This is a genomic window from Bradyrhizobium sp. RP6 (assembly GCF_003837805.1).
Classification (GTDB): Bacteria; Pseudomonadota; Alphaproteobacteria; order Rhizobiales; family Xanthobacteraceae; genus Bradyrhizobium.
This window is the reverse complement of record NZ_RQIT01000001.1, coordinates 552258-608112: the sequence shown is the minus strand read 5'-3', so window position 1 is coordinate 608112 and position 55855 is coordinate 552258. Positions and strand designations below refer to the sequence as shown.

The 55855-nt window shown below is 64.5% G+C and carries 55 protein-coding genes and 2 tRNA genes (2 of these 57 only partly in view); 22 read left to right on the top strand and 35 right to left on the bottom strand.

All coding sequences use genetic code 11. The features are described from left to right. From EHH60_RS03310 to EHH60_RS03300, 3 genes are all read right to left on the bottom strand, one after another. Window positions 1-268: the 5' portion of an ATP-dependent Clp protease proteolytic subunit gene (locus EHH60_RS03310; protein WP_124158039.1), read on the bottom strand. Its footprint begins 368 nt before the window's first position; only the first 268 of its 636 coding nucleotides appear in the window; the start codon lies at window positions 266-268; the stop codon falls past the left edge of the window. Between the two features lie 278 nt (window positions 269-546). Further along, window positions 547-1908, bottom strand: coding sequence for a trigger factor (tig, locus tag EHH60_RS03305; RefSeq protein WP_124158038.1), 1362 nt, complete (start codon window positions 1906-1908; stop codon window positions 547-549). 173 nt (window positions 1909-2081) lie between these two features. Continuing rightward, window positions 2082-2166: transfer RNA gene (locus EHH60_RS03300), tRNA-Leu, on the bottom strand. 154 nt (window positions 2167-2320) lie between these two features. Here EHH60_RS03300 and EHH60_RS03295 point away from each other — a divergent pair. Beyond that, a complete protein-coding gene (locus EHH60_RS03295) occupies window positions 2321-3625 on the top strand; it encodes a multicopper oxidase family protein (protein ID WP_124158037.1) in 1305 nt (434 codons plus the stop codon). Between the two features lie 10 nt (window positions 3626-3635). Here the strand turns inward: EHH60_RS03295 and EHH60_RS03290 are convergent, their stop codons facing one another. Genes EHH60_RS03290 through EHH60_RS03280 form a run of 3 tightly spaced genes read right to left on the bottom strand, consistent with a single transcriptional unit; the run spans window position 3636 to window position 5780 of the window. Next, window positions 3636-3923, bottom strand: a complete 288-nt coding sequence (locus tag EHH60_RS03290) for an addiction module antidote protein (protein WP_124158036.1) — start codon at window positions 3921-3923, stop codon at window positions 3636-3638. A 1-nt stretch (window position 3924) separates the two neighbouring features. Next, window positions 3925-4221, bottom strand: coding sequence for a type II toxin-antitoxin system RelE/ParE family toxin (locus tag EHH60_RS03285; protein WP_124158035.1), 297 nt, complete (start codon window positions 4219-4221; stop codon window positions 3925-3927). 59 nt (window positions 4222-4280) lie between these two features. Beyond that, the gene (locus tag EHH60_RS03280) at window positions 4281-5780 is read right to left on the bottom strand and encodes an NAD(P)H-hydrate dehydratase (protein ID WP_199751268.1); all 1500 of its coding nucleotides are present in this window, start codon (window positions 5778-5780) and stop codon (window positions 4281-4283) included. A gap of 378 nt (window positions 5781-6158) precedes the next feature. On the opposite strand from EHH60_RS03280, the gene EHH60_RS03275 reads away from it, so the two are divergent. After that, window positions 6159-6497, top strand: a complete 339-nt coding sequence (locus EHH60_RS03275; RefSeq protein ID WP_007603495.1) for a P-II family nitrogen regulator — start codon at window positions 6159-6161, stop codon at window positions 6495-6497. Window positions 6498-6650: 153 nt separating this feature from the next. Next, entirely contained in the window at window positions 6651-8060 is a 1410-nt protein-coding gene (gene glnA, locus EHH60_RS03270; RefSeq protein WP_028182123.1) for a type I glutamate--ammonia ligase, read from the top strand. Window positions 8061-8136: 76 nt separating this feature from the next. Here glnA and EHH60_RS03265 read toward each other — a convergent pair whose 3' ends face one another. The 3 genes from EHH60_RS03265 to EHH60_RS03250 all read right to left on the bottom strand — a co-directional run bounded on the left by EHH60_RS03265 (window position 8137) and on the right by EHH60_RS03250 (window position 11750). Next, complete coding sequence (locus EHH60_RS03265; RefSeq protein WP_124158033.1) at window positions 8137-8898, bottom strand: slipin family protein; 762 nt, start codon at window positions 8896-8898, stop codon at window positions 8137-8139. Continuing rightward, complete coding sequence (locus EHH60_RS03260) at window positions 8895-10277, bottom strand: NfeD family protein (RefSeq protein WP_124158032.1); 1383 nt, start codon at window positions 10275-10277, stop codon at window positions 8895-8897. Before EHH60_RS03260 ends, EHH60_RS03265 begins: the two co-directional genes overlap by 4 nt. A 699-nt stretch (window positions 10278-10976) precedes the next feature. Continuing rightward, window positions 10977-11750 (bottom strand): gamma-glutamyl-gamma-aminobutyrate hydrolase family protein, encoded by a 774-nt coding sequence (locus EHH60_RS03250; protein ID WP_124158031.1) that lies wholly within the window; start codon window positions 11748-11750, stop codon window positions 10977-10979. 278 nt (window positions 11751-12028) lie between these two features. Between EHH60_RS03250 and EHH60_RS03245 the strand changes: the two genes are divergently transcribed. Continuing rightward, complete coding sequence (locus EHH60_RS03245; RefSeq protein ID WP_124158030.1) at window positions 12029-13180, top strand: AI-2E family transporter; 1152 nt, start codon at window positions 12029-12031, stop codon at window positions 13178-13180. 14 nt (window positions 13181-13194) lie between these two features. On the opposite strand, the gene EHH60_RS03240 is transcribed toward EHH60_RS03245, so the two are convergent. The 6 genes from EHH60_RS03240 to EHH60_RS03215 all read right to left on the bottom strand — a co-directional run bounded on the left by EHH60_RS03240 (window position 13195) and on the right by EHH60_RS03215 (window position 16884). Continuing rightward, window positions 13195-13491, bottom strand: coding sequence for an antibiotic biosynthesis monooxygenase family protein (locus EHH60_RS03240; protein WP_035673823.1), 297 nt, complete (start codon window positions 13489-13491; stop codon window positions 13195-13197). A gap of 118 nt (window positions 13492-13609) precedes the next feature. Further along, a complete protein-coding gene (locus tag EHH60_RS03235; RefSeq protein WP_028178830.1) occupies window positions 13610-13846 on the bottom strand; it encodes a hypothetical protein in 237 nt (78 codons plus the stop codon). Between the two features lie 57 nt (window positions 13847-13903). Then, entirely contained in the window at window positions 13904-15124 is a 1221-nt protein-coding gene (locus EHH60_RS03230; protein WP_124158029.1) for a GGDEF domain-containing protein, read from the bottom strand. A gap of 229 nt (window positions 15125-15353) precedes the next feature. After that, window positions 15354-15833: a 30S ribosomal protein S9 gene (gene rpsI / locus EHH60_RS03225; protein WP_028178828.1), complete on the bottom strand. Its 480-nt coding sequence runs from the start codon at window positions 15831-15833 to the stop codon at window positions 15354-15356. Between the two features lies 1 nt (window position 15834). Next, on the bottom strand, window positions 15835-16299 hold the full coding sequence (gene rplM, locus EHH60_RS03220) for a 50S ribosomal protein L13 (RefSeq protein WP_011087726.1): 465 nt from the start codon (window positions 16297-16299) through the stop codon (window positions 15835-15837). 156 nt (window positions 16300-16455) lie between these two features. Then, window positions 16456-16884: a PaaI family thioesterase gene (locus EHH60_RS03215; RefSeq protein WP_124158028.1), complete on the bottom strand. Its 429-nt coding sequence runs from the start codon at window positions 16882-16884 to the stop codon at window positions 16456-16458. Between the two features lie 85 nt (window positions 16885-16969). Between EHH60_RS03215 and EHH60_RS03210 the strand changes: the two genes are divergently transcribed. The 4 genes from EHH60_RS03210 (at window position 16970) to EHH60_RS03195 (ending at window position 20386) form a co-directional block, all read left to right on the top strand. After that, window positions 16970-17794: an enoyl-CoA hydratase gene (locus EHH60_RS03210; RefSeq protein WP_199751267.1), complete on the top strand. Its 825-nt coding sequence runs from the start codon at window positions 16970-16972 to the stop codon at window positions 17792-17794. A 19-nt stretch (window positions 17795-17813) separates the two neighbouring features. Continuing rightward, window positions 17814-18398: a CoA-binding protein gene (locus tag EHH60_RS03205; protein WP_124158340.1), complete on the top strand. Its 585-nt coding sequence runs from the start codon at window positions 17814-17816 to the stop codon at window positions 18396-18398. 139 nt (window positions 18399-18537) lie between these two features. Beyond that, window positions 18538-19818, top strand: a complete 1281-nt coding sequence (locus EHH60_RS03200; protein ID WP_124158026.1) for an O-acetylhomoserine aminocarboxypropyltransferase — start codon at window positions 18538-18540, stop codon at window positions 19816-19818. 223 nt (window positions 19819-20041) lie between these two features. After that, a complete protein-coding gene (locus EHH60_RS03195) occupies window positions 20042-20386 on the top strand; it encodes a hypothetical protein (protein ID WP_124158025.1) in 345 nt (114 codons plus the stop codon). Between the two features lie 21 nt (window positions 20387-20407). Here EHH60_RS03195 and EHH60_RS03190 read toward each other — a convergent pair whose 3' ends face one another. Further along, window positions 20408-21490 carry a COX15/CtaA family protein gene (locus EHH60_RS03190; protein WP_124158024.1) on the bottom strand — a complete coding sequence of 361 codons (1083 nt, stop codon included), beginning with the start codon at window positions 21488-21490 and terminating at the stop codon, window positions 20408-20410. A gap of 94 nt (window positions 21491-21584) precedes the next feature. Here EHH60_RS03190 and EHH60_RS03185 point away from each other — a divergent pair, with 94 nt between their 5' ends. Further along, complete coding sequence (locus EHH60_RS03185) at window positions 21585-21806, top strand: DUF2842 domain-containing protein (protein WP_124158023.1); 222 nt, start codon at window positions 21585-21587, stop codon at window positions 21804-21806. On the opposite strand, the gene EHH60_RS03180 is transcribed toward EHH60_RS03185, so the two are convergent. Beyond that, window positions 21803-22849 carry a polysaccharide deacetylase family protein gene (locus EHH60_RS03180; protein ID WP_124158022.1) on the bottom strand — a complete coding sequence of 349 codons (1047 nt, stop codon included), beginning with the start codon at window positions 22847-22849 and terminating at the stop codon, window positions 21803-21805. The genes EHH60_RS03185 and EHH60_RS03180 overlap by 4 nt on opposite strands. A gap of 128 nt (window positions 22850-22977) precedes the next feature. Between EHH60_RS03180 and EHH60_RS03175 the strand changes: the two genes are divergently transcribed. Continuing rightward, a complete protein-coding gene (locus EHH60_RS03175) occupies window positions 22978-24159 on the top strand; it encodes a GNAT family N-acetyltransferase (protein WP_124158021.1) in 1182 nt (393 codons plus the stop codon). Between the two features lie 48 nt (window positions 24160-24207). Here the strand turns inward: EHH60_RS03175 and EHH60_RS03170 are convergent, their stop codons facing one another. After that, window positions 24208-26493, bottom strand: a complete 2286-nt coding sequence (locus EHH60_RS03170) for a GumC family protein (protein ID WP_124158020.1) — start codon at window positions 26491-26493, stop codon at window positions 24208-24210. 201 nt (window positions 26494-26694) lie between these two features. On the opposite strand from EHH60_RS03170, the gene EHH60_RS03165 reads away from it, so the two are divergent. The 3 genes from EHH60_RS03165 (at window position 26695) to EHH60_RS03155 (ending at window position 30907) form a co-directional block, all read left to right on the top strand. After that, window positions 26695-27828 carry a glycosyltransferase family 4 protein gene (locus tag EHH60_RS03165; RefSeq protein ID WP_124158019.1) on the top strand — a complete coding sequence of 378 codons (1134 nt, stop codon included), beginning with the start codon at window positions 26695-26697 and terminating at the stop codon, window positions 27826-27828. A gap of 118 nt (window positions 27829-27946) precedes the next feature. Then, complete coding sequence (locus EHH60_RS03160; RefSeq protein ID WP_124158018.1) at window positions 27947-29497, top strand: undecaprenyl-phosphate glucose phosphotransferase; 1551 nt, start codon at window positions 27947-27949, stop codon at window positions 29495-29497. A 162-nt stretch (window positions 29498-29659) separates the two neighbouring features. After that, window positions 29660-30907 (top strand): O-antigen ligase family protein, encoded by a 1248-nt coding sequence (locus EHH60_RS03155; protein WP_124158339.1) that lies wholly within the window; start codon window positions 29660-29662, stop codon window positions 30905-30907. Here EHH60_RS03155 and EHH60_RS03150 read toward each other — a convergent pair. Continuing rightward, on the bottom strand, window positions 30876-31352 hold the full coding sequence (locus tag EHH60_RS03150; protein WP_199751297.1) for a MarR family transcriptional regulator: 477 nt from the start codon (window positions 31350-31352) through the stop codon (window positions 30876-30878). The two genes, EHH60_RS03155 and EHH60_RS03150, sit on opposite strands and share 32 nt — an antisense overlap. 147 nt (window positions 31353-31499) lie before the next feature. Between EHH60_RS03150 and EHH60_RS03145 the strand changes: the two genes are divergently transcribed. Beyond that, the gene (locus EHH60_RS03145; RefSeq protein WP_124158016.1) at window positions 31500-32696 is read left to right on the top strand and encodes an FAD-dependent monooxygenase; all 1197 of its coding nucleotides are present in this window, start codon (window positions 31500-31502) and stop codon (window positions 32694-32696) included. Window positions 32697-32796: 100 nt separating this feature from the next. Here the strand turns inward: EHH60_RS03145 and EHH60_RS03140 are convergent, their stop codons facing one another. From EHH60_RS03140 to EHH60_RS03130, 3 genes are read right to left on the bottom strand one after another with little or no spacing between them, the layout of a single operon-like run. Further along, window positions 32797-33975, bottom strand: coding sequence for a saccharopine dehydrogenase family protein (locus EHH60_RS03140; RefSeq protein ID WP_124158015.1), 1179 nt, complete (start codon window positions 33973-33975; stop codon window positions 32797-32799). A gap of 9 nt (window positions 33976-33984) precedes the next feature. Beyond that, the gene (locus tag EHH60_RS03135) at window positions 33985-34767 is read right to left on the bottom strand and encodes a DUF169 domain-containing protein (RefSeq protein WP_124158014.1); all 783 of its coding nucleotides are present in this window, start codon (window positions 34765-34767) and stop codon (window positions 33985-33987) included. Between the two features lie 58 nt (window positions 34768-34825). Next, window positions 34826-35593, bottom strand: a complete 768-nt coding sequence (locus EHH60_RS03130; protein WP_199751296.1) for a YdcF family protein — start codon at window positions 35591-35593, stop codon at window positions 34826-34828. 168 nt (window positions 35594-35761) lie between these two features. Here EHH60_RS03130 and EHH60_RS03125 point away from each other — a divergent pair, with 168 nt between their 5' ends. From EHH60_RS03125 to EHH60_RS03115, 3 genes are all read left to right on the top strand, one after another. Further along, window positions 35762-36703, top strand: a complete 942-nt coding sequence (locus tag EHH60_RS03125) for an acetamidase/formamidase family protein (protein ID WP_124158013.1) — start codon at window positions 35762-35764, stop codon at window positions 36701-36703. Between the two features lie 200 nt (window positions 36704-36903). Continuing rightward, window positions 36904-37101 carry a hypothetical protein gene (locus EHH60_RS03120; RefSeq protein WP_024341172.1) on the top strand — a complete coding sequence of 66 codons (198 nt, stop codon included), beginning with the start codon at window positions 36904-36906 and terminating at the stop codon, window positions 37099-37101. Window positions 37102-37175: 74 nt separating this feature from the next. After that, a complete protein-coding gene (locus EHH60_RS03115) occupies window positions 37176-37667 on the top strand; it encodes a GcrA family cell cycle regulator (protein ID WP_199751266.1) in 492 nt (163 codons plus the stop codon). Between the two features lie 277 nt (window positions 37668-37944). Here the strand turns inward: EHH60_RS03115 and EHH60_RS03110 are convergent, their stop codons facing one another. Then, window positions 37945-39468, bottom strand: a complete 1524-nt coding sequence (locus EHH60_RS03110; protein WP_124158011.1) for a porin — start codon at window positions 39466-39468, stop codon at window positions 37945-37947. A 408-nt stretch (window positions 39469-39876) separates the two neighbouring features. Between EHH60_RS03110 and EHH60_RS03105 the strand changes: the two genes are divergently transcribed. Beyond that, the gene (locus tag EHH60_RS03105; RefSeq protein ID WP_199751265.1) at window positions 39877-40383 is read left to right on the top strand and encodes a MarR family winged helix-turn-helix transcriptional regulator; all 507 of its coding nucleotides are present in this window, start codon (window positions 39877-39879) and stop codon (window positions 40381-40383) included. 25 nt (window positions 40384-40408) lie between these two features. On the opposite strand, the gene EHH60_RS03100 is transcribed toward EHH60_RS03105, so the two are convergent. Together EHH60_RS03100 and EHH60_RS03095 are read right to left on the bottom strand one after the other, a co-directional pair. Next, a complete protein-coding gene (locus EHH60_RS03100) occupies window positions 40409-41521 on the bottom strand; it encodes an alpha/beta hydrolase family protein (RefSeq protein ID WP_124158009.1) in 1113 nt (370 codons plus the stop codon). Between the two features lie 261 nt (window positions 41522-41782). Then, window positions 41783-42754 carry an SDR family NAD(P)-dependent oxidoreductase gene (locus EHH60_RS03095; protein ID WP_124158008.1) on the bottom strand — a complete coding sequence of 324 codons (972 nt, stop codon included), beginning with the start codon at window positions 42752-42754 and terminating at the stop codon, window positions 41783-41785. 604 nt (window positions 42755-43358) lie between these two features. Here EHH60_RS03095 and EHH60_RS03090 point away from each other — a divergent pair. Further along, a complete protein-coding gene (locus tag EHH60_RS03090; RefSeq protein WP_028178804.1) occupies window positions 43359-43598 on the top strand; it encodes a hypothetical protein in 240 nt (79 codons plus the stop codon). 126 nt (window positions 43599-43724) lie between these two features. Here the strand turns inward: EHH60_RS03090 and EHH60_RS03085 are convergent, their stop codons facing one another. Continuing rightward, window positions 43725-44699 (bottom strand): alpha/beta fold hydrolase, encoded by a 975-nt coding sequence (locus EHH60_RS03085; protein ID WP_124158007.1) that lies wholly within the window; start codon window positions 44697-44699, stop codon window positions 43725-43727. Between the two features lie 121 nt (window positions 44700-44820). On the opposite strand from EHH60_RS03085, the gene EHH60_RS03080 reads away from it, so the two are divergent. Next, window positions 44821-45444, top strand: a complete 624-nt coding sequence (locus tag EHH60_RS03080; protein ID WP_199751264.1) for a TetR/AcrR family transcriptional regulator — start codon at window positions 44821-44823, stop codon at window positions 45442-45444. Window positions 45445-45787: 343 nt separating this feature from the next. Here the strand turns inward: EHH60_RS03080 and EHH60_RS03075 are convergent. The 7 genes from EHH60_RS03075 to EHH60_RS03045 all read right to left on the bottom strand — a co-directional run bounded on the left by EHH60_RS03075 (window position 45788) and on the right by EHH60_RS03045 (window position 50507). Next, window positions 45788-45865 (bottom strand) — tRNA-Pro (locus tag EHH60_RS03075). 93 nt (window positions 45866-45958) lie between these two features. After that, window positions 45959-46537 carry a MerR family transcriptional regulator gene (locus EHH60_RS03070; RefSeq protein WP_124158005.1) on the bottom strand — a complete coding sequence of 193 codons (579 nt, stop codon included), beginning with the start codon at window positions 46535-46537 and terminating at the stop codon, window positions 45959-45961. Between the two features lie 23 nt (window positions 46538-46560). Beyond that, window positions 46561-46905, bottom strand: coding sequence for an integration host factor subunit alpha (locus EHH60_RS03065; RefSeq protein ID WP_028136003.1), 345 nt, complete (start codon window positions 46903-46905; stop codon window positions 46561-46563). A gap of 133 nt (window positions 46906-47038) precedes the next feature. Continuing rightward, window positions 47039-48019, bottom strand: coding sequence for a beta-ketoacyl-ACP synthase III (locus EHH60_RS03060; RefSeq protein WP_124158004.1), 981 nt, complete (start codon window positions 48017-48019; stop codon window positions 47039-47041). After that, window positions 48016-49077, bottom strand: a complete 1062-nt coding sequence (plsX, locus tag EHH60_RS03055) for a phosphate acyltransferase PlsX (protein ID WP_124158003.1) — start codon at window positions 49075-49077, stop codon at window positions 48016-48018. Before plsX ends, EHH60_RS03060 begins: the two co-directional genes overlap by 4 nt. A gap of 300 nt (window positions 49078-49377) precedes the next feature. Further along, entirely contained in the window at window positions 49378-49947 is a 570-nt protein-coding gene (locus tag EHH60_RS03050; RefSeq protein ID WP_124158002.1) for a YceD family protein, read from the bottom strand. Then, the gene (locus EHH60_RS03045; RefSeq protein ID WP_124158001.1) at window positions 49944-50507 is read right to left on the bottom strand and encodes a ubiquinol-cytochrome C chaperone family protein; all 564 of its coding nucleotides are present in this window, start codon (window positions 50505-50507) and stop codon (window positions 49944-49946) included. Before EHH60_RS03045 ends, EHH60_RS03050 begins: the two co-directional genes overlap by 4 nt. 98 nt (window positions 50508-50605) lie before the next feature. Here EHH60_RS03045 and EHH60_RS03040 point away from each other — a divergent pair, with 98 nt between their 5' ends. Both EHH60_RS03040 and EHH60_RS03035 read left to right on the top strand, forming a co-directional pair. After that, window positions 50606-51091 (top strand): outer membrane protein assembly factor BamE, encoded by a 486-nt coding sequence (locus tag EHH60_RS03040; protein ID WP_199751263.1) that lies wholly within the window; start codon window positions 50606-50608, stop codon window positions 51089-51091. A 217-nt stretch (window positions 51092-51308) separates the two neighbouring features. Then, complete coding sequence (locus EHH60_RS03035; RefSeq protein ID WP_124157999.1) at window positions 51309-52310, top strand: Bug family tripartite tricarboxylate transporter substrate binding protein; 1002 nt, start codon at window positions 51309-51311, stop codon at window positions 52308-52310. A gap of 49 nt (window positions 52311-52359) precedes the next feature. Here EHH60_RS03035 and EHH60_RS03030 read toward each other — a convergent pair whose 3' ends face one another. Together EHH60_RS03030 and EHH60_RS03025 are read right to left on the bottom strand one after the other, a co-directional pair. Further along, complete coding sequence (locus EHH60_RS03030) at window positions 52360-53907, bottom strand: peroxidase family protein (RefSeq protein WP_124157998.1); 1548 nt, start codon at window positions 53905-53907, stop codon at window positions 52360-52362. A 174-nt stretch (window positions 53908-54081) separates the two neighbouring features. Then, window positions 54082-55855 carry the 3' portion of a sodium-translocating pyrophosphatase gene (locus EHH60_RS03025; RefSeq protein ID WP_124157997.1) on the bottom strand. It continues 347 nt past the right edge of the window, so 1774 of the gene's 2121 nt are visible here — the last part of the coding sequence; the start codon falls outside the window, past its right edge; its stop codon occupies window positions 54082-54084.

Here is a 55855-nt window from a genome sequence, read left to right as displayed (position 1 = left end):
GCATGGTGTCGTAGATCGCAAGGCCCGACGTCACCACGCCGCCCGGCGAGTTGATGTACATCGAGATTTCCTTCTTCGGATTTTCCGCCTCGAGGAACAAGAGCTGCGCGACGATCAGCGTCGACATGCCGTCCTCGACCGGGCCGGTCACGAAGATGATGCGCTCCTTCAACAGGCGCGAGAAAATGTCGTAGGCGCGCTCGCCACGGTTGGTCTGCTCGACCACCATGGGCACGAGGTTCATGTAGGTTTCAACCGGATCGCGCATGAGTCACCTAGGGTTTTCGAAGACGGACATCGCCGGGGCTGCCAGTTTGGCTGGAGGCGCCCGAGGGGCGGATGGACGTCCCGTGATGCAGGAACTTGGGTAAGAGGTAGAAGGCGTACCGACAGATATAGCCCAATTCGCGCCTGACAAGTGCGGAGCGCATTAAGGCTTAATCCGCCGGGGAGTTGAAGCTGATTCGCGCAAAGAGGCCCAGCCGGCCATCTGGCTAGCTGGGCCCCTTCGCTGATCATCCTTAATGGAAGACTGCTTCAAATCACTCAGGCGGCGGTCTTTTCCGCCTCGTCGTCCTTGTACAGATCCTCGCGCGAGACCTTCTTCTCGATCACGTTGGCAAGCTCGAGGATGAAGTCGACGACCTTGTCCTCGTAGATCGGTGCACGAAGCTGGGCCAGCGCCTGGGCGTTGTTGCGGTAATAGTCCCAGACCTCCTTCTCGCGACCGGGCATCGAGCGCGCGCGCTCGATCACGGCACGGCCGACTTCGTCGTCGGTCACGGTGATCTTGTTCTTCTCGCCGATCTCGGAGAGCACGAGGCCAAGCCGCACGCGGCGATCGGCGATCTTGCGGTACTCTTCCTTGGCGGCGTCCTCGGTGGTGTCCTCGTCGGCGAAGGTCTTGCCGGCGGAATCCATCTCGGCCTTGACCGAGTTCCACATCAGATTGAACTCCTCGTCGATCAACGAGGGCGGCGCCTCGAAGCGATGCGCCTCGTCGAGGCGGTCGAGCAGTGCGCGCTTGACGCGCTGGCGCGTCGCGGTCGCGAACTCGGCGGAAAGGCGCTCGCGCGCGGCTTCCTTGAGCTTGTCCAGCGATTCCAGGCCGAGCGATTTGGCGAACTCGTCGTCGATCGCAAGGTCCTGCGGCGCCTCGATCAGGGTCGCGGTGGTCTCGAACTCGGCGGGCTGGCCGGCGAGCTTGTCGTTCATGTAGTTCTTGGGGAACGACACTTTCAGTGTGCGGGTCTCGTTCGCGCCGATGCCGATCAGCTGCTCCTCGAAGCCCGGGATAAAGGTGTTCGAGCCGATCACGACCTGGATGCCTTCGCCGGTGCCGCCCTCGAAGACTTCGCCGTTGATGCTGCCCTTGAAGTTGATGGTGACGCGGTCGCCCGACTCGGCCTTCGCGCCCTCGCCCTTGGCGGCATAGGTGCGGTTGGAATCGGCGATGCGCTTGATCGCCTCGTCGACATCGCTGTCGGTGACATCGGCAACGGGCTTCTCGACCTGGAAGGTCTTGAAGTCGGCGAGCGCGATCGCCGGCACCACCTCGATCGCGACCGTATAGGTCAGATCAGACTTGCCGCTCAGCAGCTCCTCGACGTCCTTCTGCTCCGTCGGCATGGTGATCTTCGGCTCGGTCGCGAGGCGGAAGCCGCGTTCGGAGAACAGCTGCGTGTTGGTGTCGCGAATGGTCTGGTCGATGGTTTCGGCCATCACCGAGCGGCCATACACCTTCTTCAGGTGCGCGACCGGCACCTTGCCCGGACGGAAGCCGTTGATGCGGACCTTGTCCTTGAGGTCGACCAGCTTGGCGCCGGCCTTGGCATCGAGATCAGACGCGGGAACGCTGATCTTGAACTCGTGCTTCAAACCTTCCGAGAGGGTTTCTGTGACCTGCATGGCGTCCAATCTTCTTCTCGTTCGGTCCCGGCACATCGCGCGTCGGGACGCTCTCATTAATCGATCCGGCGCGAGGCAAACGCCTCGACACCGGTGGTTCATCGGACCGGCTCCGGACGGACGATCATCCGCGAGGAGCAGGTCTCGTAATCCGTGCAAACGCGAAAAGCGCTTGGTGCGGGCGGAGGGACTCGAACCCCCACAACTTTCGTCACTGGAACCTAAATCCAGCGCGTCTACCAGTTCCGCCACGCCCGCGTGAATTTGCATCAAGACCGGCCGCGATGCCGCGGGCGGCCGGGCTTATAGCATGTGCCTGACTGTTCGCAGCAAAAAAATGGCCGGTTGGAGGCATGCTTCAAGTAGGCACGATGGCTGGACTTATCCAGCACGGCATGGTCCGGATCACGTCATGAAACCGCGGATTCTTGACTCGACGCGACGTGAGGTTTTGACCGGTCTAGGGGCCTCGGCGGCCGGGTTGATGACCGGCGGCGCAGGGCCGCTCGTGACCGCCCAGCTCGCGCTTCAGGCGAGGCCGGCAACCCTGGCTTTGAAGGCGGGGCAACCAGCTACAGCAATCTGGGAGCTGGCCGCCGTAAGCCATCTCGGGACCGTCCGTCTCAAGCGCGGCGACCGCTGCGAGGTGGTGTTTCGCAACGACCTGCCTGTGCCACTTGCGCCGGTCTGGTACGGCCTCAATGCCGCGACCGCCGCCGACCCGCTGCGAGGGCGCGCGCCCGCCGCGCCGGACACGACCGAAACGTCAATCATTTCAATACCAAGCGCCGGTACCCTGCTGGCTGACTTCCGTCTCTTCGAAGGCGGTCTGAAGCAGCCCGCGCGCCCGCTCGCGATCACCGCGGCCGAGACCAGCCCGGTCGGCGTCGATCGCGACGAGGTCCTGTTGATCGAGGAATGGCGCCTGCGACCGGACGGCACCGCGGTCCCGCCGGGCCAGGACCCGAAGGACGCGACACGGCTCTACACGGTCAATGGCAAGACTTCATTCGAACTCTCAGCCGCGGCCAATGAGCGGCTGCGACTGCGCTTCATCAACGGCTCCCAACGTACTGTTCTGGCACTCAAATTTGGAAGCCACGAGGTCCGCGTGATGGCCCTGGACGGACAACCAGCCGAGCCGTTCCCCGCGCGCAACGGGGCCCTGGTGCTGGCCCCCGGCGGACGTGCCGACGTGTTTGTGGATACAGCCACCTCGGCCGCATTCCTGCTGCATGACGGCAAGGAGACGCACCAGGTGGGCAGCCTCAAGGTATCGGGCCAATCGGAGCGGCGCGCGCCGCTGTTGCCGCCACAGCCGCTGCCGTCGAATGATCTCCCCGAGAAGCTCGATCTGAAAGGCGCCGTGCGGTTCGATGTCGCGCTCGGCGCGGCCGATGCCGGCTGGGCACGGCCCGCAAGCTTCTCCACGGCCTCAGCCCCCGCCTTCCGCGCCAAGACCGGCCGCACCGTTGTTCTGGCCCTGAAGAACCCCGCCCCCGTCACCACGGTCTTCCACCTGCACGGCCATCCGTTCCGCCTGCTCGACAAGCTGGACGACGGCTGGAAGCCCTACTGGCTCGATACACTCGCGATCGAGCCCGGCCAGACCCAGCGCGTCGCGTTCGCGGCGATCTCACCCGGACGCTGGCTGATCGAATCCGTCGTGACCGACTGGGCCGCGCCGCGCCTGGTGCGCTGGTATGGGGTGGAGTGAGATGGGCCGACTAGGCGTGGGGCTTGGCAGTAAGTTCGATTCCGAGCGCCTTCATCACCGCTATCGTCGTTTTGAGCGTCGGATTGCCGTTGGCGCTGAATGAGCGATAGAGCTGCTCACGAGAAAGACCTGTCTCCTTGGCGATTTGCGTCATGCCCTTGGCGCGGGCGACGACGCCAAGGGCATGGGCGATATAAGCGGCATCCTCAGTCTTGAACGCCTCTTCCATGAAGACGGCAATGGCCTCGTCGGATTGAAGGTCCTCGGCCGGGTCATAAGTCGTCAGTTTTTCGGCCATGTCATTCGCTCCACATGACGGCAAGGCTCTTTGCCGCCTTGATGTCTTTCGCCTGCGTGCTCTTGTCGCCACCGCAAAGCAAAACGATGATCGTGTTGCCCCGCTTCTGAAAATAGATGCGGTAGCCGGGGCCGTAATGGATCCGCAGTTCGCTCACGCCATCGCCCACCGGCTCGACATCGCCAGCGTGCCCTTGAGCCAGCCGATCTAGGCGCGACGCAATTAACGCTCTGGCACGCTCATCTCGGAGACGCGATCGCCACCTCCGAAACGTCTCGGTCTGCTCGAGCTCAATCACATGTAGTTTTTGGACTACAAATGATCGTAGATCAAGTGGTCAGCGAAACAATGAACAGCTCAGTATTCGATGCCCAGCGTGTCAAAGATCCGCCGGTGCACGGCCGGCAGCGTCTCGGTCAGGTCTTCCGCGATCAGGCCCGGCCCAGCTTCGCTCGCCGCCTCGCCGTGCATCCAGACGCCGATGCTGGCGGCTTCGAAGGCCGGCACGCCCTGCGCCACGAGCCCGGCAATGATGCCGGAGAGCACGTCGCCGGCACCCGCCGTGGCGAGCCAGGGCGGCGCGTTGGCGGCGATCGTGGCGCGGCCGTCGGGGGCGGCAACGGTGGTGTCCGGCCCCTTCAGGAGCACGACGGCGCCGGAGCGCTCGGCGGCAGCGCGGACGCGCTCGAGCTTGGAGCGGCCGGGATGCTTGTTGCTGAGGTCGGAGAACAGGCGCGGAAACTCGCCCTCATGCGGGGTCAGCACCACCGCATTGTCGTGCGATGCCTTGATCGATTCAAACAGGTGCTCGGGGGTTGCGGCAAAGCTCGTCAGCGCGTCCGCGTCCAGCACCAGATGTCGTTGTGCGGCAAGCGCAGCGTGGACCATATCGCAGGTGCGTTCGCCGATGCCCGCGCCGGGGCCGATGATGCAGGTATTATAGCGCTTGTCGCCGAGCAGCTCGCCGAACTCAATAGCGGTGTCGACGGGGCGGACCATCACCGCAGTCAGTGCGCCCGCATTGATCGCGAGCGCATCGCGCGGGCTCGCCAGCGTCACGAGGCCGGCACCGGCGCGCAGCGCGCCGCGCGCAGCGAGCCGCGCGGCGCCTGTCGCGGCCGCATCGCCGGAGATCGCAAGCACATGGCCGCGCGCGTATTTGTGGCCGTCGATGCGGGGCACCGGAAAGGCGGCGCCCCAGAGGTCCGGATCATTCTCGAAGGTCTGCGGCGCGATCTCGTCCAGCACCTGCGCATCGATGCCGATGTCGGCGACCCGCACCCGGCCGCAATGCATCCGTCCGGGCAGAAGCAGATGCGCCGGCTTCTTGCGGAAGAAGGTGACGGTCTCGGTGGCGTTCACCGCCGCGCCCATCACGGCCGCGCTGGTGCCGTTGATGCCGCTCGGCAGATCGACCGCGAGCACCGGGGCACCGTTGGCGTTGATCGCCTCGATCATTTCGCGCGCCTCGCCGTCGACGGGACGGCTGAGACCGGCGCCGAACAGCGCATCGACGATCAGCGCAGGCCTTCCGATTGCCTGGGGATTGAACGGAAGCACCGGATGCTTCCAGCCGCGCGCCGCGGAGGCCGCATCGCCCTGGAGCTGGTCGCGCTCGCACATCGGGATCACCGAGACCTCCCGCCCCTGGGCGGCGAGTTCGGCGGCTGCGACAAAACCGTCGCCGCCGTTGTTGCCGGGGCCGGCGACGATCAGGATCGGCCCCTCCTCCACCAGCGCATGGGCGGCCTCGGCGATCGCCTGGCCAGCGCTCAGCATGAGCTTGAAACCGGGCGTGCCGGCCGCAATGGCGAGCTGGTCGGCGCGCTGCATCTCGGCGTTGGTCAGAACTTCCATGCCACTTCCTAGTACAAACGCCTCTTCAACAGGCATCTTCCTTGCCGATCCGGCGGCCGGGACATTGATCTGCACATATATTGAACCGTTTGCCTATTTCGTAGTCTTCGGTATTTTGTGCAGATCGGGCCACCACCCAGAGATGCTCGTTAAAAGGCTGATAACGCTCCAATAACCAGGGCATTTGCAACTTGGCATAGACCCTGCTTTCGAGGAAGCCGCTTCGGTCGTCGTGCTCACTGGCATCTACAGGGTGTGGCCGGCCGTTGTTGCCGGACTTGTCAGGGATCCCGGCACAGAGAAGACAAGATCGTGCGTTGAGAAATGCGCATCCTGACGAAGACGTTGCTATTTGATCGAAAGGCCGGGAGTCGCGCAGTGAAGAAAATCGAAGCCATCATCAAGCCATTCAAGCTCGACGAGGTGAAGGAAGCGCTTCAGGAGGTAGGTCTTCAGGGCATCACCGTCACCGAAGCCAAGGGCTTCGGCCGGCAGAAGGGTCACGCCGAACTTTACCGCGGCGCAGAATACATCGTCGACTTCCTGCCGAAGGTAAAAATCGAGATCGTGATCGGTGACGATCTGGTCGAGCGCGCCATCGACGCGATCCGCCGCGCCGCGCAGACCGGCCGCATTGGCGACGGCAAAATTTTCGTCTCCAACATCGAAGAGGCGATCCGCATCCGAACCGGCGAATCCGGGCTGGACGCTATCTGAGCCGGGTGCTATCCCGCATTTTGCGACACTCCGACAAGAAATAAGGCTGCTTCGGCGGCCTGATTTCGTTTGTGCGGTCGCGCGCGAACTCGCCAAAAGCGAGAAGAATCCTGCTCACCTGGAAACCGACCCGCAGAGCCATAAGGGGTATGCATGAAGACCGCCAAAGACGTCCTGAAATCGATCAAGGACAATGACGTCAAGTACGTCGACCTGCGCTTCACCGATCCGCGCGGCAAGTGGCAGCACGTCACGTTCGACGTCAGCATGATCGATGAAGACATCTTCGCCGAAGGGACGATGTTCGACGGCTCCTCGATCGCCGGCTGGAAGGCGATCAACGAGTCCGACATGTGCCTGATGCCCGATCCGGTGACCGCGACGATCGACCCGTTCTTCGCCGAGACCACCATGGTCATCACCTGCGACGTGCTCGAGCCGACCACCGGCGAGCCCTACAACCGCGACCCCCGCGGCATCGCCAAGAAGGCCGAGGCCATGGTGAAGTCGATGGGCGTGGGCGACACCGTGTTCGTCGGCCCCGAGGCCGAGTTCTTCGTGTTCGACGACGTGCGCTTCTCGTCCACCCCCTACAACACCGGCTTCCGCCTCGACTCCTCGGAGCTGCCGACCAACTCCGACACCGAATATGAAGGCGGCAATCTCGGCCACCGCGTCCGCACCAAGGGCGGCTATTTTCCGGTTCCGCCGCAGGACTCCGTGCAGGACATGCGCTCGGAGATGCTGGGGGCCATGGCCAAGATGGGCGTCAAGGTCGAGAAGCATCACCACGAGGTCGCTTCCGCCCAGCACGAGCTCGGCATGAAGTTCGACACGCTGACGCTGATGGCCGACCACATCCAGATCTACAAATACTGCATCCATCAGGTCGCGCACATCTACGGCAAGACCGCCACCTTCATGCCGAAGCCGGTCTACGGCGACAACGGCTCGGGCATGCACGTGCACCAGTCGATCTGGAAGGACGGCAAGCCGGTGTTCGCCGGCAACAAATATGCCGACCTGTCGGAGACCTGCCTCCACTACATCGGCGGCATCATCAAGCACGCCAAGGCGATCAACGCCTTCACCAATCCGTCGACCAACTCCTACAAGCGTCTGGTCCCGGGCTATGAGGCTCCCGTGCTGCTCGCCTATTCCGCGCGCAACCGCTCGGCCTCCTGCCGCATCCCCTACACCGCTTCGCCGAAGGCCAAGCGCGTCGAGGTGCGCTTCCCCGATCCGCTCGCCAATCCCTATCTCGGCTTCGCCGCGATGCTGATGGCGGGCCTCGACGGTATCAAGAACAAGATCGACCCGGGTCCGGCGATGGACAAGGATCTCTACGACCTGCCGAAGGAAGAGCTGAAGCAGATCCCGACGGTGTGCGGCAGCTTGCGCGAGGCGCTCGAAAACCTCGACAAGGACCGCGCCTTCCTGAAGGCCGGCGGCGTGTTCGACGACGACTTCATCGACGCCTATATCGAGCTGAAGATGACCGAGGTCGAGCGGTTCGAGATGACCCCGCACCCCATCGAGTTCGACATGTACTATTCGGGCTGATCGGCCCGAACAGACCACGACAGGCAAAAGGCGCTTCCGTCAGGAGGCGCCTTTTCGTTTGCGCTGCTGCTTCCCGCTAAGGGTTGTTAGGTCGCGGCATCAAATGGTCGAGCAGGCCGGTGGGGAGCGGAAACACCACGGTCGACGAGCGTTCACCGGCGATGTCGTGCAGAGCCGCGAAGTAACGCAGCTGCATTGCCTGGGGCTCCTGCGCCAGGATCCGGCCGGCTTCAACGAGCTTTTCGGCGGCCTGCTGCTCGCCCATCGCATTGATCACCTTGGCTCGCCGCAGGCGCTCCGCCTCAGCCTGTTTGGCAATCGCGCGAACCATGGTTTCATTGATATCGACGTCCTTGATCTCTATGCCGGTGACCTTGATGCCCCAGACGTCAGTCTGCTTGTCGAGGATCTCCTGGATATCGGCGTTCAACCTGTCGCGCTCGGCAAGCATCTCGTCGAGCTCATGCTTGCCGAGCACCGAACGCAACGTGGTCTGCGCGAGCTGGCTGGTCGCCGCCATGTAGTCGCCGACCTTGATGATGGCGCGCTCGGGGTCGACGATGCGGAAGTACAGGACGGCATTGACCTTGACGGAGACGTTGTCCCGCGAGATCACGTCCTGCGGCGGCACCACCTGCACCATCACCCGCAGATCGACCTTGACGAGTTGCTGCACGATCGGGATGAGGAGTATCAGGCCCGGGCCCTTCACACCGGTAAAGCGGCCGAGCGTGAAGACAACGCCGCGCTCGTATTCGCGCAGGATTCGAATAGCCTGGGATAGAAACACGATGACAAGCAGCGCAAGCGCCGCATACGTCAGATATTCCAGCATCATGATGTACCTCCCTCGCCTGTCCGGGCGGGTGTGCGGCGTATCAGCAGCGTCAAGTCGACGACATTGGCGACCTCCACCGTCTCTCCGGGCTTGAAGGTTTCGGCGCCGCGCGCCTGCCAGCGCTCACCGTGGGCGAAGACATGGCCTTCGTTTCCGTTCCAGTCGAGAACCTCGGCGGGCAAGCCGCGCATGGCCTGTGCGCCGACCAGCGCAGGAGCTTTGCGGACGCGCCGAAGCGAGCCAAGCACGATCAGAGCAAAGCCGCTGAACACGACCGCGGTAGTGCCGATCACCCACCACGACAGTTGGTACCCAGGCGCCTCGCTCCTGAAGAGCATCATTGCTCCCAGCACGAAAGCGACGATCCCTCCGAAGCCGACCACCACGGTCGGGTTGAAGGCTTCGACGGTGAGAAGCACGAGTCCGATCAGCATCAGGGCGAGGCCGGCATAGCTGATCGGCAGCAAATTGAGCGCATAGAGGCCGATCAGCAGGCAGATCGCGCCGACGACTCCAGGAGCGACGGCTCCGGGAGACATGAACTCGAAGATCAGGCCGTAGATTCCGACCATCAGGAGAATGAACGCCACATTCGGGTTGGTGATGACCGCCAGGAACCGGGATATCCGTCCGGGCTCGATGGCTTCGACGACAGCATCCTTTGTTGCCAGGCGTTGCGTCTTGCCGCCTGCGAGCTCCACCACACGGCCATCAACCTGCTGCAGCAATTCAGCCTGATCGCGCGCGACGAGATCGATGGCATGTGCCTCCAGCGCGCCGTTGGCAGAGAGCGTTGCGGCCTCGCGGACCGCCTTCTCCGCCCACTCCGCATTGCGGTTGCGCAGCTCGGCGAGGCTGCGGATGAGGGCGACGGCATCGTTCGTGGCCTTCGCCGTCATCGCGTCCTTCGGATCATCCTTCTTGTCTTTGCCATCCTTGTCGGGTGTGCCGCTCGGCAGGCCCGGAAGCGGCCCGCCAATCTGGACCGGCGTCGCCGCACCGATGTTGGTGCCTGGTGCCATCGCCGCGATGTGGGTCGCATAGAGAATATAGGTCCCCGCACTCGCCGCGTGGGCGCCGGAAGGAGCGACGTAGCCGATGACAGGGATGGGCGAGGCGAGCACATCCGCGATGATCTCGCGCATGCTGGAATTGAGCCCGCCGGGCGTGTTCATCCTCAGAAGCACGACCTCGGCGCGCCGTTCGCTCGCCGTGGCCAAAGCCTCCCGCACGTAGCTGGCTGACGCCGGGCCAATCGCACCATCGATCGAAACAACGAAGGCTGCACGGCCGCCCTCCTCCGCTGAGCTGGGAAGGAGGCAGCAGGTCAAAGCCACGACGGTGATCGCCGCAACGAGGGCCGCCTTCATGGTCTGCACGGCAAGGGCTCCCTTGCAGGGCATATGGTATTGTTCTCATGAACCTCAATGCTGCGCGTGGAGATCAACGTTGCGATTGTGCAACGCAATGGGAATGCCCATGCAGGATGGCGATGTGATCGGCTGAGCAGAGGTAGTGGCGGAGCATGCCGACGCCTGATCCTCCCTGCGCCAGGCGCTGCTACCGCCTTACCCTCGCGCCGTCCGCTCCGATTGCGCCGAACGTGCTCGCGATGATCTCGCTCGTCGGCTGCATGATGTCACGTAGGCCTATCGCACGCGACGGATGGAGCGGGCGGCGTGAGGCGTGAGCGCGTCTCCGATTCGACCGCACTGGTGCGATGAACCTTGCGCCGCGGAGCCTTCAGCTTTCGTTCTGCATCTGACTCCAGTTCGTTCTCAAAGAACAAATCAGAGCCGCGAAAATCGGGACGGAGCAATCCCTACTGATTGGTTTATCCAGCACAACTCGAAAGGATCGGGGAGGCTGCGAAATTCCATCCGCGGTGCAGGCCTTGATCTGGAGTTATCGGTGGATCTCATTGCGAGCCACCGGGGTCCGCGCAAAGCGCGGCCCGATGACAGGCTCCGCGAAACAATCCAGAACCCCGCCGCGGAAAGACTCCGGATTGCCTCGCTGCGCTCGCAATGACGGCGTAGCGAGATCATACCCCCACAGCGTCCCGCAGCGCTTGCCGCCTACGCCGCCGCCTTCTGCCTTGCCACCAGCGCTTCGCCAAAGGCCTCGAACAGCTTGCGGTTGATCGGGTTATGCTGCGGATCGTATTCGGCATGCCATTGCACGCCGAGCGCAAAGGCCGGGGCTTCAGCGATCCGGATTGCCTCGATGGTGCCGTCCTCGGCGACACCCTCGATCAGAACGCGCTTGCCGGGTTCGAGAATGCCCTGGCCGTGCAGCGAATTGACCCTGATCTTCTCACAGCCGAGGATTTTCGCGAACGCCCCGCCCGGCGTCAGGTCGACGTCATGGCGGTCGGCGAACACCACCGTCGGATCGGGATGGATCTCGCCGTTCTCGAGCCGGGGCATGCGGTGGTTCATGCGGCCCGGGATCTCGCGTATCTCCGGATGCAGCGAGCCGCCGAAGGCAACGTTCATCTCCTGGAGGCCGCGGCAGATGCCGAACAGCGGGATGCCACGGGAGACGCAAGCGACGGAGAGCGCCAGCGCCACCTCATCGCGGTGGATGTCGTAAGGCTCGTGCTTCTCGCAAGGATCGACGTTGAAACGGGTCGGATGCACGTTGGCCCGCGCACCGGTGAGGATGATGCCGTCCACGGTATCGAGCAGCGCCGGGATATCGGTGATGTCAGGGGAGCCCGCGAACATCAGCGGCAAGCCGCCGGAGACTTCGGCCACCGCGCGCAGATTTCGCTCGCCGACCATCTGGACCTGAAATCGATTTTCGACGCGATGGCAATTCCCGATCACGCCGACGACCGGCTTTCTCATCTGTCGTTCCGAGCCTCCCGGTAAGAAGATTCTGCAAACATGCCCCTCCGATGGAACAAATTCAACAGAAGGGATCGCGGGACGGCAATGCTATTTTCGCGCAAATGCCCGGCCTGGAGCGTCGTGGCAGGCCGGGCGGCGGCGTGTCCGATGGCTCGGAGGGACCTGCAGGCCCGCAAAGACGACGAACGCGCCAAACCGGCGCGTGTCCCGCTTGATCCCCGCCAGGATTTCGCGAAAGAGTGCGCTGGCGCCGCCTCCCTCGAAAAGGATCCAACGTGACGATTCCCAGAGATGAACGCTCCCGGACCCGCAGCGACCTGGCGCGGGACCAGGCCTGGGCGATTTCGGTCGGAGGCATCGGCGTCGTGCTGTTCACCGCACTGCTCGCATTCACATGGTATTTTGCGGCCACCCTGCTGCTGATCTTCACCGGCATGCTGCTCGGCCTCGGCCTCAACGCGCTGGTCCATGCGCTCGGCCGCCGGGTTCACCTGCCTCATACGGTCCGACTTGCGATCGTCTGCGTCGCGCTCGCCCTGCTTCTCGCGGGCATCGCCTATCTGGGCGGCGCCACCATTGCCGAACAGGCATCGCTGCTGAGCAAGACCATCAAGTCGCAGATCGTGAATGTCAGATCCTTCCTGGAAACCCACGGCGTCGACACCAGTTTCTTCGATCTCGGCAACGGTGCGTCGGACGCCTCGGCCACGACGTCGCCGGACGCGGCTCCCGCACCAGCGGCGCCCTCGCGCGGTCCCTTGCCCGGTGCCGGCGCGCTCGCCTCCAGCGGCGGGGCGATCGTGAGCCAGACCTTCAAGCTGCTGCTCGGCACCATTCACGGCGTGGGCAACATCTTCATCGTGCTGTTCCTGGGCCTTGCCTTCGCCGCCCAGCCCACCGTCTATCATGACGGCCTGCTGTTCCTGGCACCGGCGAGGCACCGCACGCGTGTCGCCCTCGTCATCGACCGTACAGCCGAGACGCTGGAGCGCTGGCTGATCGCCCAGATCGTCGTCATGATCGCGGTCGGTGTCGTGACCTGGATCGGGCTTGCGATCATCGGCATCCCCGGCGCGTTCATCTTAGGGATCCAGGCGGGCCTGCTCGCCTTCATCCCCACCGTCGGAGCCATCATCGCCGGCGTCATCGTGGTGCTGGCAAGCCTCGCCTCGGGCTGGATTCCCGCTCTGTCGGCCTTTCTCCTCTTCATGGGTGTGCACGCCATGGAGAGCTACGTCCTGACCCCGATCCTGCAGCGGCAGGCACTCGACATCCCGCCGGCCACGCTGTTCGCGTTCCAGATCCTACTCGGCGTCGTGTTCGGCATCTGGGGCCTCGCGCTGGCGCTGCCGCTAGTCGCCATCGCCAAGGTCGTGATCGACCATTTCAAGACGTATGAGGCGCCGCCGCTCGCCGAGGCAGCCTGACGTCGCTCAGGCCGTCAGGTCGTCAGCACGGTCTCGGTGTGCTCCACCTCGGGGGGCGAGGCAAAATACTGGCCGACGAGGCCGCGCCATTCGGTGAAATTCTCCGAACCGCGGAAATCGACGGTGTGGTTCTCCAGCGTCGCCCATTTCACCATCAGCCTGTAGCGCTGCGGCTTCTCGATTGATTTGTGCAACTCGAAGCCGTGAAACCCCTTTGAACGGCCGAAGGCGGCCTTGGCCTTGGCGACGGCCGCCTCGAAATCCTTCTCGCTACCCGGCTTGACGTCGATTTGCGCGATTTCGGTGATCATCGGTTTCCACCCTTTTCTCGTTCGATCGGCGTGTCTACCCCAGACGGCGACAAAGAAAAAGGCGCCGAAACGGCGCCTGGCTCGCTGGAATGTGCAGGTCTCTTGAATGCAGGCCCGGTCAGGCGAGCAGCAACACGGTGCCCGCCACGATGAACACGCAACCGACGAACATTGCGAACGGCCAATAGCTGCGGTGCTGGCCGTAGCGCCCCTGCGCGCGACGCTCGGCGATCAGCGCCGTCTCGTATTCGTCGGCGGTCGAGAACAGACAGCCGAAGCCGCCGCGTGCGGAGGCGGCGGCTGCTTCGAGCGACATCAGGGTGATTTGCGGATTCTGTCGACGGATCGATTCCATGACCGCAATGGTAGGAATCGAACGGTAAACAGAGGATTACCGCAAGGCCCCTGCGGCTCAGGCGGTGGCCGGACGCGCCTGCGGCGCGCCGATCCGTGCCGCGCTCTGGCGACGCCAGTTCTCCAGCGACAGTGGCAGCTCCTCGGCCGCCTCCACGCGGTTACGGCCGCCGCGCTTGGCCTGGTAGAGCGCGGTGTCGGCCGAGGCCAGCAGCACTTCGAGCTCGGTGCCGGCCGGACCGCCGGCAACGCCGATGCTGACGGTGGTGTCGACCGGCCCCTCATCGACCACCACGCCGGAGGTCTCGAACGCTTCGCGCACCCGCTCGGCGACCAGCACGCCCTCCTCCAGCGAACACGGCAACAGCGCGGCGAACTCCTCACCGCCGATGCGGCCCGAGAGATCGGAGATGCGCAAGTTGCTGACGACGACGGTGGAGAACAGCTTCAGCATCTCGTCGCCGGCGGGATGGCCGAAGCGGTCGTTGATCGACTTGAAGTGGTCGATGTCGAAGATCATCACGGTCACGGGCCGCCCGGCCTTGGCCTCGCGCTCGATCACACGCGCGCAGGCTTCCGAGAAGCCGCGGCGGTTGAGCATGCCGGTCAAAGGATCGGTCGACGCAGCGGTCCGGTGCGCGGTGACGGTGCGCTCCGACACCAGCATGAAGATCACAAAGACCGTGCCGACGGCATAGAGCACGAGCTCGACCGCGAACACGGTGACCCAGATGCTCGAGGAGAAGTCTGCATCGTGCGGACGCAGGAAGCTGCCGACCAGCATCGGCAGCATCAACACGCCGCCATGCAGCACCGGGACCACGAAGGCGGGCCAGCGCCGTTGCAGGCTCTTGCGCCGCTCGACCCAGAGCTCGCTCGCGGTCAGCGCCGCATAGATCGAGACGATAGCTGCACCGACGAGCATGCGCAGCATGGACGCGGCGGGATCGAGCAGCGTCGCAGCAGTGACCCAGGCGAGCGCACCAAGCACGAGGCCGGGCCAGTTCGGCTTGCGGCCGTGGAAGACGCGCGCCGCATTCCACACCATGCCGCAAGCGACGAAACCGGCGGCGTTCAGCGCAAGGTGAATATGCGGGCCCAGCCTGTCGCCCGCCGCGGTCCACAGCGCGACCGAGGCTGCACCGAGGAGATAGGCGGCGCCCCACCATTTCAGCGCGGGGCTGTTCTCCTGCTTGCCGAAAAACACCATCATGGCGCCGAGCAGTGCGGCGACCATGGTGGCGACCAAATAGAGCGTGATGCTATCGAGCGACATCATGTCGGCCCCCTCTAGAACATAGCAGTTACGCGATCGGCACATCCGATTTGCGCGCCCTTCCGAATGCGACGCTATGTCCGGCGGGTTCCATTCAGGTTTTCGCGGATCCCAAAGTTTTCGGGAAACACGCCGTCAATTTGCATACAAACGAACAGCAAAAAGGGCGCTGAATTCAGCGCCCTTTTGCATCTCTTTGAAGCCGCTTTCGCGGCGAATGCGACAAAAGCGATTAACGCTTCGAGAACTGGAAGGACCGGCGGGCCTTGGCCTTGCCGTACTTCTTGCGCTCGACCACGCGGGAGTCGCGGGTGAGGAAGCCGCCCTTCTTGAGCACGCCGCGCAGCTCCGGCTCGAAATAGGTGAGCGCCTTGGAGATGCCGTGACGGACCGCGCCGGCCTGGCCGGAGAGGCCGCCGCCGGCGACGGTGCAGATCACGTCGTACTGGCCGGAACGCTGGGCCACCGAGAACGGCTGCTCGATCATCATGCGCAGCACGGGACGGGCGAAATAGACCTCGACCTCGCGCGAGTTGACCGTGACCTTGCCGGCGCCCGGCTTGATCCAGACGCGGGCGACCGCGTCCTTGCGCTTGCCGGTGGCATAGGCGCGGTTGAATTTGTCGACCTTCTTCTCGTGCTTGGGCGCCTCGGGCGCGGCCGCCGTCTTGAGCTGCGAGAGCTGGTCGAGCGACTGGATGGATTCGGCCATGTTATGCGGCCCTCGTGTTCTTGCGGTTCAACTTGGCGATATCGATCTTCTCGGGCTGCTGCGCCTCATGCGGATGATCGGCCCCGCCGTAGACGCGGAGGTTGCCCATCTGCACGCGGCCGAGCGGGCCACGCGGGATCATGCGCTCGACGGCCTTCTCGAGCACGCGCTCGGGATGCTTGCCCTCGAGGATCTGGCGCGCGGTGCGCTCCTTGACGTGACCGACATAGCCGGTGTGCTTGTAGTAGGTCTTCTGCTCGCGCTTGCGACCGGTGAGGACCGCATGCTGCGCGTTGATGATGATGACGTTGTCGCCGCAGTCGACGTGCGGGGTGTAGGTCGGGAGGTGCTTGCCGCGGAGCCGCATGGCGACGATGGTGGCGAGACGGCCGACGACCAGACCCTTGGCGTCGATCAGCACCCACTTCTTCGTCACCTCGGCCGGCTTTGCCGAAAAGGTTTTCATGTCAGAATTTCCGTGAGGGAGACATCGGCGCGAACACCGCACCGGACTGCGCGAGTTTCTAGAGAAGAGACGCGCAACGGTCAATGCCCACGTACATAAATTACATCAGCAAAATCAATGCTTTAGAATTATGGTGCTATATTACCTGCAAAAAGTTCAAACATTTGGAATGGAATAGGTGGATGTGACGTGGGCAATCGGGTCGGGTGAGGTCCCCGACAGCAGGTTCACTTCCCCGACCGCGAGGCGCTTGCCGAGCTTGAGCAGCCGCGCCTCCGCCAGCACGTCCTGCCCGGGCTGGCCCTTGCGCAGGAAATTGATGTTGAGATTGGTGGTGACCGCTAGCCCGATGGGCCCGATCGCCGACAAGAGCACCACGTACATCGCGAAATCGGCGAGCGCCATCAGCGTCGGGCCGGACACGGTTCCGCCCGGCCGCAGCATTCGTTCGCTGTAGCGCTGACGCAGGAGGCAAGTTTGGCCGTCCGCGCTCTCGATGGTGATGTCGTCGCCGCTGAAGGCCTGGGGAAATTCGTCGCGGAGGAACTGCTCGAGCTCCGCCACGCTCATTTTCGCTAACGCCATGCCGTTCCCACCCTCGCTTCGCTTGTGCTGTTACATTAAGTTATCTGTGTCATCCAATTGCAATCATTTAGCGGAAATCGCGTCAATGTCCGTCCAGGCCGCCCGCGCCCCCTCCCCGCAACAACAGATCCTGCTGCGCGAGATCGTCGGCAGCGTCGCCGTGCTCACGCTGAACCGACCAGCCGCGCGCAACAGCCTTTCGGAGGCGATGATCGGACAGCTGCATGCGAGCCTCAATGCGATCGCCGAAGACAAGCACATCCGTGCGGCCGTCATCGCAGCCAACGGCCCCGCATTTTCCGCCGGCCACGACATCAAGGAACTGACTGCGCGCCGCACCGATCCGGATCGCGGCCGGGCTTATTTTGCGCAGATCATGACGGCGTGCAGCGCCATGATGCAGGCGATCGTGCGCCTGCCCAAGCCCGTGGTCGCTGCCGTCCAGGGCATCGCGACGGCGGCCGGTTGCCAGCTCGTGGCGAGCTGCGATCTCGCGATCGCCTCCGAGGCGGCGAGCTTTGCGACTCCCGGCGTCGACATCGGCCTGTTCTGCTCGACGCCCATGGTGGCGCTGTCGCGCAACGTGCCGCGCAAGCAGGCGATGGAGATGCTGCTGACGGGCGAGCCGGTTCCGGCCGCGCGTGCCTGCGAGATCGGGCTCGTCAATCGCGTCGTCCCCGCCGGCACCGAGCGCGATGCCGCGATTGCGTTGGCTCAGAAGGTCGCGTTGAAATCCGCCTACACGATCAAGCTCGGCAAGGAGGCGTTCTACCGCCAGGCCGAGATGAGCCTCGCGGACGCTTATCGCTATGCGGCAGAGGTGATGACCGAGAACATGATGGCGCGCGACGCCGAAGAAGGCATCGGCGCCTTCATCGAGAAGCGCACGCCGACATGGCGGGATGAATGACAACAAGAAAAGGCAAGTGATGAACCACGACGCCTATCCCGACAACTACATCCGCGGCATCCTCAACAGCGTGAAGTCGATCGCGATGGTCGGCGCCTCGCCGGTCAACGTGCGGCCGAGCTATTTCGCGTTCAAATATCTGGCGCAGCGCGGTTACGACATGATCCCGATCAACCCCGGCCATGTCGGCAAGGAGCTGCTCGGAAAGCCGTTCGTCGCCTCGCTCTCCGACATCGGCCGTCCCGTCGACATGATCGACATCTTTCGCAATTCCAGCCACATCATGCCTGTCATCGAAGAGGCGCTCACGCTCGATCCGCTGCCGAAGGTGATCTGGATGCAGCTCGGCGCGCGCGACGATGCGGCCGCGGCGAAGGCGGAAGCGGTGGGCATCAAGGTCGTCATGAACCGCTGCCCCAAGATCGAGTATGGCCGGCTGTCGTCCGAAATCTCCTGGATGGGCGTGAATTCGCGCACGCTCAGCTCCAAGCGGGCGCCGGCACCGACGCAAGGCATGCGGCTATCCCTCAATCGGATGAGCGTCGGCGGCGGGGATACCGCAGCATCGGATCGCGCTGCGAAAAACAAAAGCGAGCAGAGCTGACGCAATTGCGAAGGATTTCTTTCGCGAACGCGACAATGCGTAGCACGATCATTCCGAGGTGAAGCCGCGCCTTGACGCGGAACGCGACGCCCATCAGCATGCCGCGCGATATTCAGGCCACAAGAACAGGACGCCCTCAATGAGCGATCGCCTTCCGGGATTTTCAACCCTCGCCGTGCATGCCGGTGCACAGCCCGACCCCACCACCGGCGCGCGCGCGACTCCTATCTATCAAACGACCTCTTTCGTCTTCAACGATGCCGACCACGCCGCCTCGCTGTTCGGCCTGCAGGCGTTCGGCAACATCTATACCCGCATCGGCAACCCCACCAATGCCGTGCTCGAAGAGCGCGTCGCCGCGCTTGAAGGCGGCACGGCCGCGCTGGCGGTTGCCTCGGGCCATGCCGCGCAGGTCGTGGTGCTGCAACAATTGCTGCAGCCCGGCGACGAGTTCATTGCCGCGCGAAAGCTCTATGGCGGCTCGATCAACCAGTTCACACATGCGTTCAAGAGTTTTGGCTGGAACGTGGTGTGGGCCGATCCCGACGACATCGCAAGCTTCGAGCGCGCGGTGACGCCGCGCACGAAAGCCATCTTCATCGAGTCCATCGCCAATCCCGCCGGCAGCATCACCGACATCGAGGCGATCTCGACGGTGGCACGCAAGGCGGGCGTGCCGCTGATCGTCGACAACACGCTGGCCTCGCCCTACCTGATCCGCCCGATCGACCACGGCGCCGACATCGTCGTGCACTCGCTGACGAAATTCCTGGGCGGCCACGGCAACTCCCTCGGCGGCATCATCGTCGACGCCGGCACCTTCGACTGGTCCACGGGCGGCAAATATCCGATGCTGTCGGAGCCGCGCCCCGAATATCACGGCATCCGCCTGCAGGAGACGTTCGGCAATTTCGCCTTCGCGATCGCCTGCCGCGTGCTCGGCCTGCGCGACCTCGGCCCGGCGCTGTCGCCCTTCAATGCCTTCATGATCCTCACGGGAATCGAGACGCTGCCGCTGCGCATGCAGAAGCACTGCGACAACGCCAAGGCTGTCGCCGAATACCTCGCGGGACATCCGGCGGTGGCCTCGGTCAGCTATGCCGGCCTGCCGAGCGACAAATACAACCAGCTCGCGCGCAAATACGCGCCTAAGGGCGCAGGCGCGGTGTTCACCTTCAGCCTGAAGGGTGGTTACGACGCCGGCGTGAACCTGGTGTCGAAGCTGCAGCTGTTCTCGCATCTGGCGAACGTCGGCGATACCCGCTCGCTCGTGATCCATCCCGCCTCGACCACGCACAGCCAGCTCGACGACGCCGCCAAGATCACGTCCGGTGCCGGCCCCGACGTGGTGCGGCTCTCGGTCGGCATCGAGGACAAGGAAGACCTGATTGCCGATCTGGAGCAGGCGCTGGGGGCGTAGTCTTTTCCTGTCGTTCCGGGGCGCGCAGGGCGCGAACCTCGGGTGCGCAATTGCGCACCGGGGAACCTCGATCTTGCCTGATCCAGCTCGAGATTCCGGGTTCGGTGCTTCGCACCGCCCCGGAATGACGGCGGCCGTTTTTGGCCGCCGTCAGTTAACAGTCATTAACCACATCTGCCCCATACATCGTCCTTGGATCGCCCCTTTTGATTCGGAGCCGACGATGCTGCGCTGGATGGTGCCTGCCCTGGCCGTGATGCTGACGGTTTCCAGCACGCTCGCCGCCGATCTGCCGGCGACGCCGAAGCGGCGCGCGGCTGTGCCGCCGCAGGATCCGCCGCAGGTCTATGTCGAAACCGATCCGGATGCGCTGATCTCGCCGGCCTATGGCGTCGGCAGCTACATAAGCAACCTGCCGGGCACGCCGCTGCTGCCGGGCTCCCACGCGCTGCCGGGGTATTACGGCCGCCCCTGGAGCTACGATTATCAGGGCGCGTATTACGGCGGGAAACAGGTCGACTATTTCTGGCGCCTGCCCTACGCGTGCGGCGTTTACGGTTATTGCTGATCCGATCAGCCGGGCTCGTGATCAGCCGGGCTGGCTGACCGGAACCGCGCGCGGCTGGGCTTCCGCAGATTGTCGCGAAGCCAGCCGTTCGACCTGCATCACCGCAAGCGTCAACACTACGATCGCGACTGCCTGGTGGGCGAGCGCCAGATCGATCGGCACCTGGTTGAGCAGCGTGAGGATGCCGAGCACCGCCTGCAGGCTCACCGCCGCAAACAGCCAAAGGGCGCCGCTCGCTGCCGACCCTGCGCGCGAGCGCACCGCGTCGATCGCATGCAGCGCCGCCAGCGCGAACAGCAGGTAGGCGGTCATGCGGTGCTCGAACTGCACCGTCAGCACATTGTCGAACATGTTGCGCCACCATGGCGTCTCGAACCACAGCCGCTCCGCCGACGGGATGAACGCCCCGTCGATCTGCGGCCAGGTGTTGTAGGCGCGCCCGGCGCGCAGGCCCGCGACCAGCGCGCCGAAATAGATCTGCACGAAGGTCACGGCGAGAAGCACCGCGCTCGTGAGCCGCAGCCGTGCCGGCGCCGAGATCTGCGGCCGCTCCTTGAGCCGCCGCACCGTCCAGACGATCCCGGCGAAGATCAGAAGAGCCAGCACCAGATGTGTCGCCAGCCGATATTGCGAGACCTCGACCCGCTCGGTCAGGCCCGAGGCCACCATCCACCAGCCGACCGCACCCTGCAGACCGCCGAGCGCGAACAGCAGCCACAGCCGCCGCTTGAGCTCGCCCGACAGGCCGCCGCGCCAGAGGAAGAACAGGAACGGCAAGAGATAAGCGACACCGATGAAACGTCCGAGCAGCCGGTGGCTCCACTCCCACCAGAAGATCTCCTTGAACTCGGACAGGCTCATCCCCGCGTTGAGCTCGCGATATTGCGGAATCTTCTTGTAGGCCTCGAATGCTTCGGTCCACTGCGCCTCGGAGAGCGGCGGAACACTGCCCGTGACCGGCTTCCATTCGACGATCGAGAGGCCGGATTCCGTCAGCCTGGTCGCGCCGCCGACCAGCACCATCAGTGCGATCAGTGCGGCCACTGCGATCAGCCACCAGCGCACGGCGCGATGCGGCTCGGACGGGGTGGACATCGTCGTCATTCGGGACAAAAACCAGGCTTGAACCGGACTGCGTGCCCCTTATAGTCCCCCGCTCCCTCAGTGCAAGTTACGCGAAAGCAGCAAGCTCCCGCCCATGACGATCCGCACCCGCAAGTTCCTCGGCGCCATCCTGCTCCTGGTGCTGGCCACCGTCTGGGCCCTGCTCGGCATGGCGGCGGCGCAGATGCCGTGGATCGCCGAGTCCGGCTGGCGGCAGGCGATCTACTACGTCGTGGTCGGCATGGGTTGGGTGCTGCCCGCGATGCCGATCGTCAGCTGGATGCAGCGGCCCGACCGCGTCAAGACCACTCGCTAAGTCCGGCTCATCGCGCTGCCCGTCGGCTTCACCGGCGCAAAGGCGACACCCGACACCAGCACGCGCATCATCCGCAGCGAACACACCCGTCCGTCCCAGGAAATCCGTGGCAGCGCGCGCAGATTGGTGCGTCCCTCCGCGTCCACGATGCCCGGGATCGTCGACACAGCGCTGGCAAATCCGGCCTCCTCCGCCATGACGACGTGGCTGCGCCGAAACGAAGAGCGTTCGCCGAACGGGAAAGCGAAATGCTTGATCTCGCGGCGGAAAGCCGCTTCCGCGACGGCCTTGCCCATCGTCATCTCGCGCAGCGCGGCGGCATCCTTCATGTTGGCGAGAACGGGATAGTTGACGGTGGCGCTGCCGATCGTCACGAGCGGATCGGCGGACAGCTTCGCAAGGTCCTCCCAATCCATCGACGCCTCGCGCGAGAGCGCGGCGAGATCGATCCTGTAGCGCGTGCAGAGATCGGCGATCGCAGCCGACAGCTCCGCGGGCGGCAACGAGCGCAGCCAGCTCTCGAGATACGAAAACAGCGCCTGCTTCCCGGCCTTGTCGGTGACGGTGAAACGCTGCTCCTTGTCGCCCATCATCAGGCTGATCCGGCTCTCGCGCGCGATCACCTGTTCGAGACCGAGCCACCATGCTTCGCCGACACCGTCGGGAAAGGCGGTGGGCACATAGATCGTGAAGGGTACGGCATGGCGCGTCAGCACCGGATAGGCGAAGTCGATGAGATCCTTGGGCGCGCCATCGAAGGTCAGCGCCACGAAACGGCGCTTCTCCGGCAGCGTCACGGCGCGCCGGCAGACCTCGTCCATGCCGAGGAAATCGTACTTCCACCGCTCCAGCGCGCGAATCGCGCGGTCAAGAAATTGCGGCGTGATCTCGTTCGCGCGCATCGGCTGAAATCCGCGCCGCCGCGGCCGCACGTGCTGGAAGCGCAGGATGGCGCCGGCGCCGCGACTGCGCAGCACGGCCTGGCCGGTGAACCAGGCCAGCTCGAGACGCAGCCGTTCCAGCCATCTGTCGTCGGATGCCAAAATCCCATCCTTCGCGCCCGCCGGCGCCCGTTCCCTCTTCCATCGTCATTACCCTTTGTTGACCTTTGTTTGCAAAGGTCGGCAACAGGCCGAAATACGTATTTCCGATTTCTCGACAGGTTCCGCGAATGACCATGGCTGCGGCGATGCAAAGCCGGACGGCAGAAGCGCCAGCGCGGTCGGAAGCGAGCCGTATCGCGCAGGTCGATGTCGTCACCGATCTCGCCGAGGCCGAGGCGGTCTGGCGTGCCTTCGAGGCGAACGGCCATCTCTTCACCCCTTACCAGCGCTTCGACCTGCTCAGCCCGTGGCAACGCCTGGTCGGCGCCCACGAAGGCGCCCGGCCGTTCATCGTGATCGCCCGCGACGCCGAGCGAGCGCCGCTGCTTCTGCTGCCGCTCTCGCAACGCCAAAGCCACGGCGTGCGCACGGCCTGCTTCATGGGCGGCAAGCATACAACCTTCAACATGGGCCTGTGGAATGCGGAGTTCGCCGCGCGGGCCGCCAGCGCCGATCTCGACGCACTGCTTGCGTCGCTGCGTGAGCATGTCGACGTGCTCGTGCTGACGCAGCAGCCGCGGCGCTGGCGCAGCCAGCAGAACCCGTTTGCGCTGCTGCCGCGACAGAGCTCGATCAACGGCTGTCCGCGACTGGTAATGGAGCCGGGCGGGCCGCCGCCATCGCGGATCAGCAATTCGCTCCGGCGCCGCCTCAAGAGCAAGGAAAAGAAGCTTCAGTCGCTCGCCGGCTATCGCTATCACCTGGCCACGTCGGATGCAGACATCACCCGACTGCTGGACTGGTTCTTCCGCGTCAAGCCGGCGCGGATGGCAGAACAGAAGCTCCCGAACGTCTTCGCCGAGCCCGGCGTCGAACAGTTCGTCCGCAGCGCCTGCCTCGCACCGCGCAGCGAAGGCCGCGTCATCGACATCCACGCGCTGGAATGCGACGACGAGGTGATCGCGATCTTCGCCGGCGTCGCCGACGGCGAGCGTTTCTCGATGATGTTCAACACCTACACGATGTCCGACCACGCCCGCTACAGCCCGGGCCTGATCCTGATGCGCTATATCATCGATCGCTGTGCGGAGCTCGGCTACCGCTCGCTCGACCTTGGCATCGGTTCGGACGACTACAAGCGAATGTTCTGCAAGGACGACGAGGACATTTTCGACAGCTTCGTGCCCCTGACCTCCCGCGGCAAGCTCGCGGCGATGGCAATGTCCTCGCTCAGCCACGGCAAGCGGCTGGTGAAGCAGAACCAGGTGCTGTTCGACATGGCCCGCCGGCTGCGGCAGGCGTTCGGGTAGCTCTCTTCCCTTCTCCCCTTGTGGCCACAAGGGACAGGGTAAAATCTACTACGCCGCAACCACGCGCGGCGTCTCCATTGCATCCGAAGCCTGCACCGGCTTGCTCAGCATCGTCACCTCGCTGAAGCCGACCGCCCTCAGCTGATCGCACATCAGCGTGCGGGCATCAGGTGCCATCGACGCATCGGGCACCACGACGGCGCGGGCATGCGCCGTCAGCAGTTCGGCCGGGAGATCGGAGGCGCTGCCGGCGTCGATCAGCACGTGATCGTAGGCGCGCAGCAGCGCGTCGATCGCGAGCGCCACGCGCGGCGATTGCAGCAGGCTGCGGTCGAAGCCGGGACGGCCCGCCATGACCAGATGCAGCCGCGAGAGTTTGTCGCGGGTGATGATCTGGGTGAACGAGGCCTCGCCCTGCATCAATTCGGCAAGGCCCGGAGCCGACGCATCGACGGATACCGCGGCAATGGTCGGCGAGGATGCGGCGAGATCAACGACGACGACGCGGGCATCGCGCGCCAGGTGCCGGGCGAGCGTCAGGGTCGACAGGGTGATGGCTTCGCCGGGCGCGGTGCCGAGCACCGTGACCTTCTTCGCCGCCGCACCCGCGGCACGCAGGCGGTCGGCGAGATGCTCGATCTCGGCGAACTCCGTCGCATCGGCATCGGCCGTCATCTCCGGCTGAAGCGGCGCCGGCTCTTCCATCACGGGCTCGACGACGGGCTCCACCACCACTTCTTGCCGAGCCACCGCCGACCCCCGCCGAACCGCCGCCGGCGTGAACACAGCCGCCGCGCGCGGCGCGGTCTGACGCAATAGCTCACCGGTGACGACGACACCGGACGACAGCAGCAGCGTCGCGATGGTCGCGATCAGCACGATCGGCAGCTTCTTCGGATAGGCCGGCGTGTTCGACACGATGGCGCGCGAGATGATGCGGCCGTCCGTCGGCGCGGTGTCGATGGTCTCGCGGGTGTTGGCTTCGCGGTACTTGGCCAGATAAGTCTCGAGCAGGTCGCGCTGCGCCTTGGCTTCGCGCTCGAGGGCACGGAGCTGGACATCCTGACCGTTGGTCGAGGCCGCCTGCTTCTTGAGCTGCTCGAGGCTCACGGTCAGGCCGTCGACCCGGCCGCTGGCGATCCGGGCGTCGTTCTCGAGCGAGCGCGAGATCTTGGCCGCTTCGTCGCGGATCTGATTGTCGAGGTCGCCAAGCTGCGCCTTCAGCTCCTTGATCCGCGGGTGATTGCCGAGCAGCGTGGATGACTGTTCGGCGAGCTGCGCGCGCAGCGTCACCCTCTGCTCCGACAGCCGGCGCATCAATTCGGAGTTCACGACCTCGGATGCCTCGATCGGCTTGCCGCTCTGGAGCATCTCCTTGATCAGCCGCGCCTTGGATTCCGCATCCGCCTTCATCGAGCGCGCATTGTTGAGCTGGGTGTTCACCTCGCCCATCTGCTGGTTCGACAGCGTGGTGTTGTTAGTCCCGACGAACAGGCTCGACTTGGAGCGGAAGTCCTCGACCCTGGCCTCGGCCTCCGAGACCTTCTTGCGCAAGCTCTCGATCTCGCCGGCCAGCCACTGGCTGGCGTTCTTGGCCTGCTCCTGACGCACGCTCTGCTGGAGCACGAGATAGCCGTCGGCGATCGAATTGGCGACGCGGGCGGCAAGCTCGGGATCGGCGGACTGGAATTCGATCACGATCACGCGTGACTTGTCGACCGCATAGGCCTGAAGGCGCTCGTAGTAAGCATCGAGCACGCGCTCTTCCGGCGTCATCGAGAACGGATCGCGGCCGATGCCGATGAGCGCGGCAAGCGACTTCAGAGGCGAGATTCCTTGCAGCACCGGGTCGAATTCGGGGCGTTCCGCGAGCTTGTTCTTCTTGATGATCTCCCGCGCGAGATCACGCGACAACACCAGCTGCACCTGGCTGGTGACGGCCTCGGCGTCGAGCGCCTGCCGCTCCTCGGTCCGGTCGCTGTTCGGGCGCAGGAACACGTTCTCGCGGCCGTCGATCAGGATGCGGGCTTCGGACTTGTAACGCGGCGTGACGACATTGACGGCAGCGAGGGACGCAACGAGCGCCAGCACCGTCGGCACGATGACCCAGCTGCGCTTGCGCGCCAGTGCCGCTCCAAGCGCGCGCAGGTCGATATCGCCGGATTCGACTTGGGCCTGCTTCGTGACAACCGGCGCAGTGCCTGCTTCAGCCTTTGCTTCGAGCTTGGCCTCGACCTCGGCGTCGATCTTGGGCGCAGGCTTGGGTCGGGACTTCGAGACAGCCCGCTCGATCACCGCCTTGGCCTTGCCGGCACGCCAGAACGCTAAACGCATCGAACACTCCCGCAGGGCAATGCTGCGACTCTACCTCAACCGGGGCGATTACACTCCATTAAGGTTGCCGCGCGGTTAATCGCGACCGCCGGCGGCCGGCCGACGCGCGTCCGTCATCGTTTGTTAACCACGACGCCCCTTAATCCCTCGCGATAATTTCGTGAGAATTGTTCGGCAGTCGCCGTCGAGCTGGTTTTGATCATGCCCCCCTCTCCCGACCGGCCGCTTCGCATCCTGCACGCCGTGCGTGCTCCGGTCGGCGGCATCTTCCGCCACATCCTCGACGTCGCCAACGGCCAGGTCGACCGCGGCCATCATGTCGGCATTCTCGCCGACAGCCTCACCGGCGGGGAGCGCGCCGACAAGGCTCTTGCCGAGCTCGCGCCTCGGCTGAAGCTCGGCGTGCACCGGCTCGCGATTCGCCGCGAGCCGTCGCCCGACGATGTCCTGGTATGGCTTCGCATGCGCCGCCTGATCGCCACGCTCAAGCCCGACGTGCTGCACGGCCACGGCGCCAAGGCCGGCGCCTTCATCCGCATGCGGAGGCACTCGGACGAGACCATCCGCATCTACACCCCGCATGGCGGTTCGCTGCATTATCCCCTCAACACCCTCAAGGGCGAGTTCTACGCGCGGCTCGAGCGCGCGCTGATGGATTCGACCGACCTGTTCCTGTTCGAGAGCGCATTTGCCCGCGACACCTATCAACGCATCGTCGGCACGCCAAAGGGCGTCGTGCGTTGCGTCTTCAATGGCGTCACTCCCGAGGAGTTCGAGCCTGTCGTGACGGCCGACGATGCCACCGACCTCGCCTACGTCGGCGAGTTCAGGCACATCAAGGGCGCGGATCTGCTGGTCGATGCCGTGGCGCAGCTGCATGCGGTCGGCAAGAAGGTCACGCTGACGCTCGGCGGCGACGGCGAGGAGACCGCGGCGCTGAAAGCGCAGGTCGAGAGGCTCGGCCTGTCCGACGCGATCCGCTTCATCGGCCACGTCAAGGCGCGCTACGGCTTCTCCAAGGGGCGGCTGCTGATCGTTCCCTCGCGCGGCGATTCCATGCCCTACGTCGTGATCGAGGCGGGTGCCGCCGGCATTCCGATGATCGCGTCCCGCATCGGCGGCATTCCCGAGATATTCGGCTCCGACAGCCCCGCTCTGTTCGCTCCGAGCAATCCCGAGGCCATGGCCGAGGCAATCGCGGCTGCCCTCGATGATCCGCAAACGACGGCGCAGCGCGCGCGCTCCTTGCGCGAGCGTATTTCCGCACACTTTTCTCAACGGGCCATGGTCGACGGCGTACTCGCCGGCTATCGCGACGCATTTGCCAATCATTAACCATCCTTAAGCTCGCTTTAGAAAATCTTCCGATTTGTTCGATAATCGGAGCGCCAGGGGATGCTTGCCCGGGGCGCGCAAGACCGTGCCGCGGGATTTGGAATGGACGTGGACGCCCGTGGAACCGCTCAACGCACGCTCGATGCTCGATGCCGCGACCAGCGCTGCGGCAAAGCCCACTGACCAGCCCTTCGTGGAGCGCCGGCGCCGGCTCTCGTCCGCCGCGCTCGAAGTGGTCAACCAGAAGGTCGCTCGCGCCTACTCCCCGATCGTGATCGCCGGGTTCGTCCGCCTGGCTGATTTCGCGCTGCTGAGCCTCGTCGGCATTGCGCTCTACGTCGGCTATGTCATGCCGCTCTCCGGCGCCTTCAGCTGGATCTATCCGGCCGAGGTCGTCGCCGTCGCGGTCGCCGCGGTGGTCTGCTTCCAGGCCGCCGACATCTACCAGGTGCAGCTGTTCCGTGGTCAGCTCCGGCAGATGACGCGGATGATCTCGTCCTGGTCCTTCGTCTTCCTGCTGTTCATCGGCATCTCCTTTTTCGCCAAGTACGGCAGCGAAATCTCGCGGCTATGGCTCGCCGCCTTCTACTTCCTCGGGCTCGCCGCGCTGGTTGCCGAGCGTCTGGTGCTGCGCGCGCTGGTGCGCGGTTGGGCGCGCCAGGGTCGGCTCGACCGCCGGACCATCATCGTCGGCTCCGACAGCAGCGGCGAGCAGCTGGTCGAGGCGTTGAAGGCGCAAGAGGATTCCGACATTCACGTGCTCGGCGTGTTCGACGACCGCAACGACAGCCGCTCGCTCGACACCTGCGCCGGCGTGCGCAAGCTCGGCAAGGTCGACGACATCGTCGAGTTCGCCCGCCGCACCCGCGTCGACCTCGTGCTGTTCGCGCTGCCGATCTCGGCGGAAACGCGCATCCTGGAAATGCTGAAGAAGCTCTGGGTGCTGCCGGTCGACATTCGCCTCTCCGCGCATACCAACAAGCTGCGCTTCCGTCCCCGCTCCTATTCCTATCTCGGCGAGGTGCCGACGCTGGACGTGTTCGAGGCGCCGATCACCGACTGGGATCTGGTGATGAAGTGGCTGTTCGACCGCGTCGTGGGAAGCCTCGCGCTGCTAGCAGCGCTGCCGGTGATGGGACTGGTGGCGCTGGCGGTGAAGCTCGACAGCTCCGGCCCGGTGCTGTTCCGCCAGAAGCGCTTCGGCTTCAACAACGAGCGCATCGACGTCTATAAATTCCGCTCGATGTACCACCATCAGGCCGACCCGACCGCATCGAAGGTCGTGACCAAAAACGATCCGCGCGTCACCCGCGTCGGCCGCTTCATCCGCAAAACCAGCCTCGACGAGCTGCCGCAGCTCTTCAACGTGGTTTTTGCCGGCAACCTCTCCCTGGTCGGCCCGCGGCCGCATGCGGTGCAGGGCAAGCTCCAGAGCCGCCTGTTCGACGAAGCCGTCGACGGCTATTTCGCCCGCCACCGCGTCAAGCCTGGCATCACCGGCTGGGCCCAGATCAACGGCTGGCGCGGCGAGATCGACAACGAAGAGAAGATCCAGAAGCGCGTCGAGTTCGATCTCTATTACATCGAGAACTGGTCGGTGCTGTTCGACCTCGTCATTCTCCTGAAGACGCCGATCTCGCTGCTGACAAAGAACGAGAACGCGTATTGAGTTTCCGTCATGCCCCGCCTTGTGCGCAGTTGCGCACTGGGGCGGGCATCCAGTACGCCGCAGCGCCAGCCGTCTCCAGCAGCGCGCGCCGCAGAGTACTGGATCGCCGGTCAAGCCGGACGATGACAGCCTTGTTTGTGGCGTACGAGTAGCGTGAGCGTAATGGCGTATGCGGCGACAGCCGGTGGACCGAACGTAGCTGCGCCCGGCGTGCTGGCGCTGCAGCGCGCGCTGGTGTGGCTGGTCGGCGCCTCCGGCGCGATCGTATTCATCGAGCCGAGCCCGTACGAGATCGCGACGCTGCTCGCGACCGTTACTTTCTTCGCCACCGGCCTGCGGCTGAAGCTCGCGCTGATGCCGCTGGTAGCGCTGCTGGTCCTGCTCAATGTGGGCTACACCATCAGCGCGATCCCGCTATTCGACAAGCCCGAGGTGGTAAGCTGGATCGCGACCTCCTGGTACATGGCTGTGACGGTGGTGTTTTTCGCGATGGTCATTTCGGAAGACACGGCGGCCCGGCTCGACATGCTGCGCCGCGGACTCATGGTCGGCGCGATGATCGCCTCGCTCCTGGCGGTCGCCGGCTATTTCCACCTCGTGCCCGGCGGCAACGATCTCCTGACGCTCTACGGACGCGCGCGCGGCACGTTCAAGGACCCGAACGTGCTCGGCGCCTTCCTGATCCTGCCGGCACTATTCGCGCTCCAGAGCGTGGTCTCAGACAAGTTCGGCAAGGCGTTCCGCAACGTCATCGGCTTCGGCATCATGTCGCTTGCGATCCTGCTCGCCTTCTCACGCGCCGCCTGGGGCGGCTTGGTGCTGACCTCCGCCTTCATGCTGGCCTTGATGGTGCTGACCTGCCGCACCAACGCGCAGCGCTCGCGCATCATCGTCATGGCGATCGTCGCCGCGGTGCTGGGCCTTGCGCTGATCGCGGTGCTGTTGTCGTTCGACGCCACCGCCGAGATGTTCAAGCAGCGCGCCAGCTTCGACCAGAGCTATGACGAAGGTCGCTTCGGCCGGTTCGGCCGGCATATCCTCGGTGCGGAGATGGCGCTCGACTTGCCGTTCGGCATTGGTCCCCTGCAATTCCACCGCTTCTTCCCCGAGGACACCCACAACTCCTACCTGAACGCGTTCATGTCCGGAGGCTGGCTTTCGGGCGTATGCTATCCCGCGCTGGTCTTCACCACGGTGATCATGGGCTTCCGCCACATCTTCGTGCGTGTTCCCTGGCAGCGTGCCTATCTCGCGATCTTCTCCGCCTTCCTCGGTACCGTCGGCGAAAGCCTCGTGATCGACACCGACCACTGGCGCCACTTCTGGATGATGCTGGGCGCGATGTGGGGCATGATCGCGGCCGCGCAGGTCTACAAAGCTAACGCTGGCGAGGACGCGTCTTCAGCTTGAGTTCAGGCCGCTTCTCCGGCGGCGTGTCGAGCAGGCCCTTCAAGTCCTCTGTTGCCGCGAGCACCTCCTTGTAGGCCTCGTTGGCGAACCGCAGCAGCAGCCGCAACTCCTCGTCTGAATAGCCGTTGCAGACCTTCTCCATCGCCTGCTGCATTGGCACATAGTATTGGCCGAGGCCGGCGATTGCCTCTGGCACGACCACGATGAAGACCTTGCGGCGGTCCTTCTCGTCGCGCTCGCGGCGCACCAGGCCTGCCTTTTCGAGCCGGTCGACCACCCCCGTGATGGCACCGGTCGTGAGGCCCGTGACCTCGGCCAGCCTCCCTGCGGTGACGCGGCCTTCGAGATACAGGATGTCCATGCATTCGAGGTCGGAATTGGCAATTCCGGCAACGTTGGCAACGGTTTGCCCATAGAGCACGCCCTGCGCGGACGATCTGCGCATGGCGTCCTCGAGCTCCTGCAGCAGCGCAGTGCGCGCCTTCTTCCTTGACAAGGCCGACCTCATCTCTTAGGCGATATATATCTTAGTCACTAAGAGATTTAGTGACCGTAATTTCTCCTAGCACCACGGAAACGTCGGGAGCAAGCCATGTCATATCGTCCCCGCAAGGCCCTGATCATCGGCGCCGGCATCGCCGGGCCCGTCGCCGGGGTGTTGCTCCGCCGCGCCGGCATCGAGTCCGCGATCTACGAGGCCTGGCCTTATTCGAAGGGCATCGGCGGCGGCCTTCAGATTGCACCGAACGGCATGCATGTGATGGACGAGATCGGGCTGGCGAAGGAGCTGATCTCCCGCGGCTCGGTCGCGGAATCCTTCGACTTCTATTCCCAGCGCGGCGCCAAGCTCGGTTCGATCAACCGCGAGATGGAACGGCGTTTCGGCCAGCCCGCGGTGAACGTATGCCGCGCCACGCTGAACGAGATGCTGATCGACAAGGCCTGGTGCGCTTACGTCTCGCTGTACTTCGAGAAGCGCCTGATCAAGGTCGAGGATCGCGGCGACCAGCCGATCATCGCCTATTTCGCCGACGGCACCACGGCCGAAGGCGACTTCCTGATCGGTGCCGACGGCGTCCATTCGGTCACGCGCCGCCAGGTGGTGCCTGATGGCCCGCAACCCTTCAACACCGGCCTGATCGGCTTCGGCGGCTTCGTGCCGCACGCCGTCCTCGCCGGAAGGTCGATCGGCCGGCGTGTCGAGACCACCTTCGGCCGGAGCGGCTTCTTCGGCTACGGCTATTGCAGTCCGGATCCGGACGACGGCGTGATGTGGTGGAGCACGCAGCCCGCGCGCGGCATGGACGCAGCGATGTTTCGCGCGCTCGATCCGGCGACGCTGAAGCAGCATCTGCGCGGCTTCCACCGCGGCTGGCACGATCCGATCCCTGCCATCATCGAAGCGGCCGAGAACATCGTCGTCACCGACACGCTCGACGTCGCGACCCTGCCGACCTGGTCGCGCAAGCGCTCGCTGCTGATCGGCGACGCCGCGCACGCAACCAGCCCTCACGCCGGCCAGGGCGCTTCGCTGGCGCTCGAAGATGCGACGCGGCTCGCGCGGCTGATGCAGGAGGGCCAGGAGCTCGGCGCCACCTTTCAGGCCTTCGAGGCCGAGCGTCGTCCGCGCACCGAGAAGATCGTCGCGATGGCGCGTCGCAACGGCAACAGCAAGCGCGAGTTCAGCGCCACCGGCGCGTGGATGCGCAATCAGATGCTGAAATGGCTGCTGCCGCTGGGCGCGAAGAACATGGACTTCATGTACGCGTACGATGCCAGGGCGGTGTGACAGAGACGGTGCCGTAGGATGGGCAAGGCGCAGCGTGCCCACCACTCAGAGATGGTGCGGCACGGCGCGTTGCGCCTTTACTGACCCTACGAGAGCCGACCTAGCTCTCCACCTTGAACGTCAGCCCCGCATTGTCCTGCAGCCGCTTGATGAGCTTGTCCTGCATCGCGGCTCCCGGCGTCCAGAAGCCGCCCGGAACGTCCGCCGCGTCGCGCAACAGGCAGATCGCGCATTCGGAGATCATCTTGGAGGTCGAGCCGTAGCCGGGGTCGCGGTCGCCGGTGACGCCGGCGCGCACCATGCGGCCATCGGGCGCGATGGCGACATAGAGCAGATCGAATAGGCCGTTTTCGCGCTCCTCCTTCGAGGGCCCCTCGCCCGGCTTCGGCGCGTTCGGACCGGTCTTCTCGGCGTTGGCCGCCATCACGCGCTTGGCATTGGCCTCGCCCTTCTCGCCGGGACCGGTCAGGACCATCTCGTCGTAGACAAACTCGCGGCCGTAGGGAAAGCCCATCAGCATGTTGGAGCGGTGGACGTTGCGGGTGTTGATCAGCGCCATCATGAACGGCGCCGCCCAGGATTGCAGATCCTCCTCGTAAACCGCCCTATTGCCCTTCGGTTGCTTCGGCCCGGTGAAGCCGGGCGTCAGCGCGAAATGATCGTTGAGAATGGCGACCAGGCTGAGGTCCTTGGCAACCGCATCGAAGGTCGCCTTCGCGCTCGCCGCTGTGCCACCCGACAGCGTGCCGCGCATGTCGCGCACACGGCCCTTCACGCGCGCGGCCGGCGCGCCGAACACGCGCCCCGCCTCTTCCTGCACGAACAACGTGCCGAGCTCGAACGGCACGGAATCATAGCCGCAGGAGAACACGATGCGCCCGCCGCTCGTTTTCGCCGCAGCCTCGTACTTGTCGATCATCTGCCGCATCCACACCGGCTCGCCGCAGAGATCGAAATAATCCACACCCGCCGCGACGCAGGCAGCGAGCAGATCCTCGCCGTAGAACTGGTACGGCCCCACGGTCGTGATCACCGACCTGGTCTGCGCCACCATCGCCTGCAGCGAGGCCGCATCCGACGCACCCGCGACGATCAGCGGCGTGTCCGCCGGCGCGCCGATGGCGTCGCGCACCGATCTCAGCTTGTCGAGGCTGCGGCCCGCCATCGCCCATTTCAGCGCCTTGTCGTCCTTGTACCGCGTTGCCAGATACTCGGCGACGAGCTGGCCGGTGAAACCGGTCGCGCCGTAGACAACGATGTCGAATTTCGCAGAGCTCATGGTCGGCCTTTACTTCTTCGCGTAGCTCACGCCCATGCCGGCACGGACGTCGCTTTGAATGCCATAGGGCGGAATCGGATAGCGCAGGCCGTTCCTGGCCAGCGCCTTCATGCCTTCAACTGCCTTGGCGAGATGCGACGGCTGCAAGGCCATCAGCATCTCCTCGTCCGGCACGCCGCCATAGCGCCGTTCGGCATAGCATGGCAAGGACAGGCTGGGCTCCCCCGTCTTGAGCGCCCGCCCCCAGGAATCGGCGCAGGCGGTCTCGCCGACCACGCCCCATTCGAACTTCTTGTAGCCGGTATATTGCAGTCCGTTGATCAAGATGATCATCTGCCCCGGCGTCGCATAGACGAGGCAGATGTCGGGCGGATCGAGCCGGCCGCTCGCCAGCGGACTGACGGCGAGCGCCTGATATTGCCCGAACGGAACCACATCCAGGGCCTGCTGGCGCTTGCGCGCATCCTCTGCGGTGCCGTGCCAGACCCCGACATAGTTTTCGCCGGCGAGCCATTTCTCGTCCTGCGGCGCAAGGCCGATCACCGCGCGGCATTGCGCGCCGACGAGGTCGTCGGCGGTGATGCCGACGGTCCATCCCAGGCGCGCGGCCATGCTGACGATCTGGTCGGTGGTGTGAATTGCGTTCGGACGCCGGATCTTCGGGATCGCCTCCATCTCCGCGGCCGTTGCGAACAACTTCATGCCGATCACCGTCGTCTTCAGCCGCAGCAAGCTGTTGAGGTCGGCGACGACGCCTGCAAGATCGATCCTGTCTGCGCTCTGCTGTTGCATGGTGTTTCTCCCGGCCGGCGATCGCGCGCCGTGTGTTCTTGTTTTGCAGCCCTTGGTTCTAGTCCTTGCCCGGTCCCGGAAGCAACTCGCCGATCCTGCCCATCAGACGGTAGGCCACGAGGCCGATCCACTCGCGCACGGCCACATCAGTTCGGCGGAGCCCATCCGCGCCGATATTGGTGAAGGAAAAAAGATCGTCGCGTCCCCCCATCCGCCAGTCCACGGGATAGGCCTCGACGTCAAATCCGGCCGTGCGGAAGATCCCCATCGAGCGCGGCATGTGGAAGGCCGACGTCACCAGGAGCCACCGTTCGCCCGGCTTTGGATCCACCATTTGCTTTGTGAAGATCGCGTTCTCCCAGGTGTTGCGGGAATTGCGCTCGAGGATCAGGCGCTGCTTCGGTATGCCGAGATTCTCCAGGATCGGTGCGGAGTAGTCAGCCTCCCTCGCCTCGGTCGAAACCAGGTTCGCTGAGCCTCCGGTGAAGACGATGCGCGCATTCGGATAGCGCCGCGCGAGCTCGGCCGGCGCAAACAGACGATCGGCCGCGTGCGCGACGACGGGCGTGCGGTGTGCAGCCGACAGATCGGTGTCGACCGAGCCGCCGAGCACGATGATGCCGTCGGGCGCGCCGCGCGAGGCGTCCCACGCCGGAAAGCGCGATTCAAGCGGGTAGATCAGGAGATTGCCGAGCGGCGAGAACGCAGCGAGCCCCAGCACCACCAGCGTGACCACCGCGAGTCTGCGGCCGAGCGCGGCAAAGCGCGTCGCCATCAGCACGACCGACAGGATGCCGAGCTCGACCAGGAGATTGATCGGCAGCAGCGCGACGCCGAGGGTCTTGGAAAGAACAAAAAACAGGGGAGCCTCGCTGAAATCATCGTGCCTGCCTGTGCGGGGCTTGACCGGCCCCGCCATCTTCAGAAATCTTCTTGAAAGAGGATCGATCGCCGGGTCAAGCCCGCGGCCGATGAAACCAACCGGACGCGGCAAATGAACCATCACCACCTGCATTCCAGCTCCGAAACCTGCCATTGGGGTTTCTTCGAAGCTGCGCTTCAGCCCGTCCTCACCATTGCCAGCGGCGACGAGGTAACGGTCGATACCATCAGCGGCGGACCGGATATGCTGCCCGACCGCGACAGGTTTCATATTCCGCCTGAGATGCACGATGTTCACGCCAAGAACGAGCGCATGTTGCCCGGCCACATCCTCACCGGTCCGATCGCGGTCGAAGGGGCCGAGCCCGGCGACGTACTGGCGGTCGAGATCCTCGATGTCCAGCTCCGGCAGGATTGGGGCTGGAACATGATCAAGCCGCTGTCCGGGACCCTGCCCGACGATTTCCATGAGACACGCATCCTGAATATCCCGCTCGACCGGTCACGGATGACCGGCCGCATGCCGTGGGGCCTCGACCTGCCTCTCAAGCCGTTCTTCGGCGTGATGGGCGTTTCGCCGCCGCCGGCCTGGGGCCGCATCTCCTCGCTGATCCCGCGCGCGATGGGCGGCAATCTCGACAACAAGGAGCTCGGCGCCGGCGCGACGCTGTATCTGCCGGTGTTCGTCCCGGGCGCGATGTTCTCCTGCGGCGACGGCCACGGCGTGCAGGGCGACGGCGAGGTCTGCGTCACCGCGATCGAGACCGCGCTCCAGGGCCGCTTCCGCCTGACGCTGCGCAAGGACCTCAGGCTCGACTATCCCCGCGCCGAGACGGCGACGCACTACATGACGATGGCGATGGACCCCGACCTCGACCAGTGCGTGGTGCGCGCGCTGCGCGACATGATCGCGCTGCTCGGCGAGACGCGAAACCTGTCGCGCGAGGACGCCTACACGCTGTGCAGCCTGGCCGCCGATTTGCGGGTGACCCAGACCGTCAATGGCGCCAAGGGCATCCATTGCATGATCGAAAAGGCGATCGTGCACGGCTGAGCCCGCCGGGCCCATCCCCGACCTGCCGACACCAAGCCGCCGCCCGGTTTTCCCTGCGGCGCGCCGCGCTATGTGCGATTCTCAAGCGATTCCAACGAGGTGAGCTGCTGCCCCAGCGCCGATTTGACTTCCACCCCCGGACCTAAATAGAGTCTTAATCGTTACTTTTATGTACCCGAGTAAGAGGCTAGCGTTCGGCCATGGCCACCGAAAAAGCCGAGACTGACCGCATTCCCGTTACCTTGGCGCTCTCGACCATCGCCTATCTGGAGAAGCTGGTGAGACAGGGCACCCACGGCACCAGCGTTCCCGGCGTCGCACGGACATTGATCGAGGAAGGCATCCGTCTCGCCATCAAGGACGGGCTTCTGTCGATCCGCGACAATGGCAGGACGTGAGCACGCGCCGGACGTGAGGCGGGCGGATCTCGAGACAGCGGATGGCCGACATCTGCAACCTGGGACCGTTACACATGCCTGTTCTCTCACCGAATTCTTCACCAACCTGGACCGACGACCGTATTGAACTGTTGAAGCGGCACTTCGAGGCCGGCCTCTCCTGCCGCGAGATCGCCGCCGACATCGGCGTCAGCCGCAACGCGGTGATCGGCAAGCTGTCCCGGCTGAATCTGACGCGCGGCCGGGCGGTCGACGACCGCAAGGCCCAGGACAGAGGCTTTGCGCCGGCGCGCACGCGGAGGGCCATGCCGCGGCTGCAATATGAGATGCTCGCCACGATCTATGGCGAGACCGACGTCCCGGCGGTCGCCGGCCCCATCGACGAGGCCAATCGCTGCTCGCTGCTGGAGCTTGCCGAGAACCGCTGCCGATGGCCGATCTCGACGCCGGGCGAGGACGATTTCTGCTTCTGCGGCAACACGGCTCCCGACGGCCAGCCCTATTGCGCCGGCCACAGCCGCCTCGCCTACCGGCCAAACGGGCGCGCTCGCGTGATGCGCGGCTGATGCTGCGCCATGCTCCAGAAAACAAAAAACCTCCGGCGGGGCATCACCGGAGGTCTCTGGAGGCTTAGCGTGAAGCTAAGAGCCGCAACTTTCGTATTTGGCTGGGAGTTGTATAGCTTAGTAACTCAGGTAAGTAAATAAGTTTGAAGCCCGCCAAGCGCATGGCTCGTCTTCGTCCTTTGCGCAGGCCGCCGGGCTTTTCCGAATGCCCTCCTCCCTTGCAAAAAAAGCCCCGGCGGTTTCCCGCCGGGGCTTCATCAAGTCCGAAACCTCGAGCTTACCAGTTGCGCTGGGCGCGCAGCAGGAGGCTGTAGGTGTCCTGGTCCTTCAGCTCGTAGGTCGCCGCCGGCTTGGCGACGCTCGTCAGCGCCGGGGTCGTGATCACGCCCGAATACTTCTGGTCGAGATGGCTGTAGACGAAGTCGGCCGAGAAGGTCAGATTCTTCACCGGCGTCCAGCGGGTGATGACGCCCACCTGGCCGATGTTGAAGTCCGGATTGCAGGTCCCGGTCAGGGTCGCGAACGCGGCGCTGCCGCAGATCAGGCCCTTCGCCGTGCCGTTGTAGTTGACCGCGGCCCACGCACCGTAGAGCGCCGTATTCCAGTACGGGCTCCAGTTGTGGGTGTAGGCACCACGGAAGCCGTAGGTCTTGGTCAGCTCGAGCTGGCCGCCCGGGCCGAACACCGCGTCAGAGACGCCGGCGAAGCCGATGCTCTGGTAGGCGGCGTTCGAGCTGCCGAACATCGAGTAGCTGGTCGCGGCCAGCTCCTGGAAGTTGTAGCGGCTCGCGCCTTCGGTGTAGACGCCCGAGACGTTGATCACGTCGCCGGCGCCGGTCGGAATGTTCTTGATCGAGAGAGCGAGCTGAACCGCCCAGCCCCACTTGTCCTCGGGATGACCGGTAACTTCGGTCGCACCGTAATAGCCGGTATGGTTGTCGTGCGCAGCGACCGACGCCTGGAACAGGCCCCAGGCCTGGTCGACACGGACCGCGCCGACGATGTCGGGGGACCGGGTGCCGCCGAAATCGCTGGAGCCGTAGGCGCCGCCGAGGACGCCCGAGGTCGTCATGCCCGCGGTGTTCCAGATGTTGGTCTGGAAGATCTGCGTCTGATCCTGCGCCGAGATGGTCGCCGTCACGCCTTGGCCGAAATCGGCCGTGTAGCTGATCTGCGGGACGCCGTTGGTGGTGCCGCTGCCGCCGACGAGCTGGTCGAAGTTGTTGCCGGGATAGTTGATCCAGGGCGCGTCGAACTGCGACACCGACTTGCCGAGAGTGAAGCCGGCGAACTGGATGAAGGCGTAGTAGACGCCGAGCGAGCCGCCCGAGATGCCGCCGTCAGTCGGGTTGAGGTTGGACGTGCCGGCCGTCGTGGCACTGTAGGCGGTGGCGCCCGTGCCAGAGCCGGTGCCGACATAACTGCCGGTCGTCCAGGTGAAGACCGCGTCGAAATAGGTGCGGACGACGCCATACTCGGTCGCAGTGCGCGTGTCGATGTTGAGATCCTCACGAGCGCGCATCGAGTAGTAGTTGGTCAGGCGGTTGTTGGCCGCGAACACGCCGTTGTACTGGGCGCTGTAGTTGCCGCCGGCGTTCAGCGCCACTTCGGCACGCAGGTAGCCGCCGAGCTTGATGCAGGTGTCGCTGCCCGGGATGTAGTAGAAGCCGGCGCCGTACAGTGTGCAGATCTTGACGTACTCGACCGCCTTGGCCTTGACCGGAAGATCGGCCGCCTGGGCTCCACCGACGGCGATCAGACCCGCCGCAGTGCCGAGCAAAAGGCTCTTCACCACTTTCATTTAAAACCTCCAAGTTGCTCATTTTACGGAGACTGGACCGTGAGGCCCCCCAGATCCCCGTCTCTCTCAAATCCGCTCGGCCGCTTTGCGCTTTCGGACACACCCGCTTTCGACGCGAGGGACGTGAGCGAACCACCTGCAACGGGACGATCGAGTACCCCCCACCGTCGCGGATCAATATGCCTGCGCTGTTCCGCTAATCAAAATAGTTTATTAGCTCAGGTTATCGGTTTCGCTAAACCTGTACCCCGCGCGCAACACCCGGGCCGGACGAATCTGCTGAGCTGGTCATCTTTGTGGTTTTAGTGACAAAATTACCCTGCTCTGCACTTGCGTCAGAGCAGGCTTGCGTGGACTATGACGTTCCACGAACACCGACCTGAACAAATCGGTTCACGGAGTGACGCTGTGTCCGCGACGAGGAAAGAGGGAGCGCGCCTGCGCACCATCGGCAATCTGGATATCATCAGGCGCTTCACCTGGGAGATATCGTCGATCAACATGTATCTCGAGGAGCTGCGTCAGTTCTGGGCGAGGACGCTCGGCATCAGCGGGCCGCAATGGTTGATCCTGATGGCCATCTCCGACCTCGACAAGGACGACGGCATCCCGGTCAACGTCGTGTCCAAGCTCCTCCACGTCGACCCGTCCTTCGTCACCACCCAATCCAAGCTGCTCGAAAAGAAGGGCCTGTTGCGCCGCCGCCCCTCGCCGACCGATGCCAGGGTGGTCCGGCTGTCCCTGACCGAGAAGACGCAGAAGCACCTGGCGAGCCTCAACGAGCAGTACAAGACGATCAGGGAATTCGTCTTCCAGGAATTCGACGAAGCCGAGCTGACCGAATTCACCACCAAGCTCGCGACGCTGAAGTCCCGCCTCGAGAAGGCCTGTGTCCGTCTGAGCCTCGACTTCTGACGCTCCGTCCGGCCGTGCCGCGCCGCTAGATGCGCCCGGCGGCACCGAGCCGTGATTCCAGCCAGTCGAAGATGTATTCGTTGGCAAGGCTCGGATTGTCCGCATGGGACTGTGCCGCGCCGGTCTCGGCCGCAGTGAATACCTTCAGCATGACGTCCGAGCTGCCGAGCCTGGAGTTCTGCACGATCTGGCGCGCCCGATCGGCCTTGAGCCAGCCGTCCTCGCCGAGCGTGATCAGCACCGGGCACTCGGCGCTGGAGGCCATCAGCGGCGCATGCGGCACCGGGACGATGCTGACGTCGCTCATCGCGAATCGGCTGGCAAAGAAGGCCCGCTCGTGCAGGTCCCACAGGCCGCCGTCGCAGACGGCCGCGGCAAGCCGCGGCTCCTGCAACACCGCGCGCGAGACGAAGGACGAGCCCCAGCCATCGGCGATGATCCCGACGCGCGCGAAGTCGACGTCACCGCGGGTCTCCAGATAGTCCATGACGCCGGGGATCGCGCTCTCGAGATCCCGGCGCCGCAACAGCGTGTCGAGAAAATCGTCGCGCTGTTCGCCGAAGAGGTCGAGGGCCAGCATCGAGAAGCCGCGCTCGCGCGCATGCGGCACGAGCTTGAACAGGAACTCTTCCTTGCGGTGGCCGGGCTCGCCGATGCAGATCACGGTCGGAGCCCGCCCGCCGGCTGGCGGCGCTGGAACGAAATAGCCCTGCAGGGAGTGCCCGTCGAGCCAGGGTATCGTCACGACCTCGCCCGCCGGGCTGCGCGCGGCGAGGTAGCGGCGGGCGCAGTCCTGCATCGCCAGCACCGCGACCCAGCGGCGCTCGTCCGCCGGGTCGAGCGGCATCGCCGCGGCACCATAGTAGTTCATCGCGCGCAGCCAATTGCGTTGCGCGCTCGCCAGATGGCCTTCCGCGAACGCGGCCTCGGCACGCTGCCGGTTGGTCTGCGCCAGCTTCTTCCACTCGCGATGCCAGGACCGGTCGTCGCCGCGCTTCAGCTGCCGCGCGATCATGAGGCATTCCGCGATCGTGGCGCCGCCCTCCTGGGCCGCAGTGAGCAGCCGTGTGAACTCAGCGGAGATGTCCTCTCGGTCCGGGCAAAGGGTCCAGTCGTCGGAGAGACATGCGGGTATCATCGGCAGCTACGCTCTATCGTCGCGTTACTCGGATTGACTAAACTATTTCAGTCCGTCAACCAAGCGGCCGTGCGCCCGATGAGAGGCGTTTCAGATCACCATCGCTTGAACATCGTCATGTCGCATGCGTGACATTCCGATGGGGCATGGAGCGGGCGAACACTGCAAGCGAACATTGGCAAGAGGTGGCACGCTAAATTGCTGACGCATCTCTTGCCATGATGAACATCATACCCATATTCGCGCCGCCCGGAGGCCGCCTCAGCCAAGCCGCCAGCCGACCTCCTGCGTGAAGCTTTCGTAGAAGGCACGGTCGTAGGCCTGCTCCGGCGTGGCGCGCACGCGCTCGTCGAGGCGCTTGGCGTCCTCGCCGACGAGGATGCGCCACCGCTCCGCCTTGACGCCATCGAGAATGATCCTCGCCGCCTGCGCGGCCGTCGTCGGCGCATCCTCGAGGAAGCTGCGGGCGCGCTCGGCGAACGCCGCCTGGATGTCCTCGTCCGACATCTTGTCCGCATCCGGCACGCCGGCCGCGACCATGCGCTTGCGGGTCAGCGCCACCTCGTCGGCGTTGAGCCGTTCCGAGCCATCGGCGCTCTGCACCTTGCGCGAATTGGAGACGATCGAGGTGCCGATGTGGCCGGGCATCACCACCGAGCATTTGACGTGCGGCGCGTGCAGGCGAAGGTCGTTGATCAGCGCTTCGGTAAATCCCTTCACGGCGAACTTGGCCGAGCTGTAGGCGGTGTGCGCCTGGTTCATGCCGATCGAGGCCCAGAAGCCGTTGACGCTCGCGGTGTTGACGATGTGGGCCTCGTCGGCCGCGACCAGCATCGGCAGGAAGGTGCGCACGCCGAGATAGACGCCGCCCCAGCAGATGTTGAAGGTGCGCTCCCACTGCTCGCGCGTGTTGGTGAACAGGCTGCCGCCGCCGCCGATGCCGGCATTGTTGAACAGCAGATGGATATTGTCCGTCTTCTGCTGCTCGGCAAGCTCGTCGCGAAAACGCTTCAGATGATCCTCGATCGCGACGTCGGCGACATGCGTCGTGACGCGCAGGCCCTGCGGCAGCTTCTCGGCCTCGCAAAGCCGCTTGGTCTCGGCCATCGCGGCCTCGGAGACGTCGCACATGGCGACATTGCAGCCTTCGGCGACGAGCTGCCGCGCGAGCTCGCGCCCCATTCCCGTGCCGCCGCCGGTGATGACCGCGATCTTTCCAGCAAAATCTTTCATGGGACTTCGGTCCCTCCCCTTGTCGGTATGTTTCTTCGTCACAGCGCCGCTCAGCGGGGCGCGCGCAAAACTGTAGCAGCGCCGCATCCGGAAATGAAAGCGGATCGGCGACGCAATCTTCGGCGTTATTTCGGCGCGCGGATTATCGTGCGCTTCAGTTCGGTCGCCATGCCGTCCAGACATGTGAGGCAGCAGCGTCCGCGGCACATCCTTCGAGACGCCCGCCGTTGGCGGCCCTCAGGATGAGGACCGGAGTGCATTGCGCTAGTTTGACGAGCACCGCTGCCACAGAGCCTCATCCTGGGGAGACCTGCGAAGCGGCCGCCTCGAAGGACGAGGCGCTCGCTCCGTCGTCGCCGGAAAGCACATTCGATCTCGCTGCCGTGATCGGCCCGTGAAACACCGACGGCGCCGCGCCGAGCTTTGCTGTGCTCCCGTATTTGTCCGGCTTCGGGTTAAGAGCATTTCTTTTGCGATCCGAATCATCGGATCGGGAGGACGCTGGGTTGAGTCGGCCATGCCAGCGTGTCGTTTGCGTGCAATAGGCTCTGGCACTCCGCTTGCATCCTCGTCGTGGTCAGAAACAACCGATGAGGTGACAGGAATGTTCGTGACCGTCGTTGCCGTACTTTGCCGGCTTGGCGCAGCCAGCTCAGGCAGTTGCGTCGAGGAAATCGTGACCGACAGCAACATGACGCCCGAGATTTCGATGATGCAGTGCGCGGTCGGCGCACAGGCACCACTCGCGAAATGGATGGGCGAGCATCCGATCTATCACGCCAACTGGCGCCTCGAGCGCTACAAATGCGTGCCGGGTCATTACGAGATCAAGGGCCACGCCTGAAGGCCCCGCAAAACTACTGATCCAAGACTACCAATACGAGGAAACGCCCGGGGGCGCCTTTTCCCTGCGGCTTGCAGCGCCAGCCCCATTTCGGCCGCGCTCTGTGACAACGGTCACACCTTTCCTTCAAGCCACCTCTCGCAAGATGATCGCACGCGCCCGCCGCCCTTCCGGCGTCGGCATCAGCGCGAAGTTGTGCGGTTGCTCCCGCAAAAGATGCAGCTCAACCGGCACGCCGACCGCCCTCGCCTTTTCGGCGAGATCGACGCTGTCGGGATAGAGAAGATCGCGCGTCCCCGCGAAGATCGTCATCGGCGCGAGGGCGCGGAAGCCGCCGTTGAGCGGGCTGACGAAGGGATGGCCGATATCGAGCTCGCCGGCATAGAGGCGTCCCGCCTCGACGATCCCCGGAATGTCCTGGATCGGATCGCGCGCCGCGATCGCGACCTGCTCCGGACGGCTGACCGAGGCATCGGCCGCCGGCGAGATCAGCACCATCCGGCTCGGCTGCCGATGACCGTGATCACGCAGCCACTGACACGCAGCGAGCGCGAGCCCCGCGCCGGCGGAATTGCCAACTACCGTGACCTTTGCAGGCCCGGCGTCCTCGAGCAGCATGCGCAACAGCTCCGCCGTCGCCGGCACGACGTCCTTGGCGGTCGCGCGCGGCGCCAGCGGGTAGATCGGCACGACGCAACACACACGCGCCTTCCGCGTCATCTCGCCGACAAAGCGCCAATGCGCCGGCACGATCTCGTTGATGAACCCGCCGCCATGCAGGAACATGACGTAGTTGCAGCCTTCATGACCCGACGACGGCGCGGTGTAGTAGACCGGCCATCCGCCCATCTTCGTCAGCGTTGCCTCGACGCCGCGGCCGAGCCCCGTCGGCTCGAACGATGCCGGCGCCAATGCGAGCTTCTGTACATGCGCCTGCACCGCCTCGACTGATGCCAGCTGCTTCTTGATCGGCAGCAGCCGCAGCAGCATGTTGAGGGCGCGGCTTTGCAGGCTTGGCGCGGTATCGCGCCGGGCCGGCGGGCCGAACACGCAGCCGCCAGGACAAAACTGCAAGGCCGACACGATCCTGGCAACGCTCATGGCCACATCCCCATCTGGCGCGTTCGCGACGGCGACAAGGAGGCTTGCCGACCCGCCAATATGTTCGGCTATAATGCGAGCATTCACTCGCTTTTCCTACTCGCATTCAGATCACAAGACCGTGGCTCGCAAACCGCCCACAAAACCCCGGAAAAATGCCTCGCAGCAGCGATCCCGCGCCACCGTCGACGCGCTGGTCGAGGCAACTGCTCGCATTCTGGTCAAGGAAGGCTTTGAGAAAGCCAGCACCAACCGCATCGCCGAGACCGCCGGCGTCAGCGTCGGCTCGCTGTATCAATACTTTCCGAGCAAGGAGGCGCTCGTCGCGGCCGTGATCGATCGCCACAACGAGGAAATCATGGCCATCGTTCGCACAGCGCTGACCGAGGTTGCCGACCTGCCGATCGAGAAAGGCGTGCGAAAACTCGTCACCGTCGCGATCGAAGCCCACCGCATCAACCCGAAACTGCATCGCGTCCTCGCCGAGCAGATCCCGCGCACCGGCCAGCTCAAAGACGTCGAAGCCTTCAACCGCGAAGTCCAGACCCTGGTGCGCACCTATCTCGAAAGCCGCCGCAAGGAGATGCGCAAGATGGACCTCGATGTCGCGACCTTCATCTGCGTCAGTACGATCGAGTCGGTCGCGCACAACACGGTGCTGCACGGCGCCGAGATGCTGTCGGAGAAGATGGTGCGGAGTCTGGTGGACGAGACGACGAGGATGGTGGTGGGGTATTTCAGGTAGGAGGCGTCAATCCACAGCACGTGCGCTTTGCCGTGTGCTTGCCATTGCCTCTCCAGCGACACAACAGCGCCGGAAATAGATGATGGTCGCTTACGACAGCAAAACTGCTTCGGGTTCCTTCGATCGACTGGCTGCGTCTGCGCAAGTGATGCCCGCCTTGCCGGCGGACGATCTGGCGGACGGTAGTTGCGTGGCGGTCATCCAACAGGATGGCACAAAACATCCTAACCCGCGGCGGATCGAATTACTTCGGAGCGTCATGCTGTAAATGGATTCCCTACCGTGGACGGGGTTGCAGGCGCCACGCCGACGGTCGATCCACCCGACAGATGCTTTGAAAAAATGGTCGGAGCGAGAGGATTTGAACCTCCGACCCCTAGTCTCCCAGACTAGTGCGCTAACCGGGCTGCGCCACGCTCCGAACGTCGTTCCATTAGCTAGGATCGCCGCTTTGCGCAAGGCGAGGCCGCAGCATTTTGGTGTAGCCGCTCAATGCGCCCGGAACCCACCGCCCCTACCCGTCCTTCAGCGCCTGATCCAGCATCTCACGGCAGGCGACGAGGTCGGCGAGCGCCCGGCCGAGGCGCTCCCGGTCCAGCGCGCTGGGGCCGGCGGGCGCAGCAGCGGCGCCGCCCTTGCGGAAGGTGGTGAGGATCTCCTCGTCGTCGATCTCGCTGAAGCGGAAGTCGATGCCTTCCTCTTCGTCCCCTTGGAAGTCGTCATCGTCGGTGTCGGTGGCGCCCTTGATGGGCGCCTCGTCCTCGGGCTCCATCAGGCTCGCGCCGATGGCGTCCTCGATGGCGCCGAACGAGACCGCGGCCGCGCTGTCGGCGAGGCCCTGCACCGATTTGACGCCGTGCTCCTTCAGGATCCGCTGCACCCCGCGGATGGTGTAGCCCTCCCCGTAGAGCAGCCGGCGGATGCCCTTGAGCAGGTCGACGTCGTCGGGGCGGTAATAGCGGCGGCCGCCGCTGCGCTTCATCGGCTTGATCTGGGAGAACCGGGTCTCCCAGAACCGCAGCACGTGCTGCGGAATGTCGAGTTCCTGCGCTACTTCGCTGATGGTTCGGAACGCATCCGGCGCCTTGTCCAAATGCCAAATCCTTTGCGGAAGGGTTACGCCTCTTGTTGAGCCTTGCTGGTGGCGTCGCCATTGGCGCGGTGCTGGCCGTTGATCCGCTGCTTCAGGATCGCCGACGGCTTGAACACCATGACCCGGCGCGGCGAGATCGGCACCTCGGTACCGGTCTTCGGATTACGGCCGATGCGCTGACCCTTCTTGCGCACCATGAAGGACCCGAACGAGGACAATTTCACCGTCTCGCCCTTTTCGAGGCAGTCGGTGATCTCCTTCAGCACGAGTTCCACGAAAGCGGACGATTCCGTGCGCGACAGCCCTACCTTCTGGTAGACGGCTTCGCAGAGATCGACACGCGTTACGGTTTTACTTTGATCGGTCATCGCCCTGCCCCACATCACGGCGAACAATTGTTGTCTGAAATTATGAGGTTACGAGACGGCGGTCAACAGCGCTCATCAATGCGGACGCATCGATAATCGGCACTGATTCCGGCAAAATTTTATCGACTGTGGCTTACCAGCGCACCAGCGCGGAGCCCCAGGTGAAGCCGCCGCCCATCGCCTCCAGGAGAACGAGGTCACCCTTCTTGATGCGGCCGTCCTTGCGCGCCTCGGACAGCGCCAGCGGGATCGAGGCCGCGGAGGTGTTGCCGTGGCGGTCCACCGTCAGCACCACCTTCTCCGGCGCGATGTGCAGCTTGTGGGCAGAGGCGTCGATGATTCGCTTGTTGGCCTGGTGCGGCACGAACCAGTCGATGCTGTCGGCATTGAGCCCGGTCGCCGTGAAGGCATCGACGATGACGTCGGTGATCATGCCGACCGCATGCTTGAAGACCTCGCGGCCTTCCATCCGGAGATGGCCGACGGTCTGGGTCGAGGACGGTCCGCCGTCGACGAACAGCTTTGCCTTGTGGCGGCCGTCGGATCGCAGATGCGTGGTCACGATGCCGCGGTCGGTCGCGGCATTGCCGGGCTGCTCCTGCGCCTCCAGCACCACGGCGCCGGCGCCGTCGCCGAACAGCACGCAGGTGCCGCGGTCGTTCCAGTCGAGGATGCGCGAGAAGGTCTCGGCGCCGATCACCAGCGCGCGCTTGAAGGCACCGGTGCGCAGGAAATTGTCGGCGGTGGCAAGCGCGAACACGAAGCCCGAGCATACCGCCTGGAGGTCGAAGGCAGCGCCATGGTTGATGCCGAGCCCGTGCTGCACGGCGACAGCCGTCGCGGGGAAGGTGTTGTCCGGGGTCGAGGTCGCCAGCACGATCAGGTCGATCGACTGCGCGTCCATGCCGGCATCGCTGAGTGCGGCCTGCGCCGCCTTGATTGCCAGGTGCGAGGTGAACTCGCCCTCGGCCGCGATGTGCCGCTCGCGAATGCCCGTGCGCTGAACGATCCACTCGTCGGAGGTGTCGATACGGGCCGCCAATTGGGCGTTGGTCACCACCTGCTCCGGCAGATATGAGCCGCAGCCGAGCACGACCGAACGAATTTGAGTCACGAAACATCCTCCGGCGCGGGCTGCACGAAACTGAGTGCACCACCCTCGCGGTTGAGCATCTGATTGATCTTGTTCAGGAGATCGTAGTGAGCCATCTCATAGCCAACATCGATCGCATAGGCAAAGCCTTCGGCGTTGGTTCCGCCATGGCTTTTGACCACCACCCCCCTCAGTCCCAGCAGCACGCCGCCATTGGACTTGTTGGGGTCCATCTTGTCGCGCAGGGCCTGGAAGGCGCTGCGGGCGAAGACATAGCCGAGCTTGGAGAGCCAGCTCCGCTGCATCTCGTTACGGAGCAATTCCGCCATCTGGCGGGCGGTTCCCTCGGCGGCCTTGAGCGCGATGTTGCCGCTGAAGCCCTCGGTCACGATGACGTCGGCCAGCCCCTTGCCGATGCCGTCGCCCTCGACGAAGCCGATATAATCGAGCTCCGGCAGGTTCCTCGCCCGCAGGATCTCGCTGGCTTCGCGGATCTCCTCGTGGCCCTTGATCTCTTCGGCGCCGATGTTGAGCAGTCCGACCGTCGGCCGCTTCTTGTTGAACAGCACGCTCGCCTTGGCTGCGCCCATCACCGCCATCGACACCAAATGGTGGGCATCGCCGCCGAGGGTGGCCCCGAGGTCGAGCACGACGGATTCGCCGCGCATGGTGGGCCATATCGCGGAGATGGCGGGGCGGTCGATGCCCGGCAGCGTCCGCAGGTGGAAGCGCGCCATCGCCATCAGCGCGCCGGTATTGCCGGCGGAGATTGCGACGTCCGCCTCGCCCTTCTTGACCGCATCGATCGCGAGCCACATCGAGGAGGTCTTGCGGCCGCGCCGAAGTGCCTGGCTGGGCTTGTCCTCCATGCTGACAGCAACGTCGGTATGGACGATCCTGGAGGCGGCTTTGAGCTTCGGGTGCTTGCCGAGTTCGGGCTCGATCCTTGCGCGGTCGCCAACCAGCAGGAACTCGGTATCGCGATGCCTGCCAAGCGAGATCGCGGCGCCCGGAATGACCACGGCGGGGCCGACATCGCCTCCCATGGCGTCCAGCGCGATGCGAACCTTGCTTGGCATAGAAGTCCTGGAAACCTGGTCTGGTGCGGTCTTGGATCAGCGGGGCCGCAAAATGAATTCGCCACGGACATGGCGATCGGCCGAGCGCCACGCTGTACCCGGGCCGGGGCGCGACAATAGCGTTTTGTCACCCCGAAACAACCTCTTGCCCCCAGCCTTTTGTATTTGGCGCGATGCGGCCACGAGCCCCGGATGTAGCAGGAACGGCATTGAAATCAGGAGGATAAACGCTTCTTTCAAACCATCAAGGAAAATGCCTCGCGTCCCCTCGCAAGACGGCCACAAGCGGACAATGCCCGCCTATTGGCCCTTCTTCCTGTCCTGAAGCGCCTTCAGTGCCGCGAAGGGATGGTCCTCGGGATCGGGGGCGGCGACCTCCGCCTCGAACACGGCCCCCTCCTTGCGCGGATAGGGATCGATCGCCAGGAACAGCGCGTCGGTGGCGAGCCGGCCGAGGTCGATGATGCCACCGGCGATCGGCTCGGGAGGGTCGGCGACCGCAGGCGGCCCTTCATCGTCCTGTCCCTCCTCGATCAGATCGGCCAGGCGCCGTGCCTCGGCCTCGGGGGCGAACATCAGGTCGACCTCCTCCTCGATCTCGCTCTCGATCGGATCCAGCGTGACGACGCAGGTCTGGCCGATCCGGCCGCGGACAAGCCCCGTGACCTGGACCCGGCCACCGCTTTTCGGCACGACATCGAAGCTGGCATGCGCGGACAGGATCTCCCGCACGCCCGCGAGCTCCGCCATGGCCTTCCGCTCGGCCGCCGAGGCCTCGAGCTCGCGATGCAGGCCTGCGTCGGGGATCTGCGCAACGATGACTGGCGCCCGCCAGGGATCGGGCTCGGATCCGGCATTCGGTCGGCTCATGGCGTGACATCCTCAGGGAGTGCTGGAGGAAACTTGAAGGAGGCGCGCAGCAGCGCGGCCTCGTCGGCCCGGCCGAGCTCGGCCTCACTGGCCCGGGCATAGGCCGCGAGCTGCTGCGCCTGGCCAAAGCCGGTCCCATTCAAGATATTCTTGCAGATCGCCGATGCCAGCGCCTCGCCGCCGCCTTCCATGGCCTGATCATAGGCCTGGACGCGGCCGTAGAACGCCTCGCCGAAGGCCCGCATCCGCTTCGGCACGGTCTGGTCGCCAACCCCCATTTCGCGCAGATTGTCGTCCATGTCCTCGCAGAAGCGGTCGAACAGCGCCTGGGACAGCTCCGTGGCGCCTCCAGTGCCGCCTTGGACCGTGCGCAGGCGGCGCAGCAGCAGCCAGAGATGCAGCAGCAACAGGTCGAAACGCCCGTTAACCGTATCGGGCACGCCCAAGTCACGGTAAAATATGGGTTCTCGCGCCTGCGTCACGATCATGCCATAGATGGCTTCAATGGTGCCCGGCGGGGTTGATCGGGGTTTCCTGAAGTGATTGAACGGCCAAAGCATTGTGGTTTCCGCAAGCGGGCGCGCGCGTGTTGCATTCAGAGCCTCCGCCCGGTACTTCAGCGCCTCGCGCGACGCAAGGGGACGGAATCAGTTCCGCTATGACGACAACGAACAAGACCAGCCTGCGCGCGAGCCAGCGGCGAGGCCTTCACGCATGCTGGCGCGGCTTGCGCATGCTCGCTGCCGCGACCGTCGTCGGCGCGGCACTTGCGGGCTGCACGGGCGAGCAGTTCCAGAAGGGTTACATCCTGCCGCCCGGCGCGCTCGAGCAGATTCCGATCGGCGCAAGTCAGGACCAGGTGCTGATCGTGATGGGCACCCCCTCGACGGTCGCGACCCTCGACGGCGAAGTGTTTTACTACATCTCGCAACGCTCGGAGCGTCTGGTCGCTTTCATGAACCAGAAGGTGGTCGACCAGCGCGTCATCGCCATCTATTTCGACAAGAACCGCCGCGTGCGCCGGCTTGCGAATTACGGTCTACAGGACGGCAAGATCTTCGACTTCATCAGCCGGACGACGCCGACGTCGGGCCAGGAGATGAGCTACCTCACGCCGCTGTTCAAGCTGCTCAGCTTCAACTGAGACTCCAGCGCGCTTTCGCGCGGAGTCGATCACGGCTCGCGCGGAAAAAAATGCGTTCAACACGCAGCCAGAGCCCTTCCAATTCCGTCGGAAGGTAAATCGCTCCAAGCTGCGGCGTCGTGCCGCCCTGCGCGCGCCACATGCCGTCGCACGCGACTTGCGGTCGCACGAGCTGTTCCCTACGGTCCCTGCAAAGTAAGAAGCAGGGAGTGGATTCGTGCCTAAGCCTTTGTTGTCCCGCCGTCGCGTGCTCACCGGCGCTGCCGGCCTTTCAGCCGCAGCCATACTGCCGCGATCGAGCCTCGCCGACTGGAAGCCCACCGAAAACGTTCGCCTCGTCGTGCCGGCTGCGGCCGGCGGCTCGACCGACGTGATGGGCCGACTCCTTGCGGCGCATCTGCAAACCGCCTGGGGCCAGTCGGCGGTCGTGGAAAACCGCTCGGGCGGCGGCGGCACCATCGGGACTGCCGAGGTGGTTCGCGCCAAGCCGGATGGCCACACCATCCTGGTCGGCAATCCCGGTCCGAACGCGATCGCCTACAGCATCTTCAAGAATCTCACCTACAAGCCCGACCAGCTTCAGCCGGTCTCGAACATGATCCGGATCCCGAACATCGTCTCGGCGCATCCGAAGACCGGCATCAAGTCGATCCCCGAGCTGATCGCCTATCTCAAGGCCAATCCGGACAAGCTCAGCTACGCTTCCTCGGGCGTCGGCCAGAGCCCTCACCTCACCGGCGCCTGGTTTCTCCAGCTCACCGGCCTGAAGATGACGCACATCCCGTTCCGCGGCGCCGGACCCGCGCTTCAGGCGGCCCTAGCCGGCGACATCCAGATCCTGTTCGACAACCTCTATCCGAGCCTGCCTCAGGTGCAGAACGGCACGCTCAACGGTCTGTGCGTCACCACGACCGAGCGCAGCGACCTCGCGCCGAACCTTCCGACGATGCGGGAGAGCGCGCCGGAGCTGGCGAATTTCGACATATCGTCCTGGTTCTCGGTGTTCCTGCCGAAGGGCGTCTCACCCGAGGTGCTCAACGCACTCAATCTCCAGGTCAAGGCGATGCTGGAGCGCGAGGACATCAAGAAGCAGATCGCCGCCATGGGCGCTCGCGCCGACTACGGCACCCCGCAGCAATTTGCCGCCTTCGTGGAGGCCGAGACGAAGAAGTTCGCCGGCATCATCCAGAAGGAAGGGCTGCAGATGGACGTGCAGTAGTTTCTCGTGTCCCGGATGCCGCCTGCGGCATCCGGGACTTGAGCAACTGCTATCCGGTCGTGACCCCGTCGATCGGACTGATATCTCCGACGAAGCGTAAGAGATCGCTCATCAGGAACGTGCCCGGAGTCTTCGCCGGCAGCGTCGGCTTCCAGCTCCGCTGGCTGAGATAGGATTGGTTATCGCCGGCGACGATGCCGATGAACACCTCGGCCACGATACGCGCGCCGACCGGACCGAGCCGAAGACCGCCGCTCTTCACCTGGGCCTCTTTGAGGATATAGTACCAAAGCGGCGTCTTTCGATCGAAGCCATGCGCGGCCGCAGCCGCGCCGTCAGTGCCGGTTGCGATCTCCGCCGGCTTGAGCACTGGTATCCCCATCGCACGAGCCACGTCTTGACCAGACGGCAATCCGAGATTGACTCCGCGCTGCAGGTTGCGGAGCGGCAGGCTACCGCCGCCGCCTGGAAGATCGTGCAATTTCGGAATCAGGAACGGATCGATCTTGCGCGAATGATTGAACAGGAAGTTTGGCGTCGGCGCGATCGCCGGATCGAATTCGTAGAAGCGGCTCCAGTCGATGATCCAGTCCGTGGGCAAGGTGCTGACGTTGGGTGGGGAATTGGGCGCATTGGGAGTAGTGCCGGCAATTTCGCCCAGGATGCGGCCGGAGAGCCCGGAGAAGAAGAACTCGAGATTGAGGCTCGCCGCAGCAAAGCCGCCGGGCGTGAACACATGGTTGTGGCTGTAGGTCTCGCGAACCATGCTGTGTCCCAGCCGGTAAGCTGCCGCCGAGAACTCGACCGGCATATAGGGCACCTTCTGGAATCGATAGAACTTCCGGCCCTCGTGCAGAATCTTGGCGACGATGCCCTTCTCCGTTAAGCGCTCGACGAAATCGTGCAGCACCATCCATTGATAGTGCCAAGTCACCAGCTTTCGTGCTTCAGAGAAGAGCTTGTCGGGCGCCGGCGCGTTGGGGCCGGCCGCGAGCATGTCGACGACCTTGTTGTGGAATTTCAGAAACGCAAGGTGCGTCTGCGCGACCAGCAGATTCTCGTCATTGCGATGGTCGCCGATCAGGGCTCGCCCTTCCGAATTCCGCGTCAGATCATTCGGAAAGACGCCGGCCGCGCGCGGCGTGGGCTCTGTCTTGCCGAGCAGGAATCTCGGCCCGGGCTGTGTGACGTTGTTGGAGTCGCGCGCGTAGAGTTGAGGGCTGCCATCCGGTCCCAGACCGTAGATGCTGTCCAGATCGAGCCTCGGCGTGCGGAAGTTTGTGGTCGCGTTGGGATCCTCCTGCTTCTCGGCAAGCGAAGTGAGATCAAGCGTAATGTCATGATCGACGAATTGGCCGAGATAGGTGAAGCCCGACGGAATGTTGGAGTTGTCACCGGTCACATCGTCCGGAGCGGCGTCCTTCATCGCGGCGGCAAGCGCCTGCAGCGCAGCCTCCGGCGCCGTAAAGGCCGGCAAGTCGAACATCCTGCCGAACAAGCCGGGGTCTGCATTGGCGCTGGGCGGTTTCAGACCGGCCCTGGTCGGCTGGCGTCCGGCTTTCCCGTGTCGTGGATTCAGGTTTACAGCTTGCGTCATTCTTCCCTCCAGTGGGTGAGACAGCACCTGCAGGGTAGCCCTCCGAGGGAAGACACTTTGTAATTGATCTCACAGTTCCGCTGCGACAATGCAGCTGCGAAGGAACGATATCGTGAACCAAAAACCCCCGCGGCTCGCACCGCGGGGGTTTGTCGTGCCAATTTGTGACGCGGCTCAGTGCGCCAGGATCGCCAGCAGCAGCAGGGCCACGATGTTGGTGATCTTGATCATCGGATTCACCGCGGGGCCGGCCGTGTCCTTGTAGGGATCGCCGACGGTGTCACCGGTGACGGCCGACTTGTGGGCATCAGAGCCCTTGCCGCCGAAATGACCGTCCTCGATGTACTTCTTGGCGTTGTCCCAGGCGCCGCCACCCGAGGTCATCGAGATCGCGACGAACAGGCCCGTCACGATCACGCCGAGCAGCATTGCGCCCACGGCCGAGAACGCCGCCGACTTGCCGGCCGCGCCGCCGCCCGCGATCGCGTAGATCACGAAGTAGACGAAGATCGGTGACAGCACGGGCAGCAGCGAGGGGATGATCATCTCCTTGATCGCCGCTTTGGTCAGCAGGTCGACCGCCTTGCCATAGTCCGGCTTGTCGGTGCCCTGCATGATGCCCGGCTTCTCGCGGAACTGACGTCGCACCTCCTCGACGATCGCGCTCGCCGCGCGGCCCACGGCCGTCATGCCCATCGCGCCGAACAGATACGGCAAGAGGCCGCCGAACAAGAGGCCCACCACCACGTAGGGGTTGTTGAGCGAGAAGTCCGGATTGACGCCGGCGAAGTAGGAATGCTGCGCGGAGCCGGCAACGAAGAACTTGAGGTCCTGATTGTAGGCTGCGAACAGCACCAGGGCGCCGAGACCGGCGGAGCCGATCGCGTAGCCTTTGGTCACCGCCTTGGTGGTGTTGCCGACCGCGTCGAGCGCATCGGTCGATTTGCGCACCTCCTTCGGCAGGCCCGCCATCTCGGCGATGCCGCCGGCGTTGTCGGTGACGGGGCCGAAGGCATCGAGCGCGACGATCATGCCGGCGAGCGCCAGCATGGTGGCGGTCGCGATCGCGATGCCGAACAGGCCGGCGAGGCTGTAGGTGACCAGGATGCCGGCGATGATCACGATCGCGGGCAGCGCGGTCGCTTCCATCGAGACGGCAAGGCCCTGGATCACGTTGGTGCCGTGACCGGTCACCGAGGCCTGGGCGATCGACTTCACCGGACGGTAGTCGGTGCCCGTGTAGTATTCGGTGATCCAGATGATCAGCGCGGTGACGACGAGGCCGACCACGCCGCATTCGAACAGCGCCATGCCGGTGTAGTCGACGCCCTCGAGCTTGCCGAAACCGATCAGGTAGTAGATCACCAGCGCGATGCCGATCAGGGACAGGATGCCGGTCGCGATCAGGCCCTTGTAGAGCGCGCCCATGATCGATTGGCTCGGCCCGAGCTTAACGAAGAAGGTGCCGATGATCGAGGTGATGATGCAGATGCCGCCGATCGCGAGCGGCAGCGTCATCATGTTGGCGATGATCGGCGTCTTGGCGAAGAAGATCGCCGCCAGGACCATGGTGGCGACCGCGGTCACCGCATAGGTCTCGAACAGGTCGGCAGCCATGCCGGCGCAGTCGCCGACATTGTCACCGACGTTGTCGGCGATGGTCGCCGGGTTGCGCGGATCGTCCTCGGGAATGCCGGCCTCGACCTTGCCGACGAGGTCGCCGCCGACATCCGCACCCTTGGTGAAGATGCCGCCGCCGAGACGGGCGAAGATCGAGATCAGGGAGGCGCCGAAGCCGAGCGCCACCAGGGCATCGACCACGACGCGGCTATCGGGCGCGAGCTTCAGCGAGTGGACCAAAAAGCCGAAGTAGAGGGTCACACCCAGCAGCGCGAGACCCGCCACCAGCATTCCGGTAATCGCTCCCGCCTTGAAGGCGAGCTCGAGC

Coding starts and splice junctions, on each gene's coding strand:
- tig (WP_124158038.1), bottom strand. CDS start 1,908: ATGCAGGTCACAGAAACCCTCTCGGAAGGTTTGAAGCACGAGTTCAAG.
- EHH60_RS03295 (WP_124158037.1), top strand. CDS start 2,321: ATGAAACCGCGGATTCTTGACTCGACGCGACGTGAGGTTTTGACCGGT.
- EHH60_RS03290 (WP_124158036.1), bottom strand. CDS start 3,923: ATGGCCGAAAAACTGACGACTTATGACCCGGCCGAGGACCTTCAATCC.
- EHH60_RS03280 (WP_199751268.1), bottom strand. CDS start 5,780: ATGGAAGTTCTGACCAACGCCGAGATGCAGCGCGCCGACCAGCTCGCC.
- glnA (WP_028182123.1), top strand. CDS start 6,651: ATGAAGACCGCCAAAGACGTCCTGAAATCGATCAAGGACAATGACGTC.
- EHH60_RS03265 (WP_124158033.1), bottom strand. CDS start 8,898: ATGATGCTGGAATATCTGACGTATGCGGCGCTTGCGCTGCTTGTCATC.
- EHH60_RS03250 (WP_124158031.1), bottom strand. CDS start 11,750: ATGAGAAAGCCGGTCGTCGGCGTGATCGGGAATTGCCATCGCGTCGAA.
- EHH60_RS03240 (WP_035673823.1), bottom strand. CDS start 13,491: ATGATCACCGAAATCGCGCAAATCGACGTCAAGCCGGGTAGCGAGAAG.
- EHH60_RS03235 (WP_028178830.1), bottom strand. CDS start 13,846: ATGGAATCGATCCGTCGACAGAATCCGCAAATCACCCTGATGTCGCTC.
- EHH60_RS03230 (WP_124158029.1), bottom strand. CDS start 15,124: ATGATGTCGCTCGATAGCATCACGCTCTATTTGGTCGCCACCATGGTC.
- rpsI (WP_028178828.1), bottom strand. CDS start 15,833: ATGGCCGAATCCATCCAGTCGCTCGACCAGCTCTCGCAGCTCAAGACG.
- rplM (WP_011087726.1), bottom strand. CDS start 16,299: ATGAAAACCTTTTCGGCAAAGCCGGCCGAGGTGACGAAGAAGTGGGTG.
- EHH60_RS03215 (WP_124158028.1), bottom strand. CDS start 16,884: ATGGCGTTAGCGAAAATGAGCGTGGCGGAGCTCGAGCAGTTCCTCCGC.
- EHH60_RS03210 (WP_199751267.1), top strand. CDS start 16,970: ATGTCCGTCCAGGCCGCCCGCGCCCCCTCCCCGCAACAACAGATCCTG.
- EHH60_RS03205 (WP_124158340.1), top strand. CDS start 17,814: ATGAACCACGACGCCTATCCCGACAACTACATCCGCGGCATCCTCAAC.
- EHH60_RS03200 (WP_124158026.1), top strand. CDS start 18,538: ATGAGCGATCGCCTTCCGGGATTTTCAACCCTCGCCGTGCATGCCGGT.
- EHH60_RS03195 (WP_124158025.1), top strand. CDS start 20,042: ATGCTGCGCTGGATGGTGCCTGCCCTGGCCGTGATGCTGACGGTTTCC.
- EHH60_RS03190 (WP_124158024.1), bottom strand. CDS start 21,490: ATGACGACGATGTCCACCCCGTCCGAGCCGCATCGCGCCGTGCGCTGG.
- EHH60_RS03185 (WP_124158023.1), top strand. CDS start 21,585: ATGACGATCCGCACCCGCAAGTTCCTCGGCGCCATCCTGCTCCTGGTG.
- EHH60_RS03175 (WP_124158021.1), top strand. CDS start 22,978: ATGACCATGGCTGCGGCGATGCAAAGCCGGACGGCAGAAGCGCCAGCG.
- EHH60_RS03170 (WP_124158020.1), bottom strand. CDS start 26,493: ATGCGTTTAGCGTTCTGGCGTGCCGGCAAGGCCAAGGCGGTGATCGAG.
- EHH60_RS03165 (WP_124158019.1), top strand. CDS start 26,695: ATGCCCCCCTCTCCCGACCGGCCGCTTCGCATCCTGCACGCCGTGCGT.
- EHH60_RS03155 (WP_124158339.1), top strand. CDS start 29,660: ATGGCGTATGCGGCGACAGCCGGTGGACCGAACGTAGCTGCGCCCGGC.
- EHH60_RS03150 (WP_199751297.1), bottom strand. CDS start 31,352: ATGCGCAGATCGTCCGCGCAGGGCGTGCTCTATGGGCAAACCGTTGCC.
- EHH60_RS03145 (WP_124158016.1), top strand. CDS start 31,500: ATGTCATATCGTCCCCGCAAGGCCCTGATCATCGGCGCCGGCATCGCC.
- EHH60_RS03140 (WP_124158015.1), bottom strand. CDS start 33,975: ATGAGCTCTGCGAAATTCGACATCGTTGTCTACGGCGCGACCGGTTTC.
- EHH60_RS03135 (WP_124158014.1), bottom strand. CDS start 34,767: ATGCAACAGCAGAGCGCAGACAGGATCGATCTTGCAGGCGTCGTCGCC.
- EHH60_RS03125 (WP_124158013.1), top strand. CDS start 35,762: ATGAACCATCACCACCTGCATTCCAGCTCCGAAACCTGCCATTGGGGT.
- EHH60_RS03120 (WP_024341172.1), top strand. CDS start 36,904: ATGGCCACCGAAAAAGCCGAGACTGACCGCATTCCCGTTACCTTGGCG.
- EHH60_RS03115 (WP_199751266.1), top strand. CDS start 37,176: ATGCCTGTTCTCTCACCGAATTCTTCACCAACCTGGACCGACGACCGT.
- EHH60_RS03110 (WP_124158011.1), bottom strand. CDS start 39,468: ATGAAAGTGGTGAAGAGCCTTTTGCTCGGCACTGCGGCGGGTCTGATC.
- EHH60_RS03100 (WP_124158009.1), bottom strand. CDS start 41,521: ATGATACCCGCATGTCTCTCCGACGACTGGACCCTTTGCCCGGACCGA.
- EHH60_RS03095 (WP_124158008.1), bottom strand. CDS start 42,754: ATGAAAGATTTTGCTGGAAAGATCGCGGTCATCACCGGCGGCGGCACG.
- EHH60_RS03090 (WP_028178804.1), top strand. CDS start 43,359: ATGTTCGTGACCGTCGTTGCCGTACTTTGCCGGCTTGGCGCAGCCAGC.
- EHH60_RS03085 (WP_124158007.1), bottom strand. CDS start 44,699: ATGAGCGTTGCCAGGATCGTGTCGGCCTTGCAGTTTTGTCCTGGCGGC.
- EHH60_RS03065 (WP_028136003.1), bottom strand. CDS start 46,905: ATGACCGATCAAAGTAAAACCGTAACGCGTGTCGATCTCTGCGAAGCC.
- plsX (WP_124158003.1), bottom strand. CDS start 49,077: ATGCCAAGCAAGGTTCGCATCGCGCTGGACGCCATGGGAGGCGATGTC.
- EHH60_RS03050 (WP_124158002.1), bottom strand. CDS start 49,947: ATGAGCCGACCGAATGCCGGATCCGAGCCCGATCCCTGGCGGGCGCCA.
- EHH60_RS03045 (WP_124158001.1), bottom strand. CDS start 50,507: ATGCTTTGGCCGTTCAATCACTTCAGGAAACCCCGATCAACCCCGCCG.
- EHH60_RS03040 (WP_199751263.1), top strand. CDS start 50,606: ATGACGACAACGAACAAGACCAGCCTGCGCGCGAGCCAGCGGCGAGGC.
- EHH60_RS03030 (WP_124157998.1), bottom strand. CDS start 53,907: ATGACGCAAGCTGTAAACCTGAATCCACGACACGGGAAAGCCGGACGC.